Below are 55,724 nucleotides of genomic sequence, written 5' to 3' on the forward strand. Positions count from 1 at the left end.
GCCAACAGCGACCAGTACGTCGATGTGGATATAAACGCCTATCTGCAGGTAATTAACGAGAGCGATGCAGAGGGCTTGATCATGACCATGAAAGCCAGCGATCCGAAATGGTCGTTCGTGGGCTTCAGTGCAGCAGGCATGATCGACCGTGTGGTGGAAAAGGAGGTTATCTCTGACGAGGCCACTGTCGGCATTTATAACTTTCGCCGTGCAGGTCAACTGATATCGGCCATCGAGGCGATGGTCGCGAAAGATCTTCGCGTCAATGGTGAGTTCTATGTCGCACCGGTTTACAACGAGCTCATCGGGCAGGGCGCCAGGGTCATTCATTACAGCATTGGTGCAGAAGGTCATGGCATGTATGGCCTGGGCATCCCGGCAGACCTCAACCAGTTCCTGTCGTTGCCGCTGAGCAGGCAGGCAGCCTCGGGAAAAGAGGCCTGACATGCAGATCATCAGCCATCGCGGCTATTGGCTGCAAAGGCCGCAGCGCAATCTGCCCGAAGCCTTTCATCGATCATTCGACCTTGGCTTCGGCACCGAAACCGATGTCCGTGATGTGGCTGGCCAGTTGGTCATCTCCCACGACATGCCTGCGGGCGGCGAGCTGACGCTGGACGGCCTGCTCGACATCATGGCGGGCCGCAACCTGCCTCTGGCCATCAACGTCAAGGCGGATGGCCTGGCACAGGCTCTCGCTGCAACCTTCGCCCGTTACGGCCATACCAACTGGTTCGCCTTCGATATGGCGGTGCCGGACATGCGGAGTTACCTCAACGCCAACCTCACCACTTACACCCGTCTCAGCGATGTAGAGCAGTCGCCAGCCTGGCTCAAACAGGCTGCAGGCGTCTGGCTTGACGGTTTTGAGGGTGAGTGGTTCTCCAACCAGATCATTGGCGATCTTCTTTCCCTGGGCAAGCAGGTTTGTGTGGTGTCACCCGAATTGCACGGGCGTGGTCATGGCGCCCTGTGGCAGCAATTGCTCGAGTTCAGGTCGCAGGACCGTTTGATGCTGTGTACTGATCTTCCCGCAGACGCAGCCACTTTCTTCACGTGAGGCAATCATGATCAAGGCAGTGATTTTCGATATGGACGGTGTTCTTATCGACGCCAAGGAATGGCATTACAACGCACTCAACAGAGCGCTCAGCCTGTTCGGTTACAACATCAGTCGCCACGAACACCTCACCGCCTACGACGGTCTGCCCACCTCGCGCAAACTCGACATGCTGAGTGTCGAACGCGACCTGCCGGTTGCGTTGCACGCCTTCATCAACGAGATGAAGCAGCAGTACACCATGGAGATTGTTTACGCCCAGTGCAAACCGACCTTTGTGCATCAGTACGCGTTGTCATCACTGAAAACGCTGGGTTACAAGCTGGCAGTGGCGTCCAACTCCATTCGCAACACCGTGGAGGTCATGATGAACAGGGCGGATCTAGACCGATACCTCGATCTGCGGCTCTCCAACGAAGACGTCAAGCATGCCAAACCAGCGCCGGATATCTACACCAAGGCCATCAGCCAACTGGGTCTTCAGCCTGAAGAATGCCTCATCGTCGAGGACAACGAGAATGGCATCAAGGCCGCCAGAGACTCAGGCGCACATGTTCTGGTCGTGGCTGAAACCTGCGATGTAAACCTCAATAACATTCTTGGCAAAGTTGAACAGATCAACTTCGACAAGGCGGCAGTCCTGTGAGCGCGTTGAATATCATTCTTCTGACCGGCAGGCAGACAGAGGCGCCGCATGATGAGGGCGAGTACCCGCACTACCTGTGCGAACTCAAAGGCAAGCCGCTGATTCATACGCTGATAGACAACTGCGCAGTACTTCAGCCGCGCAGGATGATCTGCACATTCTCGAACAACGATATCGCCCGGCTGCACCTTCGCAACATGGTCCCGCAAATGCACCCGTCGGCCAGTGTTCTACCGGTCCACAACATCACCCGTGGTGCGGCTTGCACAGCGCTTCTGGCGAGCGAAGAAATCGACAACGATGACGAACTGCTGATTCTCAGCATCAGCGACTTTCTGGATATCCAGCTGCTGGATGCAGTACGTGCGTTTCGGCAACGTCATGAGGATGCCGGAGTGGTCATCTTCAATTCTCTGCACCCTCGTTATTCATTCGCGCGCCTGGACAGCGACTGCCGGGTTATCGAAGCAGCCGAAAAGAACCCGATCAGCTCAAACGCCATTGCCGGTGTGTACTGGTTCAAGTCCGGCTCGCTATTCGTATCGGCAGCCAAGGAGATGATTCGCAAGGACGCCAGGGTCAACGACAACTTCTACATAGCCCCCGCTCTCAATGAGCTGGTGCTGTTGCAGAAGAAGATCGGCGCCTACCGGATCGAACCCAATCAGTACCGGCCACTGAAAACCGACAGTCAGCTCCACGCTTTCGAAGCAGGAGAGATGCGATGAAAACGGCAAGACTGGAAGACATGGTCAAAGGCTGGTTCGTGGGTGGATTCGAACCTGCAGTTTTCAGTACCGAGTCCTGTGAGGTCGGGGTCAAGACCTACAAGGCAGGTGAAAAGGAAGCGGCTCATTACCACAAGGTCGCCACCGAGATAACCGTACTCATTGCCGGGTCGGTCAACATGCGCGATCAGGTCTGGCATGCCGGCGACATCATCGTTCTGGAACCGGGCGATATCACGGCGTTTGAAGCGCTCACCGATGCGACCACCGTTGTCGTGAAGGTGCCGGGTGCGCTTGCTGACAAGTACGTCGTCTGACCATGAAAACGACCCATCTCCAGCACCACCCAAGCCTCGGTTACATAGCGGCGGGCAGTCTGCGCAGCCTCCCGGTGGGGCTACTGCTGCCCCATGAGTGCTCCAGCTTCATCTCGTTCCGCGCGCATCCGTTTCGCAAGCCTGAACGGGTGATCAGGAAACTGCATGCCGCACGGCGTCCGTTGTGCTTGTATGGGGCGGGTAGCTACTGTTTTTATGGTGTTCAGAGTGATTCACCGCTGTCTCCGCTGCTGCTGTGGGACGGTGCGCACTTTCTGAATGTTGGCGAAAAGATCACGGTTATCGAAGACACGCCAATCGAGTGTTATCTGGATCGTGATTACTTTGCCGGCTCGCTCAAGGTCATTGCGCGTTCGGCCAACTCGGTCACTTACAGGAAAGTATCCAGGCTGACTGCGGAATCTAACGACGATCTCGACAGCTGGACCTTCGGCATTCCTGTCGGTCCGGGCGACGCCACTGTTCTCAATGCCGTCGTGAAGCGCATTCTGGAAATTGACATCCCGCACAAGGAGATACTGCTGTGCGGCACACCGGGAAGTAATTTCGCCTATTTCGACAAGGTCCGCATCGTGGGGGAGGACATCACTGCCCCGCCCGTGCAGATCTGCAAGAAGAAAAACCGTCTCGCACTGGAGGCCAGACACAGCAATCTGGTGATCCTGCATGACCGCGTCTTTCTGCCAAAACACTTCGGGGAAGTTGTCCGCCGCTTTGGCCCGCGCTATCCGTTGATGACCTTGCAAAGCATGTTCTTCGATAACCGAATCAGCATGCACCCGCGTCGCTACTCGGATTACGGCATGGCCATGGACGAGGTCGCTCAGGGGCTGCTGGGGCTGCACCGCACCAGCGGTAATGCTCAGTCCATTGCGCCGTCAATATTCCCGGACGTCGACCGGACCGGGTTCTGTTTCGCCAGCCCGATGCGCTACAACAGTGACGCCAGCTACCCGACAGGCAGCCTCTACATTTGTCGCAAGGATGTCTGGAATGCCTGCCCGCTGGACGAGTCCCTGCACTGGGTGGAGTACGAAGACATCGAGCATGCGTTGCGAGCGTCGCGCGCGGGTATTCCAAACCGTATCAATCCCTTTGGCATCACTCAGTCGGTGACCTCCCGGGCGCTGCTGGGTGGCAATGCTCCGGTCGAATCCGTTGGCGGATGTCTCGGAATATCCGGGCTTTGTTATGTGTCCCTGCTGGAAAAGAAACCTCTTTTGAACCTGTCTGCCGAGACCGCACTGGCCAGATTGCGGCAGTTCGCTGACAAATACCTGGCCAATCCGTCGGCGGTCGTTATTCCAACCGGTCTTGTTCATCTCCCTGTTCGAGCCTGGATCGAACTGATCGATAATGTAGTGCAGCAGTCCACGTTCAAAAACGACAGTGAGACGGTCAGAGCGTTTATCAACGACTTCGAGAGGCTCGTGTTGCTCGACCAGCTACCGAGCATGCGTCAGGAGTTTCTGGTCAATCGCTTCCTCACAGACCCTGTGCTGGCCAAACAGACACTGATCACACAGAGCTGCGAGGTGCGCAATATGTTGCGTCAACGCGGCAGGCAGACCTGGTTTGCTCGCCAGCAGGATGATTACTTTCACCACAACCTTCTGTCGCTCCCCGGCATTTTGATTTCGGCCATTCGGGCTTATCGAAACAACGGGAAAATTTTCTATTTTGAAAGCCTGTGGGCTGCTGTGAAGGCCATCTACAACTCGACTCCCTTTATGTCCTACAGCAAGGGGGCGAAGTGAAGGTATTCGTCGTTTCTCATTTGAGCGCCAGCAACGCCAGCCATCAGTTGATCTGTCAGTTGGCGCGCATTCAGCACGAGCATAGGAAGACCGTTCCCGTCCTTGTGATTGATGACCGTTACAACCTGACCGAACTACCCGCCAGCGATTCATCGACCGAACACGCTTTGTTCAGCCTGGATGATTTTCTTCACTGCAATGCTGTAAGCGGCATCGTGGCAAACAGAGTTGCCCAGCACATGGATAAAGTCGAAAGCGACTGGGTGCTGATCGATTTTGGCCAGCATGACTCTGCTACCTGCATGGACTTCATCCAGAAAATTGCTCGCTACAACTATCTGAGCACCAAGCTGCGAAAGCGAAACCTCGTGATCATGGTGCCCGCCATGCACCTGGGCATTTATTCGCGAACCCTCAATGCGTCGTTCAACAATTTGCCGGCAAGCACAACAGCCTCAGCCCGTTCCGTTCAGATTGGCAGGCTGTTCATGGTCACTCGTCTTGAAAGAGTACTGATAAGTCTTCCATTGCTGGCGGGCATCCTGCGTCGAATGCGGCGTGTTGCTCTGCGCGTCTTTCGGCGTGTTGCAAGATCCCATTGACCGCTCTGCCGCTAGCCGTCGGTAGCAGGCGCTTCTCATTACAAGGTTAAACACATGCCTCATCTTGTGGCCGTCGACTCCAGAAAAATCAGCGTGGTTATTCAGGGGCCCCTGTATCGCAACCTGAGTTCCAAACGAAATATCTTCGCCTGCATCGTATCGATCCGGACGCACCTGCCAGATGCCGAAATCATCGTTTCGACCTGGCGTCATGAAGATACGTCCGATGTGAAGGCGGACCAGATCGTCATGTCGGATGATCCGGGTGCCTTCGTTGATGACGCCGGTAATCAGATCAACATCAATCGCATGCTGCGGTCGACGCTATGCGGTATTCAAAGCGCTTCAAGACCCTATGTCATGAAAATGCGCGCCGATCACAACCTGACCAGCGCTGCACTGGCTGTCATAGGTCAGTCCGATGATACCGAGCCGGGCGAGACACAGCTGTTCGACACGCCCATCACCACCACGACGCTTTATATTCGCGACCCTGAACGGTTGCCGATGTTGTTCCACATATCGGATCTCGTTCAATTCGGCACGCGCGAAGCAATGCTCGCCATGTGGGAGCAACCACTGTTCGAAAGGGACACGCTTTTCAACGACAGGCCGTCTCGCAACCCGTTTGGCAACTTCATTGGCTACACGTCCGCGCGCCTGGTGAGCGAGCAGGCACTGATGCTAGGTGTCATGCGCAGGAAGGGCATCGACGCCCGGCTCGCACGACCCTGCGAGGTAGGGCTGAGCAACCTGAAGTTATGGGACAACGTCTTGAGACGCAACTTCAGAGTCCTCAACCACTGCGAGGCTGGCGTCGACTTCCCGGAACGTTTTCTGACCAGCCCCCGCGTACTGACCACACTCTACAAAGCCTCTGCGATAGAGCAATTGCAAAGGCTCGACCCGAAGGGTTACAGGCTGAGAATAGCGCGCATCTGGCTCAATCAATACCTACTGACCTGCCTGCGCCCCGGCTGGTGGGTGTCCTTTGCGACCATCGTACTGTTCAGCACCTCGCCGACTCTTGCGAAGCGCGTTCGCTCTTACTGGCGCACGCTGAGGAACGTGGCGCATGCGGAGTCGTATCGGGTTTGAGGGCTGGGCGTGTGTAGGTATCGAAATACGTCACGCGTTACGCAAGTGTTCATCCAGCTTACTGAGCAACGCATATGGATCAGCCCCGAGTCCCCGACAGACATCCATGAACTCAATGACATCGAGCCTGCGCTCGGCATTCTCTGTCTTCGAGACAAACGACTGCGGTCGCCCTAGCCGGACCGCTAATTCTTTTTGCGTCATACCGGCTGCGTTGCGCGCTTCCAGCAAAAGATCAAGCAACACCTGATAGCGAGCGTTATGGATGGTTTTCACTTGGCAAACCCTCTAATAGTCCGGTTACCTGAATAAACCTGACTTGGGATTATCCTAAAGTGGGTTTCGACCGGGACAACCAGCAAAGTACTGCCAGCGGCTGATTTGGCGGGAAGCTTCTCAAGCAGATGATATCCACTGCCCAGCCGCAGGAAGAAAGCAGTAGGCATTAAAAAGCCGGCTTGTGGCCGGCTTCTCGTAGGCGGTTCTGATCTATTTTTGATAGACCGCAATCGCCTTCAACAGGTACGCCTCTTGAAGAATCGCGAATAGACAACAGGGCAAACGGATCACATGCCCCGTTCAAACACCGCATCGCATGACTGCGTCAGGTGCTCTGGATGGCGAACAGGATACTGAACTTCGCCTCCCATGCCCAGCCCGAATGCCTTTCAGCCGTAAACACCTCATAACAGCAGCATGGCATTGCGTCGGCTGTTCAGGGTCGACCACCAGAATATCCAGCCCAGAATCCGTATTTTCTCCCGGTCGATGTCTTCGGCGCTGAACAGTTCGTCCGGGTATTCGGCGTCGTTGTGGCTGCGCAGGCGCAGGCCGCCGTTGGGCAGGCGGTAGAGGTAGCGGACGCGCAGGATGCCGCCGTGTTCGAGGGCGTAGATTTCGCCGTCGATGACCTGGGTCAGTTCGCGGTCGACGCCGAGGATCGAGCCGTCCTGGATCTTGTCGGCCATGCTGTTGCCGACCATGGCGACGCACATGCAGTTTTTCGGGTCGATGCCCATGTTCTGCAGGACTTGCAGGGGCAGGCGGATTTTCTGTCCGGGGGCTTCGGCGAGGACGGTCTTGCCGAGGCCTTGGGTGGATTCCGCTTCCATGAAAATCTGGATTTCCACGTCGCCGCGCGACACGTTTCTGGCCTGATGAATGATGACGCGGGTATTGCCGCCGGTGTTTTCATTGGCGCATTCGTTAGGGTGTTTGGGGCCTTCGCCGGTGCGCAGCCAGCGGGCGTTAACGGTCAACAGTTCAGCCACCTCGTCAATCCGCGCCATGGGCACGCCACGCTTGAACCAGTTATTGACGTGTTGCGGCGTGATTTTGCGGTTGGCGGCAAAATCAGTCGCTGTGAGATGGCACTCCCGAAGGAGGATGCGGAGTCGATCACCTGATGTATTCATAGTGGCGAAGTCTACGGGCGTCGTCTGGGCGTTTAAATGAACGAGGTGTTGACGTCGACGTTATCCCAGGGTGGGCGTGGCTATCCGGACTACGGATGGAATGAATGTCGTGTAGGTGGATTCCGTAATAGCGCTTTTGGCGCTAAACGAGGTATTGCGCGTTTACCCCCGCTATACGGGCATTAACGAACTGTTCATTGAATGTCTAAAAGGCGGGCGCATTTTTAAACGTGCGTGCTGCAAAAAAACGGGTGATTTCGTTTCAGCAAGAGAGGTGTGCGGGGAGGTGCAGCGAGGAGGGGGGAGCGTGTTTCAGGGCACGGGTGTTCGCGCCCTGAAACGCCAGATCGGTGATCAGCCTTTGAAGGCCGCAACCGATTTGGTGATCTCGGCGCGGGCAGCGTCAGCGTTGCCCCAACCTTCGATCTTCACCCATTTGCCTTTTTCGAGATCCTTGTAGTTCTCGAAGAAGTGCTTGATTTGCTCCAGCAGCAGCGGCGGCAGATCGGTGTACTCTTTCACGTCGACGTACAGCTGGGACAGCTTGTCGTGTGGCACCGCGATAACTTTGGCATCGCCGCCGCCGTCGTCAGTCATGTGCAGGATGCCTACCGGGCGTGCGCGGATAACCGAGCCTGGAGTAACCGGGTATGGGGTTACCACCAGCACGTCCAGCGGGTCGCCGTCGTCAGCCAGGGTGTTGGGAATGAAACCGTAGTTGGCCGGGTAGAACATTGGGGTGGCCATGAAACGGTCAACGAACAGGCAATCGGAATCTTTGTCGATTTCGTATTTGATCGGCGCGTGGTTGGCCGGGATTTCGATCGCGACGTAGATGTCGTTCGGCAGGTCTTTACCCGCCGGAATCTTGCTGTAGCTCATTGGGCATTGCCCCCCTAGTTGACCAGACAGATTGTGGCGCGAACCGCCATAAAGTGGTCCGGATTATAGGCATATTCTGTTTTGGTTGCCACGCATGGCCTTGGCGGCCGTCAGCTGTCCCGGTAAGCCGGGTCCTGTTGACGCAGCAGGCCGAGCCGCGCCAGGGTGTCCTGGCGGTAGAACGCTTTCAGTTGTTCGTAGACTGCCGGGTAACTGCTGTGCAGCAGATCGGGTGCGCTGAAGAAGTATTCGCTGGTCACGGCGAAGAATTCGGCGGGGTCTTCGGCGGCATAGGGATCGATGGCGGGCTCGGCGTCGGGGTTGTGGTCCAGTTGCCGGTTGAGATCATCGAACGCGCTTTGCATGACGCGAGCCCATTCGGTCACCTGCATATCGCTGTGCAGCGGCGGCAGGCCATTGGCGTCGCCGTTGAGCATGTCGAGCTTGTGCGCCAGTTCATGGATCACCAGGTTGTAGCCATCCCAGTCGCCGCTGCTCAATACGCCGGGCCAGGCCAGAATCACCGGGCCCTGCAGCCAGGCCTCGCCACTGTGCTCGGCATCCCACTCGTGTTCGACGCCGCTGGCATCGCGATGGCGCTGCGGGCTGACGAAGTCGTCGGGGTACAACACGATTTCATGAAAACCCTGATACCAGTTCAGTTCGCCCAGGTTCAGCAGCGGCAGTTGCGCCTGGGCGGCGAGGACCAGCCGTTGTTCGTCATCCAGATCAACGCCCGGCAGTGCGCTGAGGTGTTTGTCATGCAGAAACAGCACGCAGGCGTCACGCAGTTGCGCGTGTTGCCCGCTGCTCAGGCCATCAAGGATCGGCAGACGTGCGCAGACCTTATGCCATAGTTCTTCAGCAACCGGGTGTCGGGCCAGCGTGCGCTGCCTGCGCCAGTGGCTGAATGACCACATGGTTCAGCGCGCGTCGACCGGACGCGCAGTGCGGCTGCGCACCACGCCGATGACCATCGGCACCAGTGACAGCAGGATGATTGCCAGTACCAGGAAGGTCAGGTTGTGCTTGATGAATGGCACGTTGCCGAAGAAGAAGCCCAGGGTCACCAGACTGCCGACCCACAGCACCGAACCCAGCACGCTGAAGCCCACGAAGCGCGGATAGGACATCCTGCCCACACCGGCCACGAATGGCGCGAAGGTGCGGATAATCGGCAGGAAGCGCGCCAGCGTGACGGTCTTGCCGCCGTGGCGTGCGTAAAAATCCTGGGTGCGCAGCAGGTAGTCGCGGCGGAAGATGCGCGATGACGAGTTGCTGAACAGTTTTTCGCCAACCGTGCGGCCAATCACGTAGTTGGTGCTGTCGCCCAGAATCGCTGCGAGCATCAGCAACCCGGCCAGCAGGACCGGGTCCATGCCGCCACCGGCAGCCACGGCGCCAGCGATGAACAGCAGCGAGTCGCCCGGCAGGAAGGGCATGATCACCAGCCCGGTCTCGCAGAAAATCACCAGAAATAGAATCGCGTAAACCCATGTGCCGTAGTTGGTCACCAACAGGTCAAGGTAAACGTCGAGATGCAGAATAAGGTCGAGCGGGTTGAATTCCATTAAAGCACCTGAGGCGAGAACCCTGTCCGGGGTCGCATGCGGAAGAAACGACTGTGCGTATGCGCGGCATTATAGAAGCAGAATGCGCAGAAGGGGCTTCGGAATAAGCGGCGGGGTTGAATGGGGGGTGAGCGGTACGTCTTCAGAAGGGATGAACAGGCCGCAACGTTCATCCGGGCTGATGCCATACGCCGGGCTGATTACGCGAATCGGCCCGGCGGCTTGGAATGGCATAAGCCTGCATGGGGCCTAATGCGGCGCTGCAGGACCGTCGAGCAGGAAGTTGCCGATGGGTTTTTCTGAATGATCATCAGTGCCGTCTGATTCCAGAATCTGCAGCTCAGCTTCGTCCTTCAGATTGACCCCGGAAATCTGCCGCCTGCAGGCCTCGCGCATCAGGTACAGCAGCCGATGAGCGGCCATGCCGTAGCTCAAGCCTTCCAGGCGCACATTGGAAATACAGTTGCGGTGCGCGTCGTTCAGCCCGACCTTCGGCGCGTAGGTGAAGTACAGGCCCAGACTGTCCGGGGAGCTGAGACCGGGGCGCTCGCCGATCAGAATGACCACCATCTTCGCACCGAGCAGTTCGCCGACCTCATCGGCCACGGCGACGCGGCCCTGTTCGACCATGATCACTGGCGACAGCGACCAGCCCTCGGCACTGGCCTGTTCTTCCAGGCGAATGAGGAAAGGTACCGCATGCCGATGCACCGCCAGGGCGGACAGACCGTCGGCGACCACGACCGCCAGATCGAGACCGCCCGGATGAGCCGCAGCATAGTCACGCAACGTCTGCGCTGATTCGTCATTCAGGCGACGGCCCAGGTCCGGGCGCTGCAGGTAGCTGTCCCGGTCGGCCGCGGCGCTGTGCAGCAACAGGGTTTCACGACCTTTTTCGGTCAGTTGTGCGTTGATCGCGGCATGGTCGAAGGCCAGATGCACCGCGTCGCGCGCCTGCGCATGAGCGGCTTGAAAGTCCAGTTGCGCAGAGGTCGGCAGGCTGGTGCCGGTACGACCCAGCGCAATACGCGCGGGGGTCAGGCGGCGCAGTTCCAGCCAGGGATTGGTGGGGGCGGCGCTGTCTTGTAGTTCGTTCATCGGCTCGTCACTCATGCTAGATGCGCCAGCGCCTGACGGAAGGCAGGCGGCAGGCTGTCGCCGAAGCGCACACGACCGTCGGCCTGGGTGAAGATGCCCATTTTCTCCAGCCAGGCTTCGTATTCCGGTGCAGGACGCAGGCCCAGGCTTTGCCTGGCGTACAGCGCGTCGTGGAACGAGGTGGTCTGGTAGTTGAGCATGATGTCGTCGGAGCCGGGAATGCCCATGATGAAGTTGATCCCCGCGACGCCCAGCAATGTCAGCAGAGTGTCCATGTCGTCCTGATCGGCCTCTGCGTGGTTGGTGTAGCAGATGTCACAGCCCATCGGTACGCCCAGCAGTTTGCCGCAGAAGTGATCCTCCAGACCGGCGCGGATGATCTGTTTGCCGTTGTACAGATACTCGGGGCCGATGAAACCGACCACGGTGTTGACCAGAAACGGATTGAAATGCCGGGCGACGGCATAGGCGCGGGTCTCGCAGGTCTGCTGGTCGATGCCATGGTGCGCGTTGGCCGACAGCGCGCTGCCTTGCCCGGTCTCGAAATACATCAGGTTTTGCCCGAGGGTGCCGCGGTTCAGGCTCAGGCCCGCTTCATAGCCTTCCTGCAACAGCTTGAGACTGATGCCGAAGCTGGCGTTGGCGGCTTCAGTGCCGGTGATCGACTGAAACACCAGATCGACCGGTACGCCACGGTTGATCACTTCAATCGAGGTGGTGACGTGGGTCAGCACGCAGGATTGCGTGGGGATTTCATAGCGCTGGACAATGGCGTCGAGCATTTCCAGCAGAGCAACGATGGACGAGGTGCTGTCAGTGGCCGGGTTGATGCCAATCATGGCATCGCCGTTACCGTACAGCAGGCCGTCGAGCACGCTGGCGGCAATGCCGGACGGGTCGTCGGTGGGGTGATTGGGTTGCAGGCGTGTCGACAGACGGCCGCGCAGGCCCATGGTGTTACGGAAGCGCGTGACCACGCGGATTTTCTGCGCCACCAGCACCAGATCCTGCACACGCATGATCTTTGAAACGGCAGCGGCCATTTCCGGGGTCAGGCCGGGGGCCAGCGCGCGCAGACTGGTTTCGTCGGCCTTGTCGCTGAGCAGCCAGTCGCGAAAGCCGCCGACTGTCAGATGACTGACCGGGGCAAACGCCAGTTTGTCGTGGGTGTCGATGATCAGCCGGGTAACTTCGTCCTGTTCGTAAGGGATCAGGGCTTCTTCAAGAAAGTGCTTGAGCGGAATGTTCGCCAGCGCCATCTGCGCTGCGACTCGCTCACCGTCGTTCTGCGCCGCGACTTCGGCCAGATAGTCACCGGAGCGCGCAGGACTGGCCTTGGCCATGACTTCTTTGAGGCTGTCGAAGCGGTACGTCTGCGCACCGACAGAATGGGAAAAGCTCGCCATACAGATTCTCCATGACGTCGCGCTGCTTGCGTCGGACGTAGTCTTTCGCTGAAACGGATACGTCCCGGTTCAAACGACTGTGGGAAGCGATGCAAGCAATTAATACTCCATCCTGACCGGGAGTGCGAGTTTGCAACCATGAACGGAGGATTCAGAGCAAAGATGCATCACGCCAGGGCGGTGGGCCAAGGCGCGATGCACAGGGTTGGTGCGCGATGTTTTTGAGATGACTATCGCGCAGTGCGCGGGAGCGATAAACATCTTGAGACGACTATCGTGCCAATGCTCCGCGTTGGCATGCAGTTCGTGACGCTTTGCGTCATATCGCGGGCGGGTGCTAGAAGAAACCCAGCGGGTTGGTGTCGTAGCTCACCAGCAGGTTTTTGGTCTGTTGATAATGCTCAAGCGCGATTTTGTGGGTTTCGCGGCCGACGCCGGATTTCTTGTAGCCACCGAACGCGGCGTGTGCCGGGTACAGGTGGTAGCAGTTGGTCCACACGCGTCCGGCCTTGATCGCCCGGCCCACGCGGTAGGCGCGGTTGATGTCGCGGGTCCACAGGCCTGCGCCCAGACCGAACTCGGTATCGTTGGCGATGGCCACGGCTTCTGCTTCGTCCTTGAAGGTCGTGACGCTGACCACCGGGCCGAAGATTTCTTCCTGGAACACGCGCATTTTATTGTTGCCTTTGAGCAGCGTCGGCTGAATGTAGTAGCCAGTGGACAGGTTGCCCTCCAGCTTCTCCACTTTGCCGCCGGTCAACAGCTCTGCGCCTTCGCCCTTGGCGATGTCCAGGTACGAAAGAATCTTGTCGAATTGTTGCTCGGATGCCTGCGCGCCGACCATGGTGTCGGTGTCCAGCGGGTCGCCGCGCTTGATCTTCTCGACCTTGCGCATCACCGCTTCCATGAACTGCGGATAGATCGACTCCTGCACCAGCGCGCGAGACGGGCAGGTGCAGACTTCGCCCTGATTGAAGAACGCCAGCACCAGGCCTTCGGCGGCCTTGTCGATGAACTCAGGCTCGGCGCTCATGATGTCTTCGAAGAAGATGTTCGGCGACTTGCCGCCCAGTTCCACGGTGGACGGGATGATGTTGTCCGCAGCCAGTTTCATGATGTGTGAGCCGACCGGTGTCGAGCCGGTAAAGGCGATTTTGGCGATGCGTTTGCTGCTGGCCAGCGCTTCACCCGCTTCGCGGCCATAACCCTGCACGATGTTCAGCACGCCGGGAGGCAGCAGGTCGCCGATCAGTTCGATCAGCACGCTGATGCCCAGCGGCGTCTGCTCGGCAGGTTTGAGCACGATACAATTACCGGCAGCCAGCGCAGGGGCGAGTTTCCAGGCGGCCATCAGGAGCGGGAAGTTCCACGGGATGATCTGCCCGACCACGCCCAGCGGCTCATGAATGTGATAGGCCACGGTATTGCCGTCGATTTCGGCGGCGCTGCCTTCCTGCGCACGCAGCACGCCGGCGAAGTAGCGGAAATGGTCGGCAGCCAGCGGGATATCGGCGTTGAGGGTTTCGCGGATTGCCTTGCCGTTGTCCCAGGTTTCGGTGATGGCCAGGACTTCCAGATTGGCTTCGATGCGATCGGCAATCTTCAGCAGGACCAGCGAGCGTGCCTGCACCGAGGTCGAGCCCCAGGCCGCAGCGGCAGCGTGTGCGGCGTCGAGTGCCTTGTCGATGTCTTCGGCGGTGGAGCGCGGAAATTCTGCAATGGCCTTGCCGGTGACCGGCGAGGTGTTGGTGAAATACTGGCCTTTCACCGGTGCGACGAACTCGCCGCCGATGTAGTTACCGTAGCGTTCCTTGAAGTTGACGATAGCGCCTTCGGTACCGGGATGAGCGTAACGCATGGTATGTCTCCTGGTTCTTGTTGTGAGGGAGTCTGTGTCGATTCTGCTTTCGGGTATCTGGCAATAAGCGTTCAAGAATAGGCCATTTGCATTCGGCCGTGGCTAGGACTTTAGGCTTATCTGCCTGGCATTGAAATGGCTTGCGCGCGCGAGACGACGGACAAACTCAGGGTGCCATTTCACCGTCCCTACGTTAACCTGCGCAGATGTTCTGAGAGGTTGGTCATGCATATTCATATCCTTGGTATCTGCGGCACGTTCATGGGGTCTCTGGCGGTGCTCGCCAAAGAGTTGGGGCACCGGGTCACGGGCTCCGACGCCAATGTCTATCCACCGATGAGCACCCAGCTCCAGGCGCAGGGCATCGAGCTGACCCAAGGCTATGATCCCGTGCAACTGATTCCCGCGCCGGACCTGGTAGTGGTCGGCAACGCGCTGTCGCGTGGCAACCCTGCGGTTGAATATGTGCTCAACACCGGTTTGCCGTATGTGTCTGGCCCGCAGTGGCTGGCGGACCATGTGCTGCAGGGCCGCTGGGTGCTGGCCGTGGCCGGCACGCACGGCAAGACCACCACCAGCAGCATGCTGGCCTGGGTGCTGGAACACGCGGGCATGAGCCCCGGCTTCCTGATCGGCGGCATCCCGCAGAACTTCGCCGTGTCGGCGCGTCTGGGCGAGACCCCGTTCTTTGTGGTCGAGGCCGATGAGTACGACAGCGCGTTCTTCGACAAACGCTCCAAGTTCGTTCACTACCGCCCACGGACAGCGATCCTCAACAATCTTGAGTTCGATCATGCCGACATCTTCCCCGATCTGCCGGCCATCGAACGCCAGTTTCACCATCTGGTGCGTACTATCCCGAGCGAAGGCCTGGTGATCCATCCGACTACCGAGCCGGCGTTGGCGCGGGTCATCGAGATGGGCTGCTGGACGCCGGTACAGACCACAGGCCAGAACGGTCAGTGGCAGGCACGACTGTTGAGCGAAGACGGCTCGCGCTTTGAAGTGCTGTTCGAAGGCGAGCTTCAAGGCACCGTCGACTGGGACATGACCGGTCAGCACAACGTAGCAAACGCCCTGGCGACGCTGGCAGCCGCTCGCCATGTTGGCGTGGTGCCGCTGCTGGGTGTGCAGGCGCTCAGTGCATTCAAGAGCGTCAAACGGCGTATGGAAAAGGTCGCCGACGTGCGCGGCATCACTATTTATGATGACTTCGCTCATCACCCCACGGCCATCGCCACCACGCTGGACGGCCTGCGCAAAAAGGTCGGTGATGCGTCGATCATTGCAGTCATCGAGCCGCGCTCCAACTCGATGAAGCTTGGCGCGCATCGCGATGGCTTGCGGGAAAGCGTGAGTCAGGCGGATCAGGTGGTCTGGTATGCGCCCCCCAATCTGGGCTGGGACCTGGCGGCAACAGTCGCGGGAGGCACTGTGCCGGCGTTGGTCTGTGATTCCCTCGAGGCAATCATCGCCCGGGTCAAAAGCCAGGCGCAGCCCGGCACGCACATTGTGATCATGAGCAACGGCGGCTTTGGCGGTCTGCATGGCAAACTGGCGGAGGCGTTGCAATGAGCGGCCCGGAGCGCGTCACCGTCGCGATGACCGGTGCATCAGGCGCGCAATATGGCCTGCGCCTGCTGGATTGTCTGGTGCGTGAGGACCGGGAAGTACATTTCCTGATCTCCAAGGCGGCGCAACTGGTGATGGCCACCGAGACCGACGTGCGCCTGCCGCCCAAGGCGATGATGATGCAGGCGTTTCTGACGGAGTACACCGGTGCGTCTGCCGGGCAGATTCGCGTCTATGGACGCGATGACTGGATGTCGCCAGTGGCCTCCGGCTCGGGTGCGCCCAGCGCGATGGTGGTGGTGCCGTGTTCCACCGGTTCGCTGTCGGCGATTGCCACCGGGGCTTGCAACAATCTGATCGAGCGCGCCGCTGACGTCACGCTGAAGGAGCGGCGCCAGTTGATTCTGGTGCCGCGCGAAGCGCCGTATTCCAGCATTCATCTGGAACACATGCTCAAGCTGTCGAACATGGGCGCAGTGATTCTGCCGGCGTCTCCCGGCTTTTATCACCAGCCGCAGACCATCGACGACCTGGTGGACTTTATCGTCGCGCGGATCCTCAACCTGCTGAATATTCCTCAGGACATGTTGCCGCGCTGGGGCGAGCACCATATTGGCGGCGATGAATAAGCTGCTGCTGGTAGCGCTTGCGCTGGCGCTGACCGGATGCGCAACGGCACGCACGCTCAATGCGGCCAAACCTGGTGCGCCGGTGGTGTATGCCGGTACGCGGTTGAATATGTACGCGCTGCAGGGTGGTTGCTGTGCCGCCGACCGATTCGGCGCAGACGCTCCCAGCTACCCGGGCCTGGACCTGCCTGGCAGTGCGCTGCTCGACACCCTGCTGCTGCCACTGTCATTGCTGACCGCGGCGGGACTGGGGGTTCAGGCTACAGGCGGGCTTTAGGGGGGCGGAGCGACACCTGGGCTATCGGGTAAGGCTCCCTTGGGTGACGCAGAGCGTCACGAACTGCATTCCCACGCGGAGCGCGGGAACGATCAGCGCTGGGCCCTGGCGATCATCACCTACTTGCCCAGCTTGCGCAGCTCATCCGATTCGACGATCCGTTCGCCGTTCTGCTCTTCCAGCGCCAGCCGCCACAGGGCGCGGGCCAGTTGGCAGGCTTCGATGGCGCCGTATTTGCCGGGGATCAGTTTGGCGATAGGTGCCGCCAGTTGCTCGACCCAGCGGGTTTCAGGACGGCTGCCCACCAGCAGGGAAGGGCGGGCGATGGTCAGTTGCGGCCAGCCTTGCGCGCGAAGCGCCTGTTCCATTTCGCCTTTGACACGGTTGTAAAAGGTACTGGACGCCGGGTCTGCGCCGACTGCGCTGATCACCAGCAAGTGGCGAGCACCGAGTTCGCGGGCGCGGCTGGCGAACGCCGTGACCATGTCCAGATCGACGGCCTTGAAGGCTTCCTGTGAACCGGCCTGTTTGATCGTGGTGCCCAGGCAACAGAATGCGATGTCCACCCGGCCGGACAGCGTTGGCAGCAAGGTCGCCAGCTCGCCGATCGGGTTTTCCAGGTGCGAGTGCTCGGCCAGCGGCTTGCGGGTCGGTGCCAACACGCGGCTGACGGTCGGCTCGCTGAGCAGCCGGTCCAGCAAATGCTCGCCTGTAAGGCCTGTGGCTCCTGCGAGCAGGATGTGTTGCGGCGTCAGGTACATGTGGCTTCTCCCTTAATACACATAAGCCTAGCGGCTAGTCGAAGTCTTCGCTTCCGTGCGGTTCAACGCCGTACTCAACGCGCGTTCGGCCTGGCTCTTGCGCAACTGCTGCCAGCGCGCCAGGACTCCTTTGGGTGCCCATATCTGCGGTTCGGAGGCTTCGAAGTTGTCTTCGGTCTCACGTTGCGCAACATAGGCCTTCGCTTCGTTGAAAGCGTGTTGCAGGTCATCGGTTTCGACCAATGCCCTGGCAAATAGTGCATCGCCAAAATAAGTGAAGTCCGCTTCTTCCGAGCAGCCGAACGAGACGCGGTCGGCGCGCGAGGCGGTCATGATCAGCGTGCGCTCATCTTTCAGGTCGGGAATGAACCCGCCCGAATAACAGGCTGAAATCACCACGACCTTGTCACGGTTCTTCAATGGCGCGAGGGCTGCTGCCAGGGCGTCGGCGGGCAGGTCTGCCAGCGACAGGCGCGGCTGGTCGAGCACCAGTTCATGATCCTGAGTGCCGTGGCTGGTCAGGTAAATGAACACCAGATCTTCCGGGCCGGTGCGCTGGGCGAGTGTCTGTACTGCGCGGGTGATGGTTTCACGCGTCGCCATCGGCCGGTCATCCATGTGATCGCGATGATTGACCAGGCTGACCTGTCCGACGGCCCCGAAACGCGACTTGAGCAGGTTGCTCACGTAGTCCGCCTCGCGCATGAACACGCTCTGCTTGCCGTCGCCACCTACGACGAGCGTGTACAGCTCGGTAGCGGGTGTCGACGCCGGCACGGCTGCCAGTGCCTTGTCCAGCAGCGAACCCTGGACCAGCAGCCCGGCTTCCAGTGGGTCCGGCAGCAATTTGCCTTTGGCATCACGGATCCGCTGACCATTGGCCCAGATGCCGCGCTGCTCCTTGCCATCGGCGGAAATCAGCACACCGTCGCCCTGGTAGGTGTCATCGGCAAACTGGCCGATGTAACGGCTGCCATCGGCCAGCAGCAACTGGCCCTGACCCATGAAGCGCCAGTTGTCGAAATCACCCTGATAGCGGCTGCCGTCAGAGCCGATCAACTCGCCTTTGCCGGTCAGCGCGCCTTCCTTGAATTCACCGCTCCAGACGTCGCCGTCACTGTTTTCGTAGCGACCCTTGCCATCCAGCTGGCTGTTGTGGAAATTACCGACGTATTGATCGCCGTCAGCGCTGGTGAAGCTGCCGGTGCCCTGCAATTGTCCGTCGATGAAATTGCCGCTGTACTGGTTGCCGCTGGCGTCGCTGCGCGAACCCTCGCCATTGGCCTTGCCATTGGCGAACATGCCCTGATGCTGGCTGCCGTCTTCCAGCTCCAGGCGACCGGGCCCGTCGTACACGCCGGCCTTGAACTGGCCACGGTAAAGCACGCCCTTGTCTTTCTGGGTGCCTTCGCCGTCGCGCATGCCAAGCTTGAAGTTGCCGACATAACTCGCGCCAGCGCGGGTGGTCAGGCGGCCCTGGCCATTGAACAGACCTTGCTCGAAGCCACCCTTGTAGACGTCGCCGGTGCTGGAGTGCCATTCGCCCTGACCTTGACGCAGGCCGTTTTCGAACTGACCTGCGTACCAACTGCCGTTGGGGTAATCGATGCGGCCCTGGCCCTGTAGAACGCCATTGACCAGATCGCCCCGGTAGCGTCCGCCGTCGGGCAGGCGGCCGTCTGGCGGCAAAATTGATTCGCCATCACCGCAACCTGCGATCAAGAGTGTCAAAGCCAATGGAGCGAGCGCGCGCATGTGAGATCCCGGAAGAATGATTCAGGGGCGAGCCCGGCTCCGCTTGAGCAGATGTTAGGGGGCACGACCGCAGGGGAGTATGCCGCAGCGGGTCAGCGGGATGAAACAGTCTGTTACGACTGTTTCATGTTTTAAACGCCTTATACGAAACACAGCGTTAAAGGCTCGGCCACAAAAGCGGGTTTTTCCTGACCTTCTATCTCCAGTGTGGCCATTGCCTTGAGCAACCACTGACCGGGTTTTTTCTCGCTTACGCCGGTCAATTGGAACTTGAGGCGCACCCGCGAGTTGACCGTCACCGGTTGAACGAAGCGCACACTGTCCATCCCGTAATTGACCGCCATCTTCAAGCCTTCGGGCAGTACCATGATGCCCTCCATGAGCTTGGGGATCAGCGACAAAGACAGGAAGCCGTGTGCGATAGTCGTGCCGAACGGGGTCTGCGCTGCTTTGACCGGGTCGACATGGATGAACTGGAAATCCCCTGTGGCGTCGGCGAACAGGTTGATACGCTGCTGATCGATGGTCAGCCAGTCTGAATAGACTGCGTCCTTGCCGGTGTATTGTTTGAGCTCTTCGACGGGTACAAAAGGCATGCCGCTCTCCTTGTCTGATGAGGGGGTATGGAGCTGCCCCTGCCCGCATCCGCTGATGCCTGCGGGCGAATGACCAGATCAGCAGAGGGCGGTTGCCCGGTCAAGCAACTGCGGCAATGCGAATACCCACTCATGACCTCTGGCGCAGCGTGTTTATAATGACGCCGATCGTTCGCCGGGTTCGTTTATCTGCTGGAGTCCTCATGCTGTTAAGGGGTTTGACATGGCTGGTGCTGTTCCAATTGCTGGGGACCGCGCTCAACCATCTGTTTCTGTCGATTTTGCCGGGGCCGATCATCGGCCTCGTGCTGTTAATGGGCTATCTGATGTGGCGCGGTGAAGTCAGCGAGCCGATCAGCACTGCTGCCAGCAGTTTGTTGCGCTATCTGCCGTTGCTGCTGGTGCCGCCTGCGGTCGGGGTGATGGTTTACGCGTCGGCGATTGCCGAGGACTTCTGGGCGATCTTCGGCACGCTGACCCTGTCGCTGATGATTTCCGTGACCTTCGTCGGCTGGCTGATGCAGACCCTGATCAAGCGTCAGGCTCAGCGCCGGGAGTTGCCATGAGTCTTGACTGGCACGGTGCATGGCTGTCGGTGATTCATCACCCGCTTTTCGGCATCGCGATCACCCTGGGTGCCTATCAACTGGCGATGGCGGCTTACGAAAGAACCCGCTGGCTGTTTCTGCAGCCCGTGCTGGTCTCGATGGTGGTGGTGATCGGGGTCGTGCTGTTCTGCGACCTTGAGTACGCCGAGTACCGCAAAAGCACCGAGATTCTGGGCACGCTGCTGGGGCCTGCAACCGTCGCGCTGGCGGTCCCGCTCTATCTGAATATGCGACGGATCCGACAGTTGTTCTGGCCGGTCTTGACTACGCTGGTAGTCGGCGGGGTGTTTGCCACCGGCCTGTGCGTGGGCTTCGGGGTGCTGTTCGGTGCCGACCACATGATTCTGATGACCATGGCACCGAAGTCGGTGACATCGCCCATTGCCATGCTGGTCGCCGAGCAGATCGGCGGGGTTGCCGCCCTGGCAGCGGTTTTTGTGTTGATTACTGGTGTATTCGGTGCCATTTTCGGCCCCGGTCTGCTGTCGCTGATCGGGGTGGATAATCCTGCTGCCCGAGGCATGGCGCTGGGGCTCACTGCACATGCGGTAGGCACATCCGTGGCATTGCAGGAGGGCGAGGAATCGGGGGCTTTTGCTGCGTTGGCAATGAGTCTGATGGGCGTTGCGACGGCGTTGTTCCTGCCGCTGGCAATGTCGCTGGCCATTTAAAAGGAGGCTTTTCTATGACGCTGCCATTGTTTCCACTGAACGCTGTGCTGTTTCCGGGGTGCGTGCTTGATCTGCAGCTGTTCGAGGCCCGTTACCTGGACATGATCGGCCGTTGCATGAAGCAGGGAGAAGGGTTCGGTGTGGTGTGTATCACCGAGGGAAGTGAAATCGGCCCAGTGCCGGGCGGCTACTCGATGATCGGCTGCGAAGCGCTGGTTACCGATTTTCAGCAGCAGGAGAACGGCTTGCTGGGCATTCGGGTCGTCGGCGGGCGTCGCTTCCGCGTCGTTGCCGCCGAGGTTCAGCGCGATCAACTGTTGGTGGCCGAGGTTGAATGGCTGGAAGAGCCCGTGGAGCGCCCGTTGCAGGAGGAAGATGCTGACCTCGTGGCCCTGCTCGAAGCGCTGGCCGAGCATCCGATGGTGGCTTCCTTGAACATGGGCATGTCTGCCGGTGGGCAATACGCGTTGTCCAACCAGCTTGCCTACCTGCTGCCGTTCACCGAAAAAGACAAAGTGGAACTGCTGGAAATCGACGATCCCGAAGAGCGTCTCGACGCGATTCAGGAATTGCTCGATGAAATGCAGGGCGATCTGCAGGCCTGAGCCCGGATCGCGCTGTTCATTGCCCAAGGCAGCAGAGCGTCTGAAACGCCATGCCGACGCAGTGCATCGGCACGTCAGTCGTGGCTAGCGCGGTGGATACTGCTCCAGAATTTTCGCCACCGTGGTGCGCATGGCCTGATCGCGTTCGGACGGGCTGCCGGCGTTGTCGTTGAGAATGCGCTCGGTGCTTCCACGCCAGACCAGTTTGCCGTCCTTGCCGTCGAACATATCGATCTGCACGGTGCCGACCTTGTAGTCGACGCTGCGGGTTTCGGTGTTCATCGGCCCGTTCCAGTAGCCATAACCACCCCAGGGGTTCCAGCCCCCGCCATAGTTGGTGCTGACCGTCTGCTGACGGTTTTCGACAATCAGCCAGGCCTGCACTTTCAAATCCGGCCGGGCACCGGCTGTTGCCATGCGCAGACCGCGCTGGTCCAGCTGTTCGCCGATCGACTGGCGAAGGCGCTGCTCGGTCAGGTCGCTCTTGAGCCGCGGATCATTGTCAGGCTGATACTGAACGGCGGGCTCCTTCCAGCTCCAGCTGCGATAGCCGCCGAAATCCCGCTGGGCATCGAAGTCGCGATTGATCGAGTTGCTCTGACAGGCCGTCAGCAGCACGGCACAGGTCAGCAGAACGATACGGCGAAACATGGCAGTTCTCCGAAAGGGTTACGAAGGCGGGTAGGCCGCCAGAGCCTGTTGCACGGCCTGGCGCAACGCACTGCTGCGGTCGGCCAGATTATTGCTGGCGCGCGCATCGGCGCTGGCGCTCCATACCGGCTGGTTGCTGCGCGCGTCGATCAGGTTGATCTGCACCACCATGACCTTTTCCTGATAGGTGCGTACCACCGGCACGCTGGCGTAGCCGCCGTAACCGGGCCGGTAGCCATCGTAGCGGCCATAGCCCATGCCGCCCCCATAGTAGGGATCGTAATCTTCACGCACCTGACGCAGCCGGGTTTCCTGGCGGGTCGTGGCAGTGACGTACAAGTCTGCCGGCTGATTGCCGCGAGCCGGTCGCAAACCACGCTGGTCCAGACCGTTGCTCACGGCTTCGACCACCTGCGCCGAATCCACCCACGCCGTACCCGGCGGCAGCTGGCCGTTGAGCCAGCCCCAGGACCGATAACGCCCATAGTCCCGCGGCGGCGCAGGGTAGGCGCTCATGTCCAGCGTCCTTGCCGCCTGCGCAGGAGCGGGCGGCATGGGCAGAGAGCTGGCGACATACGGGTTGTCGCTCTGGCAGGCGCTGATCCCGAACAGACTGGTCCCCAGCAGCACGGCAAACAAGGCAGAACGGTGTTTCATGGTGGGCTCCGCAGTGATGTCAGACCGGACGGCACATCCAGTGAAGGTATCGACCCAGCCCGGCAAAGGCTGGATGACGCCGATGCGCCAGTTCCATTTCCAGCAGATCCGTCAGCTCGGCCCGAGCCTGGAATTCAACCGGCATGTAATCGTGAAATACCCGCACCCCGCTACGGGTTTCGACTTGCCACAGGCCTTCAAGTTGCGTCGCCAGTTCCCGGGGGTCGAGCGGTTGCTGAGGCGTCAGGCTCTGTTTTTCCCCGGCCATGTCATTCTTGCGCATCTTGCGGAAATGGCCCTTCAACAGGTTGCGATAGATCAACGCATCGCGGTTGTAAAACGCCAGCGACAACCAGCCATCGTCCCTGGTCAACTGGCGTAGCACCGGGAGGATGGTATGCGGCTCGGCCAGCCACTCGAGCACCGCGTGGCACAGCACCAGATCATAAGTGTCGCTCAGTAACTCCGGCAGCGCCTGCCACGGAGCCTGAATGAAGGTTGCCGTCTGTCCGGCATCGGCGAAGCGCTGACGTGCGCCTTCGAGCATCGGCTCGGCGGGTTCGGCCAGGGTTACCTGATGACCCTGTTCGGCCAGCCACAGCGACATGTGTCCCAGCCCGGCGCCGATATCCAGTACACGAAGCGGTCGTGCGGGCAGGGTCTCGGTCAGGTCGGCCTGCAGCACCGCCAGACGAATGGCTCCCTTGGCACCGCCATAGATCTTTTCCGCAAAGCGGGTTGCCAACTGGTCGAAATGCCGATCACTCACTTGGCAAATCTCCGCTCGCTGTCAGCCAGCTTGTTACGCACCACCGTGTCCATGTCCAGCCCCAGTTCGCTGCACAGCAGCAACAGGTAGAGGACGATGTCGCCGACTTCCTGGCCGGCGTGCTCCAACTGTTCGGCAGGCAGCTCGCGGGACTGGTCTTCGCGCAGCCATTGGAATATTTCCACCAGCTCGGCCATCTCCACACTGGCAGCCATGGCCAGGTTTTTCGGGCTGTGAAATGGCTTCCAGTCATTCTGGTCGCGGATGCGGTGCAGGCGTTGGGTCAACTCGTCGAGGTTCATCGTGTTCTCCTGAAGACGCATAGCTTCAGGGGGAACGGTTCGCCAGGCAAGTGGGCGTTGAGGTTTGTTCAGCCGTTGATGGGAGCAATGCTCCCGTCAGAGGTGTTCATCCGGCTGTGCGTCACTCGCTGACAGGCTGCCAGCTACCGACCATATGCACGATGCCCTCCTGGCCTTCGACACGGAACTGGCCATGCGAGCCGGCGGCACTGGTCGACAGCGTCACGTCGGCAGGCAGGCGTACAGGCTTCTGGAACTGCACGCTGATCTCGACATTCGAGGCCGGCAAATGCTCGCCCAGCGCCGCGAGCGCACGGGCCTTGAGCCACATGCCGTGGGCGATGGCGCGTGGAAAACCGAACAGCCTGGCGCTGGGGGCGCTGAGGTGAATCGGGTTGTAGTCGCCCGACACCTTGGCGTATTCGCGGCCTATTTGCGCCGACGCCCGCCAGCCTTGCAGCTCGCTGAGCGGTAGCGGCGCGGCTTCGGGATAGCTCACAGGGCTGTCTTCCAGGTGCACAGCGGTGCACAGCATGGTGCTTTCTTCTTCCCACAACAGCCCCATGCCGTCTTCGGCCTGAGTGACCAGGGTGAACGTCGCGCCCTTGGCGTGCGGGCGCAGATCAGTGGCCTGTACGCTGATGTACAACTGGCTCACACCGCCCAGTGGACGATGCGTGCGGGTGCGATTGGCGAGGTGAATCAACCCCAGCAGCGGGAATGGAAAGTCCTCGGAGGTCATCAATTGCATTTGCAGCGGAAACGCCAGCACATGCGGGTAGGTCGGAGGCAGCAGGCTGCTTTCTTCGAAGCCGCAGACCTTGCGGTATGCCTCGAGTTTATCGGTATCGACCGCGATCCAGCTGCGCAAGCCCAGATCGGGTAGCTGCATCCCGGTGACCTTGCGCCTGAGCGCAGCCTGGATGAACAGGTTGGACAGGGGCTGCAGGGAATTGAGGTAGCGCCAGTGAGCCGTCATCATCCATCTCCTTGAATTCGATGCGGGTGCTTAAGCCCCGATCACGTTTTGACCACATACACGTAGAACCTGACCGCTCACCGCGCCGCTGCCCGGCTGGCTGAACCACGCCACTGCTTCGGCAACGTCCTGTGGCGAGCCGCCCTGACCCAGCGAACTCATGCGCCGCCCGGCTTCACGCAGGGTGAACGGCATGTGCGCGGTCATTTTCGTTTCGATGAAGCCAGGCGCGACGGCGTTGATGCTGATGCCGCGTGACTTGAGTCCGGGGGCCATGGCCCGTGCAAAACCGATCAGACCGGCCTTGCTGGTGGTGTAGTTGGTTTGCCCGCGATTACCGGCGATACCGCTGATCGAGGCCATGAGCACGATGCGGGCGTTGTCTTTCAAGGCTCCCGCGTCGAGCAGCACCTGAGTCAGCACCTGCGGCGCATTGAGGTTGACCGCCAGTACCGAGTCCCAGAAATCTTCCGGCATGTTGACCAGCGTCTTGTCGCGCGTGATGCCGGCGTTGTGCACCAGTATGTCGACGCCATCGGGCAGGTGTTCGAGCAACTGTGCCGGAGCATCCGCCGAGCAGATATCCAGCGCCAGAGCCTGACCGCCAAGCCGCGAGGCCAGTGCCTCCAGCTCGTTTTTGGTCTGCGGTACATCCAGCAGAATGACCTGCGCACCATCACGTGTCAGGGTTTCGGCTATAGACGCGCCAATGCCGCGTGCAGCGCCCGTTACCACTGCCTTGCGCCCGGCCAGCGGGCGGGTCCAGTCCTGCACCTTGCTCGTGCAGGCACTCAGGTGGACGAACTGGCCGGAGATGAACGCAGCCTTGGGCGTGAGGAAAAAGCGCAGGGCGCCCTCCAGTTGATCCTGCGCGTCGTCATCCACTTGCAGCAGTTTGACCGTGGCGCCGTTGCGCACTTCCTTGGCCAGTGAGCGGCTGAAACCTTCGATGGCCTGTTGAGTGCTGGCGGCCAGCGGATCAGCGAGTGTCTCGGGGGATTTACCGAGAATGACCACATGTGCGCAGTGATCGAGATTGCGCAGCAGCGGCTGAAAGAAGTCCCGCAACTGCCTGAGCTGCTCGGTGCGCACGATCTGGCTGGCGTCGAACACGACTGCTTTCAGGCGCGGCCCCTGGTTGGACACCCACGTCGTGGCACCGGGCATCTCACTGCCGAAACTGTACAGCGAGTCGGTCAGGCGGCTGGCGAACTGGCGGACCTGATCCCCCAGCGGCCCGGCGCTGATCAGCAGCGTCCCTTCGACGGGCCGCAGACGTCCGGCCTGCCAGCGCTCCAGGTGAGTGGGGGCGGGCAGACCGGCGGCCTTCACCAGGCGCCGACCCATGTCGGAGTTGGCGAAATCAATGTAGCGATCTGACGGCATGGAACACTCTCCTGAAGTCGGGGTTCAAAGGAATGGACCACGGTGGCATGACGTTTGTTCTTGCGATCGGCACGGCTCATTCATTCGCTTGAAGAAAGGGAGTTTTCCATGACGCATCCTCGTCGGGTCGCCATCGTCGGCGGTAACCGCATTCCGTTCGCGCGCTCCAATGGCCCTTACGCCACGGCCAGCAATCAGGACATGCTCACGGCTGCTCTGGAAGGGCTGATCGAGCGCTTCAATCTGCACGGGCTGCGCATGGGCGAGGTTGTGACGGGCGCGGTGCTCAAGCACTCCAGAGACTTCAACCTGACCCGCGAATGCGTGCTCGGCTCGCGGCTCTCGGCACAGACCCCGGCCTACGACATTCAGCAAGCCTGCGGTACGGGGCTGGAAGCGGCGTTGCTGGTGGCCAACAAGATCGCTCTGGGGCAGATCGAGTGCGGCATTGCCGGCGGCGTTGACACCACGTCCGATGCACCGATCGGCGTCAACGAGGGGCTGCGCAAAATCCTGCTGCAGGTAAACCGCAGCAAGACGCCCGGTGACAAGCTCAAGGCCCTGATGCAGCTGCGTCCACACCACCTCAAACCGGAGCTGCCGCGTAACGGCGAGCCACGTACACGCTTGTCGATGGGTCAACATTGCGAGCTGATGGCGCAGACCTGGGGCATAGAGCGCGGGCCGCAGGATCAACTGGCGCTCGAGAGCCATCTGAAAATGGCGGCAGCCTACGCCGAGGGCTGGCAGGATGATCTGATGACGCCGTATCTGGGGCTGATCCGTGACAACAACCTGCGTCCGGACCTGACGCTTGAAAAACTGGCCAGCCTCAAGCCCGCGTTCGAGCGCAGCGCCAAGGGCACCTTGTCGGCGGGCAATTCGACACCGCTGACCGATGGCGCATCGGTGGTGTTGCTGGCCAGCGAGGAATGGGCTCGCGAGCGGGACCTGCCGGTGCTGGCCTATTGGCGCGATGGCGAAGCTGCGGCGGTGGACTTCGTCAACGGAGCAGAAGGGCTGCTGATGGCACCGGTCTACGCCGTTCCGCGTCTGCTGGCCCGCAATGGCCTGACCCTTCAGGACTTCGATTACTACGAAATTCACGAAGCCTTCGCCGCGCAGGTGCTGTGCACCCTCAAGGCCTGGGAAGACGCCGATTACTGCAAGACCCGTCTGGGGCTGGATGCGCCGTTGGGGTCTATTGATCGCAGCAAACTGAACGTCAAGGGCAGCTCACTGGCTGCCGGCCACCCGTTCGCCGCAACCGGAGGCCGCATCGTCGCCAACCTGGCCAAGCTGCTGGATGCGGCAGGCAGCGGACGTGGACTGATCTCGATCTGTGCCGCAGGCGGCCAGGGCGTGACGGCAATTCTGGAGCGTTAGGCAAATGGCTGGGGTCATGGGCATAATCCACAACTGAACTACGCAGAGCACTGGCACGATAAGTGTTCTTCCGGGCACCTATCGTTCCTCACGCTCCAGCGTGGGAATGCATGTCGTGACGCTCCGCGTCGCATCCGTGCGCGGGATGATCAATCAGCATTGTTGGCCTGTAACGTTGAGGTAAGGCATGGGGTTCATCATTGGGGTATCGGTACTTCTGATTCTGATCGGCACCGTGCTCTATCTGTTCGACAAAGGCGCGCGGACTCGCTGGCTGAGGCCCTATATCGGGCTGATGCTGATCGGTTTGCTGATCGGCGGGATGGGCTTGCTGGTGGGGCTGGTCTCCGATGAAACGGAGGCTTACTTCCTGCTGGTGGCCAAATGGGTCATCGCGGTGACCGGTATCATGTTCTGCCTGCGACTGATCGTACTGATCGCCAAGCGCTTCATCGCCAGAAATTGAGCGTGCAAACCGCCCATGTGTGACAGGACAACGTGGAAAATCACTTCAAATTTCTGACCCTGCCCAAGACATCGGGCGAGGTCGCCAACGTCTTCATTCACGGCTATTCGTCAGGGCATGATCTGGATGACCGACGCCTGTTGGCCAACAGCATCCCCGGTGCATTGCGCCAGAGCGTGAACATTCTGGCGTTCTGGCCATCCAGCCATTTCACCCAGATGGACAACCGTTCCCGTGGCCTGCTCATGGCTGCTGCCCGTGTGCACCCGCTCGCGGGCGCGGCGGCGTTGGCGGGGGACCGGGTCGTTCACTTCGCGCGCATCCGCAACCGTGCCCGCGACATGGGCAAGGTGCTGTTTGCACAGCTGGATCGCTACCTGTTCGAGCATCATCCCGACGTCAGGCGGGTCAATCTGATCGGTCATTCACTGGGCGGCCGGCTGCTGGTCAGCGCGCTCAAGGACCTGCAGCAGACACCCGAGCACGGGCTGGTGGTGGGCGATGTATTGCTGATGGCCGCTGCCGTGCGTATCGATGCCGCCGAGGCCGAGCTGCTCAAGCAGAGAATCAGCGGACGGCTGATCAATGCGTATTCCACGGAAGATCATGTGCTCTTGCTGAACCTGGGCGAGAAGAGCCTGGGACGCACGCCGGTCGAGCACTTCGAGAACGTGCGCATGCAGGGTTATCGCCATCACCATTACTGGCAGCGCTTGCAGGAAGTGCTGATTGCGACCCGCTTCAGTGGCTGTGAAGGGCTGGAAACCGGCGTTGCGGTGCTACCGACAATGACCCGCGACCCGGTTTTGCAGGACGTCTGGTTGCACAGCGTTCTGGCCCGTTCGCCGGACTACGTGCTGGAGGCGGCCATCAAGCACTTGCGCAGCAGTCGCTGGACGCGCCTCAAGGCCACTGAAGCGGACCGTACGTACGCATTCGTGCGTGAATTCCAGCTGGTCGCCGGGCATTTTCTGATCAATGCCGCCCGGCGTCGCGGCGTGCCCTATACGCGAGTGTTGGGCATGCTGGCGCGGCAATACGGTCTGGGCGACGCGCTGCACCAATGTGCGACGGTGGTTGAAGTGGAAGAGCTGCTGCTCAGGACGTTCTTTCGCCATGCGTTCAACAGCGCGCACCCGCTGGTGCAGATGCCGCGCGCCAGTGTCCGCGCGATGAGCTGGGATATCTATGCCGCGCATGTCGATGCACTGGCCGAGCGCCTGACCGTGGCAGCGTTTTTCAAGACCGCGCAGCCCGACGAGGCGCCGGGCGCGGTCAAGGGCTTGCTGGGTGCAATTCGCCAGGCCCCGGTGCAACGCCTGCTGACGCACTTCGGCACTGCGCTGCGGCCGGGTTATTCCGCACTGATCCCTACCGTGGCGATCGTCTTCTATGCGCGCGTCACACTGGATGATGACGCGCTGATGTAAGCCGCATTCACGCGGCGCGAGCCTCTTCCAGCGCGGCGGCCGAAAGCTCTTGGCGATGGCGACTGGCGTAGCTCTCGGCGATGATCGAGCACACGATCAACTGCATCGGGTGGTAGATCATGATCGGCAACAGAATCAGGCCAAGCCCCGGGCTGCTGCCGAAAATCAGTGCAGCCATCGGCGCACCCGCGGCGAGGGATTTCTTGGTGGCGCAGAACACCGCCGCGACCTTGTCGGCATGATCGAACTTGAGTAGCCGCGCCGTGCGGGTGGTCATCAACAGGATCACCGCCAGCAGCAGCGCGGTGCCGACGAACGCCGTCAGGATCACGCTGTTGCCCTGGCTTTGCCACATGCCGGAGATCATCGAGTTGCAGAACGCCGCGTACACCAGCAGCAGAATCACCAGCTTGTCGATCAGGTTGGTGTACTTCTTGTGACGGGCGAAAAATTTGCCCAGCAACGGCCGCATTAGCTGGCCAAGCACCAGTGGCAGCAGGAGCATGGCGCACAGGTCGAGCAGCGTATCGCCCAGATCGATCCCGCCAGCGCCGGTGCCGACCACCAGGCTGACCAGCCACGGGGTGATGAAAATCCCGATGACGCTGGACATGCTGGCGTTGAGAATCGCTGCCGGGACATTGCCGCCTGCGCTGCCGGTCAGTGCCACCGAAGACGAAATGGTCGAGGGCAGGGCGCACAGGTAGAGAAAACCCAGCATCAGCAGCGCCGGCACATACGAGCCCAGCAGTTTTTGGCACGCCAACCAGATCAGCGGGAACACCACGAAGGTGAAGACCTGGATCATCACGTGCAGGCGCCAGTTGGTCAGGCCTTTCTTGATCTGCTCGCTGGACAGGTTTACCCCATGCAGAAAGAACACCACGAACACGCCGACCTTGATGACGTATTCAGCGTGCATGCTGCCGCCGGTAGCGCCGAAACGTGGGAAGAAGTAGGCGAGCACCGTCGCCAGAACCATGCCCCAGAGGAACCAGTCGGTAGCGACGCGTTTGAAGTGTTTGAGTGATTGCATGCGGGGTCCGTAGAACGTTTGTACACAGAGATGCGTGCAGGCTACTCTGTTGCGCCATAGCCGTCTTGCGACATAAGGCCATAAGATGCCGAGTAACGGACAGATCAATCAGCGGCAGCCTACGGGCGAGCGGCAGATACCGGCATTGGCCGGCCTGCCGCGCCCGCTGTATGCCCGTGCTGAAAGCCTCACTGCCGGTTCGTGGACGCCGCCCCATCGCCACGACTGGGTGCAGTTTTCCTACGCCATCAGTGGGGTTCTGGGGGTGCATACCGCCGAGGGCAGTTTCTTTGCGCCGCCGCAGTGGGGCGTCTGGGTGCCTGCCGGGCTTGAGCATGAGGTGGTGACCTCCATGCGTGCCGAAATGCGCAGCCTGTACATTCGCACGGCAGATTCGGGGTGGGCACCGCAGCGCTGCAGGGTGCTGGAAGTCACGCCACTGGCCCGTGAGCTGATCAAGAGCTTCTGCCTTCTGCCCGTGGATTATCCCGAGCAGGACAGCCATGAGGCGCGGCTGGTGCAGGTCCTGCTGGATCAACTGGCGCAGTTGCCCGAAGTCGGCTTTTCACTGCCGTTGCCGCGTCATCCGCGTTTGCTGGGGCTGTGCAACGAGTTGATCGAGGAGCCGGGTCGGTTGATTACCCTGCACGACTGGGCCGCCCGTCTAGGGACCTCAGAGAAAACCCTGATGCGCCTGTTCCAGCGGGAAACCGGATTGAGCTTTCGCGGCTGGCGGCAGCGGGCACGGTTACTGTCTTCGCTTTCTGCACTGGAAGAGGGCGCCAGTGTGACGCATACCGCGCTGGCCTGCGGTTATGACTCGACGTCAGCATTCATCGCTGCGTTCAAGGGTTTGTTCGGTCACACCCCCGGTGACTTGTTCAAGTAAGGCCGGGATGCCTTGTGCACTAACGAGTGCATCCAACACTGTTTTTTCTGCTTTTACATGTTTTGTCCCGGAATATCTTCGACCTGCTGTACGGCACGAAAGGTGCTTTAAACCGGGGGATTGCGTGGTTTTTTCTTAAAAAACCTTTCAATCCACAGGGGGTTACCCCTACTCGCTGGCGGAGGATTGCCGTATAACGGCAACAATCGCGTATCTGGCAACAAAGGACCCACAATAAAAGCTGATGAAAACTCCTAAACGCATTGAACCCCTGATCGAAGACGGTCTGGTCGACGAGGTGCTGCGCCCGCTCATGAGTGGTAAAGAGGCAGCTGTTTATGTGGTGCGTTGCGGCAATGAGCTGCGGTGTGCCAAGGTTTACAAGGAGGCTAACAAACGCAGTTTCCGTCAGGCGGCCGAGTATCAGGAAGGCCGCAAGGTACGCAACAGCCGACAGGCCCGCGCCATGGCCAAGGGCTCGAAGTTCGGGCGCAAGGAAACCGAAGACGCCTGGCAGAATGCCGAAGTGGCTGCGCTGTTTCGTCTGGCCAGCGCAGGTGTTCGGGTGCCCAAGCCGTATGACTTCCTGGAAGGCGTGCTGCTCATGGAACTGGTGGCCGACGAGTACGGCGATGCAGCGCCGCGTCTGAACGACGTCGTGCTGGAGCCGGATCAGGCGCGCGAGTATCACGCATTCCTGATCGAGCAGATCGTGCTGATGTTGTGTGCCGGTCTGGTGCACGGTGACCTGTCCGAGTTCAACGTGCTGCTGGCGCCGTCCGGCCCGGTCATCATCGACTTGCCGCAAGCGGTCGATGCCGCGGGCAACAACCATGCGTTCAGCATGCTGGAGCGCGACGTCGGCAACATGGCGCTGTACTTCGGCCGCTTCGCTCCGGAGCTCAGAAAGACCAAGTACGCCAAGGAAATGTGGTCGTACTACGAGGCAGGCACCTTGTCGCCCGCCACGGTGCTGACCGGCGAATTCGATGAGCCGGAGGACGAAGCCGATGTGGGCGGCGTACTGCGCGAAATCGAAGCCGCCCGCCTCGACGAAGCCCGTCGCCAGGCAGCTCGCGCGGCAGACGATGCGCCACCAAGCAAATCCACCGAAGAACCACCACCGCCGTGGATGCAGTAAAGCCCTTTCGCGAGCAGGCGCGCTCCCGCAGGGAGTGCGTGTGGCAGGCGCTCCGTCGAGTGATGCAGTAAGTAAGACCACTGTGGGAGCGAGCTCGCTCGCGAAGGCGATTGATCAGGCGCGCTGTTTTCGGAGCCTGTACGGGCCCTTTCGCGAGCAAGCTCGCTCCCTCGGAGCGCTTGGATGCAGTAAGGGCCCTTGCGGTGTGGCTAGCAGCACCCGCCCGACGCCAGGTCTTTGAGGATCGGGCAGTCGGGTCGGTCGTCGCCTTGGCAATGTTCCACCAGTTCCTGAAGCGTATCGCGCAGGCTCGCCAGTTCTTCGATCTTCTTGTTCAGCTCGGCAATGTGTTGCCGGGCCAGTGCTTTGACGTCGGCGCTGGCCCGTTGGCGGTCCTGCCAGAGGGTCAGCAGTTTGCCGACTTCTTCCAGCGAAAACCCCAGGTCTCTTGAGCGCTTGATGAACGCCAGCGTGTGCAGATCGTCCGCGCTGTACACGCGATAGCCGCTGTCGCTGCGATGCGCCGCCTGCAACAGGCCGATGGATTCGTAATAGCGGATCATCTTGGCGCTCAAGCCACTGTTTTTCGCCGCTTGACCGATATTCATGGTGCGTCCTCCAGGTCGCGGGGTTTCCAGGTTTTCAGCAGCAGCGCATTGCTCACCACGCTGACGCTCGACAGCGCCATGGCCGCGCCCGCCAGTACCGGATTGAGATAGCCCAGCGCCGCGAGCGGAATGCCGATCAGGTTGTAGACGAACGCCCAGAACAGGTTCTGGCGGATTTTCGCGTAGGTCCTTCGGCTAATGTCGAGGGCGGCCGGAACCAGTCGCGGATCGCCGCGCATCAGGGTGATGCCCGCTGCATGCATGGCGACATCGGTCCCGCCGCCCATCGCTATACCGACATCCGCCGCCGCCAGCGCCGGAGCATCGTTGATGCCGTCACCGACCATCGCGACCACATGATGGCTTTTCAGTTGAGTGACGGTGGCCGCCTTGTCGGCAGGCAGCACTTCGGCATGCACGTCGTGTATCCCCAATGTCCTGGCAACCACTTGGGCACTGCCACGGTTATCGCCAGTCAGCAGATGGCTGGTGATGCCCCGCGCATTCAGCGCTTTGATCGCCTGATCGGTTCCGGGCTTGAGCGTGTCACCAAAGGCAAACATGCCGATCACCTTTGGCTCTGGAGCCTGCTCGATCAGCCAGGACAGCGTGCGCCCCTCGGCTTCCCAGATGCGCGCGGACTCGGCCAGATCGCCCATCGGCAGGCCGCTTTCCTCCAGCAAACGTCGATTGCCCAGCGCCAGTTCACGGCCCTGAACGCTGCCAGCGATGCCCCGACCACTCAGGACGCGGCTGTTTTGCGCGGCATCAGGCTTGAGTTGCCATTCATGACACACATCCAGCACTGCTTTGGCCAAGGGGTGTTCACTGCCGCGTTGCAGCGCGCCCGCCAGTTGCAGAAGGTGTTCTTCATTGCCCAGCACCGCGCTCATGTTGGTGATACGCGGCGTGCCCGAGGTCAGCGTGCCGGTTTTGTCGAACACCACGGCATCGACCTCGTGAGCCCGTTCCAGCGCTTCGGCGTCCTTGATCAGAATGCCATAGCGCGCAGCCACGCCGGTCCCGGCCATGATCGCTGTCGGCGTCGCAAGGCCCAGCGAGCAAGGGCAGGCGATCACCAGTACAGCGACGGCATTGATCTGCGCGACTTCAAGCGAGGCACCGACCAGCAGCCAGCCGACCAGCGTGAGCAAGGCAATCACCAGTACGGTCGGCACGAACACTTGGCTGACTTTATCCACCAGTTTCTGGATCGGAGCCTTGCCTGCCTGGGCGTCCTCGACCAGACGAATGATGCGCGCCAGCACCGTTTCTGCGCCCAGTGCTGTGGTCCTGATCAGCAATTGGCCTTCGCCATTGATAGCCCCGCCGGTGACCTTGTCGCCCGGTTGCTTGACCACCGGCAGGCTTTCACCGGTGATCAGCGCTTCGTCGGCATGGCTGCGGCCTTCGACCACTTCGCCGTCCACCGGAAAGCGTTCGCCGGGTTTGACCAGCACCCGATCATCAAGCTGCAGCGCGCTGATAGCGACGTCCTGTTCGAGGCCGTCGACCACCCGCAGGGCGCGCTCCGGGCGCAGTGCTTCAAGGGCACGGATAGCACTGGCGGTCTGACGCTTGGCGCGGCTTTCCAGGTATTTGCCCAGCAGCACCAGCGCGATCACCACCGCCGATGCTTCGAAATACAAATGCGGCGTTGTGCCAGGCGCAGCGTGCAGCCATTGATAGACGCTCAGGCCGTAGCCGGCGCTGGTACCGATGGCGACCAGCAGGTCCATATTGCCGGCACCTGCGCGCACGGCTTTCCAGGCGGCCACGTAAAAGCGTGCGCCAAGGATGAACTGCACCGGCGTCGCCAGCGCAAACTGCACCCACGCGGGCAGCATCCAGTGCACGCCCAGCGGGGTCAGCAGCATCGGCAGGATCAGCGGCAGCGCCAGCGCGATGGCCAGCAGCAAGGCCCAGCGCTCGTTATGCAAGTGACGGGCTTTTTGATCGGCTTCGGCGTGACGATCCTGGCCCAGGGTGGCGCCATAACCGGCGCGGCTGACGGCGTCGATCAGGGTTTGCGGATCGGTGTGCGCTGCGGTGTCTACATGGGCGCGTTCATTGGCCAGGTTGACCGTTACGCTGTTGACCCCCGGCACTTTGGCCAGGGCACGCTCGACCCTACCTGCACAACTGGCGCAGGTCATGCCGCTGATCGGCAGGTCGAAGGTGGTGGTGTCTTGCATGTGAATCACTCCCTGAGGCTGGCTGCCTGCAAGGATCAACCTTGCCATATGGGCAAGGTCAAGCGCGAATCAATAGTTGAGGTCGGCTTTCTTGAGGTACAGCCCGTTGAGGTCGGTAGCAATGCGGTACTTGAGGATATCCCCGGAGCGCAGCTGAATCTTGGTGCTGCGCGGCGCTTCCATGCCGGGTTCACAGCCCACGACATTGCCGCGCAGGGTGCTCAGCCGCACCGAGACTTCACCTGCCGGCAGGTTGAAGGACACCGAGTCTTCCTGAAACAGCCTGCCGGCCAGGCGGTCCTGAACGTAGATGCCGATCTCGCAGGAAGTCGCGACTTCCAGGCGCTCGCGGGAAATGATCAGGATGCCGTAGTCCTGAGCTGCCTGAGTGGCAGGGGTGATAGCCAGGAAACCGAGAATGCTGAAGAGGCTGACTGCTGACCAGCGCATCGCTGATACTCCTGATGTAAATATGGCTGACGGTATAGGTGTCGATCACTCAGCTTGGCTCACGATTACGCCGAATGCCAGCCCGGCAGCAATGACAGAAACTTGACCTTGCCATGATGACAAGGTTGAAGATGCTCACTGTTCATCACTGAAGGAGTGACACCATGCAGTTATTCAACGTTCAAGGCATGACCTGCGGGCACTGTGTTCGCGCGGTGACCGAGGCCATCAAGCATGACGATCCAAGCGCCGATGTTCAGGTCGAACTGGCCAGTAAACAGGTCAAGGTGCAAAGCAGTTTGTCGCCGGAACGAATTGTCAGCCTGATCAGCGAAGAGGGTTATCAGGCGCAGCCGGCATGATCCAGACCCGGGAGATCAATGCGGTCTCCCGGTCTGTAAACATTGAAAAATTTTGAATTAATTCCCCCGTCCGTCGTTCTCTGCAAGGTAAGCCGGGTAAACTAGCCCGTTGCTCTGCATCCGTTAATGGACACCCGATGAATCTACGAACGATCCTTATCCTTGGCTCATTGAGCGCCTTCGGCCCTCTGGCCATCGACTTCTATCTTCCTGGCTTTCCGGCCATGGCCTCGTATTTCGGGACCGATGAAAAACACGTACAGCTGACCCTGGCGGCCTACTTTCTGGGGCTTTCCCTGGGACAACTGGCCTATGGTCCGGTGGCTGACCGGTTCGGTCGGCGCATTCCGCTGCTGGTCGGCGTGACCCTGTTCATGCTGGCCTCGGTCGCTTGCGCCTTTGCGCCGAGTCTTGAATGGCTGATCGCTGCACGCTTCGTACAGGCGCTGGGTGGCTGTGCCGGAATGGTCTTGTCGCGCGCTATCGTCAGCGACAAGTGCAACGCTGTCGAGTCGGCCAAGGTCTTCTCGCAACTGATGCTGGTCATGGGCCTGGCACCGATTCTGGCTCCCATGCTGGGCGGCGTGCTGGTCAGCACCTTTGGCTGGCAATCGATCTTCGTCAGCCTGGCCCTGTTCAGCGGTGCCTGTCTGGCGGCCGTCGCACTGGGGTTGCCGGAAAGCATGCCGGCCACCACGCCGCGCCAGCCGTTGAGCGGCGCGCTGGGCCAGTACCTCAATCTGTTCAAGGACGGCGTGTTCATTGGTCATGCGCTGACCGGTGGCATCGCAATGGCCGGGATGTTCGCTTACGTCGCGGGCTCGCCGTTTGTGTTCATCAAGCTGTATGGCGTGCCTGCCGAGCACTACGGCTGGTTGTTCGGGATGAATGCGGCGGGCTTCATTCTGGTGGCGCAGATCAATGCGCGTATTCTGCGCAAGACCGGTCCGGCGTTTTTGCTGTCGCGCACGGTTTGGATCTATCTGGCTGCGGGGCTGGTGTTGCTGGCGATCAGCTTGCTGCGCACCGAAGCGCTTTGGCCGCTGCTGGTGCCGCTGTTCATTTGTGTGGCGAGTCTTGGGTGCATCATCCCCAATGCATCGGCTTGCGCCATGAATGGCCAGTGGGCGCGCGCGGGCAGTGCGTCGGCGTTGCTGGGATGCCTGCAATTCAGCGTTGCCGCCGTCGCCGCCAGTCTGGTGGGCTTGCTGCATGATGGCACGGCCACGCCAATGGCGCTGGTCATCAGCCTGTGTGGCGTGCTGACTGTGGGCATCTCGGTGCTGACGCGCCGTGCGCAGGCACGGCGCGACGCATCGCTCCAGACCGCCTGATCGCCAAAGCGGTGGTGTCAGTCGCGCCGGGCGTGACTGATACCATCGACTTCACACGGCCCAGGCCTCTGTGGCTCAGAAACCTTCCAGCACGACCTTGCCCTTGGCCTTGCCGCTTTCCAGCAGGGCATGAGCGCGGCGCAGGTTTTCGGCATTGATGGTGCCGAAGTGCTCGCCAAAGGTGGTTTTCAACGTACCGGCGTCGATCAGCTCGGCAACCCGGTTGAGCAGGTTGTGCTGCTCGATCATGTCCTCGGTTTCAAACATCGACCGGGTGTACATGAACTCCCAATGCAGCGACAGGCTCTTGCGCTTGAGTTTCGACACATCCAGCGACTTGGGGTCGTCGATCAGCGCCAGCTTGCCTTGTGGCTTGAGTGCCTCGACGAGCTGATCCAGATGCTGTTCGGTCTGGGTCAGGCTGGCCACATGAGTCACGTGGTTCAGGCCGACGCGCTTGAGTTCTTCGCTCAGCGGCTTGCTGTGATCCAGCACATGGTGCGCGCCCAGTTCGCTGACCCAGCTTTCGGTCTCGGGCCGCGAGGCGGTGCCGATGACTTTCAGCGAGGTCAGTTTGCGCGCCAGTTGGGTGAGGATCGAACCCACGCCACCGGCAGCACCGACGATCAGCAGGCTGTGTGCGCCTTCACCTTTTTGCTGCGGGATCTGCAGTCGCTCGAACAGCAGTTCCCAGGCGGTGATGGCTGTCAACGGCAGCGCCGCCGCATGGGCGAAGCTCAGGGTCTTGGGCATGTGGCCAACGATGCGTTCATCCACCACGTGCAACTCGCTGTTGGCTCCTGGCCGGGTCAGAGAGCCGGCATAGAACACCTTGTCGCCCGGCTTGAACAGCGTGACCTGGCTGCCGACGGCTTTGACCACTCCGGCCACGTCCCAGCCCAGCACCTTGCCTGCACCGTCCTCAGGCTGGACGTTCTGGCGGATCTTGGTGTCCACCGGGTTGACGGAGATAGCCTTGACCTCGACCAGCAGATCGCGATCGCCAGCCACCGGCTCGGGCAGCTCGATATCCTGCAATGATTTCACGTCGCTGATGGGCAGGGACTGATAGTACGCAATGGCTTTCATGTCAGGGGCCTCTCCGAAAGAAAATGATGAAGAGATCATTGGCTATTTCCAGCAAAGATAAAACCCGCTAAAACGGCAGGCTCTTTCAATTTTATTTTGATAATACGGGGCCTTGATGCTGCGTTTTGATGACTTGCAGTTGTTCGTACGTGCAGCGGATCTGGGCAGCCTTTCTGCCGCAGCGAGGGTCATGGACCTGTCTGCGGCGGTTGCCAGCGCGGCGCTCAAGCGTATCGAACGGCAGTTGGGCGCGCGCTTGCTGGCCCGTTCGACGCGCAGCCTGCGCCTGACTGCCGAAGGCGAGGGGTTTCTGGAATACGCGCGTGCTGCGCTGGGCAGCCTTGAGGAGGGGCGGCGTTTGCTGGCCAGCAGCCAGGACCGTTGCGAGGGCGTGCTGCAACTCTCGGCGCCATCGGACCTGGGGCGCAACGTGCTGTTGCCTTGGCTCGACGAATTTCAACAGCAGCATCCGCAACTGACTGTGCGTCTGCTGCTGGGTGATCGTATTGCCGATCTGTTCCGCCAGCCTGTCGACGTGGCGCTGCGCTACGGCGAGCCGGAAGACTCCAGCCTGGTCGCACTGCCGGTTTTGCCTGACAACCGCCGGGTACTGTGTGCGGCGCCGAGTTACCTGCAGCGTCATGGCGAGCCGCATCAGGTCGAGCAACTGGCGCAGCATAACTGCCTGCTGTTCATGCTCGGTGATCGCGTTCATGACCGTTGGACGCTGAACGACGGCAAGCGCGAAATAAGTCTGACGGTCAGCGGCAACCGGTTCAGCGACGATGCCGACGTGGTGCGCCGCTGGGCGGTGGCGGGCGAAGGTGTGGCATACAAATCCTGGCTGGACGTGGCCGCTGATGTGCGGGCCGGGCACCTGAAAGTGTTGATGCCCGACCTGATCGGGGAGCGGGCGCCATTGAACCTGTTGTGCGCGCATCGGGCGCAACTCAGCAAGCCTGTCATTCTGTTACTGGAAATGCTCAGGTCACGGTGTAAGCAACATGCTGTAAGTCTGTCGTCCGCCAGCGTGTTTTAATCGCCGCGCCCCAGTAGGAAATGGCCTTCGGAAATGTCGGAAAATATAATTTTCGAAGGCCGTTCAATAACGCGAAGTTTCGCTGCCGGAACAAAGTTGAAACTGACTGTTGTTGAGTGGATTTGGCATTTTTGTCATAGCCATTACGCTTGTCTTTTTAATCCTCTTTTGACGTGTCGCTGCAAACCCTTTGAATAGAGGGGTTGTGGTGTGGTCGCGGGAATAACTTGATGTTGATGGAGCACGCCATACTTGGGCGATTTTTTGCGTCGTGGTGTACCCACCGTGTGTAAGAGGCGTTTTTCATCCAACGGGGGCGGAGGGCATAGAGTTTATACTTGTCATGACCTATAAGAGCCACGTTCAACTCTATCGAGGCGTGATTGCTTTCACCCAGTCATCACCATAGATGAATGTTTCAACAGGGAGTGAACACATGGAATACGGACCTTGCATCAGCCAGATCGCAACCTTGCTGGCTGACCCCAAGCGCAGCGCAATGATCTGGGCACTGATGGATGGTACTGCTCGCCCTGCCGATGAATTGGCAATCCTGGCGGGACTCTCGACTTCTTCTGCCGGCGCCCATCTGGCGCGGCTGACCAGTGGTGGCCTGTTGAAACAGGAGGTCCGCGGCCGCAAGCGCTTCTTTCGCCTCGCTGCGCCGGAAGTGGGGGCGGCGGTCGAGGCCTTGGCCTGTGCTTCGCTGGCCAGTGCTGAACAGATCAATCGTCGCTTTGCCCAGCCTGCGCCGCCCTTGCCGCTGCGCCGCGCAAGAGTCTGCTCCGATCATCTGGGTGGCGAGATGGCTGCCGAGCTTTATCAGCGCCTGCTGGAGGCGGGCTGGATAGAACAGCAGGAGAAGCGCGTAGAAGTCACCAGCAAGGGCGTGGCCAGATTTGCCGAACGCGGCATCTACATTCCCGCACTGGCGCAACGCAAGCGCGAAACGGTGTGTGTCTGTCCGAAATGGAACGATAGCAATCCGCATCTGGGCGGCGCGCTGGGGGCGGGGTTGTTGCAGCTTTTCATTCAGATGGGCTGGCTGCGCACCACTGAAGAGTCCAGCACCTTGCAGGTCTCATCCAGTGGGCAGCGGGAAATCAGCAAGATCGCAGCGGCGGCCTGACGGGAGCGGCAGGTGTGGCGCGCTCCACCACTAACGTACCACCGGTCCGCGTCGGCACGCAGTTCCGGACGCGCCGCGTCCTCTTGCGACGCCGAGCGTCGCGAAAGGCATTCCCGCGCGGAGCGTGAGGTACGATGGAGGCGCCTGCCCTACCACTATCGTGCCAATGCTCCGCGTTGGTATGCAGTTCCTGACGCTCTGCGTCCTCTGCGACGCAGAGCATGAGCAGCGATGGATGTAACTCGCTCATTCCCTCTTTAGGGCTTGACCAGTCGTGCATCCAGGCTGTTTTGCGCCAGGCGTATGGCCTGATCTTCGGTCATGCCCAGGTGGGTGTACAGCGCGTGGAAGTTCTCGGTCACGTAGCCACCGAAGTAGGCCGGGTCGTCCGAGTTGACGGTGACCTTCACGCCACGCTCGAGCATGTCGAGGATGTTGTGCTGGGCCATGTCGTCGAACACACAAAGCTTGGTGTTGGACAGCGGGCAGACGGTCAACGGGATCTGTTCGTCGATGATGCGTTGCATCAGCCGCTCGTCTTCGATGGCGCGAACGCCGTGGTCGATGCGCTCTATCTTCAGCAGGTCCAGTGCTTCCCAGATGTATTCCGGCGGACCTTCTTCCCCGGCGTGAGCCACAGTCAGGAAGCCTTCGTTGCGCGCGCGATCGAACACACGCTGGAACTTGCTCGGTGGATGGCCCATCTCCGAGCTGTCGAGGCCCACGGCAACGAACGCATCACGGAACGGCAGCGCCTGATCGAGGGTTTTTTCGGCTTCTTCCTGGGACAGGTGGCGCAGGAAACTCAGGATCAGGCCGCTGTCGACGCCCAGCTTCGACTTGCCATCTTTCAGCGCACCGGTAATCCCGGCCAGTACCACTTCGAACGGGATACCACGGTCGGTGTGGGTTTGCGGATCGAAGAACGGTTCGGTGTGGATAACGTTCTGTGCCTTGCAGCGCAGCAGGTAGGCCCACGTCAGGTCGTAGAAGTCCTGTTCGGTGCGCAATACGTCTGCGCCCCGGTAATACAGATCGAGGAATTCCTGCAGGTTGTTGAAGGCATACGCCTTGCGCAGGGTTTCGACGTCATCCCACGGCAGGGCAATCCTGTTGCGCTCGGCCAGGGCGAACAGCAACTCGGGTTCCAGCGAGCCTTCGAGGTGCAAGTGCAGTTCTGCCTTGGGCAGGGCGTTCAACCAGTCGTACATATTCTTTTCTCATCAGGTGCAGATCTCGGACATTCTACAGATGCACGTCGCTGCGCAGGGTAAAACCTGACTGAACGTTCAACTTGCCTCCTGTTCGCGGCGATAAGCGTAGGTATCCGCGAAGCGCGACAGCAGAAATTCGGCGCAGGTGGTCACCGTATAGCGGGCAGGATGATCGTCGCTCTGGCAACCGGGCAGGCATTCGATGCGCGTGTCGGGGTGCGGTTCGGCGAAGAACGGCATGGAGTAGCGATCGACCCCGAGCGGGCTGATGACCCGATGCGGCGTGGACAGGTAACGATCGTTGCTCCAGCGCGCCATCATATCGCCCAGATTGACCACGAAGGTGCCGTCAAGCGGTGGCGCGTCGATCCATTCGCCACGCACATCACGCACCTGCAAGCCGCCCGCTGTGTCCTGATACAGCAGAGTGATGCAGCCATAATCGGTATGTGCGCCTGCGCCTTGTTGCTCGGCCGAGGTCGCTGTATCACGCGGCGGGTAATGAATCATGCGCAGCACGCTGACCGGGTCCTTGAAGCGCTGATCGAAGAAATCGCGCTCGATGCCCAGTGCCAGGGTCATGGCGCGCAGCAGGGTTTGCGCCAGCGCCTGCATGTCCAGATAGTGTTGCTCCATCAGCGCTTCCCAGCCGGGAATGTCCGGATGCCGGTTTGGCCCACGCAGCGGTTTGCCCGCCAGCACGTCGGGATGACGGGCATCCAGGTGCAGGCCTATGTCGAAGGTTTCCTTGAGGTCACTCGGCAGGCTGGGGTCCAGTTGTTCGGTGGCGATGGCGCCGTAGCCGCGATGATGGGTGCTTTGGGTGATATCGATCAGGAGCTTTTCAGCTGCCGGCCGGGCGAAGAAGTCCTTTGCCGCCGATTGCACCTGCTCGATGCGTTGCGCGCTGATCGGGTGGCCCTTGATGTAAAAGAAGCCCCATGCCCGACAGGCACTGTCGATTTGCCCGGCAACATCCTGCCAGGCCTGAGTGTCCGTGCCGTAGAGCGGGGCGATGTCGATGACGGGAAGCTGGTCCATTAACCGGTCCTGAAAGGAAGTGTCGGGTGTCGATGATCGTGCCTGGCGCAGCAGGCACGATGGTCAGGCAAGTGGCGGACTGATTACTTGGGCAGCTCGGCCTTGATGCCTTCGACGTAGTAGTTCATCGATGCCAGCTCGGCGTTGGTCGCGACCACACCGTCAGCAATTTTCACGGTGCCGTTCTGGTCCTTGATCGGGCCGGTGAACGGGTGGAATTCGCCGCTTTCAATACTGGCAATGATCTTCTGCGCTTCGGCCTTCACGTCAGCAGGCACCACGTCGCTGATCGGCAATTCGACCGTTCCTTCCTTCAAGCCGCCCCAGTAATCCTGTGGTTTCCAGGTCCCTGCGATGGCGCCTTCGGCGGCCTGAATGTAGTGCGGGCCCCAGTTGTTGACGATGGAGGTCAGCACTGCTTTCGGTCCGAAGTGAGCCATGTCCGAGGCATAACCGACGGCATACACGCCGCGACGCTCGGCGGTCTGGATCGGCGCAGGGCTGTCGGTGTGCTGGAACACCACGTCCACGCCCTGATCGATCAACGCATTGGCCGCATCGGCTTCCTTGCCCGGATCGAACCAGGAGTTGACCCACACCACCTTGATCTCGGTGCCCGGGTTGTATTTGTTCAGCGCCAACTGGATGGCGTCGATGTCGCGCAGCACTTCAGGAATCGGGAACGAAGCGACATAACCGATCTTCTTGGTCTTGGTCATCTTCGCGGCGATGTAACCGCTCACGTAACGACCTTCATAGGTGCGGGCCAGATAAGTGCCCATGTTCTTGTCCTGCTTGTAGCCGGTCGCGTGCTCGAACTTCACCTTGGGGAACTGCTTGGCGACTTTCAGCGTGGGGTTCATGTAGCCGAACGAGGTACTGAAGATCAGGTCATAACCACCCTTGGCCATGTTGCGGATAACCCGCTCGGCGTCCGCGCCCTCCGGCACGTTTTCCACGTAGCTGCTGGTCACCTTGTCACCCAGCGCCTTGACCATCGCCTGACGGCCCTGTTCATGCTGATAGGTCCAGCCGTGGTCGCCGATGGGGCCGATGTAGACGAATCCGACTTTCAGCGGATCGGCTGCCGAGGCGAGCAGGCTGGAGCCGATGCCGACAACGGCGGCCATGGCACACAGCAGTTTTTTCAGAGGACGACGTGGGTTGGTCAGGTGCATCGGGTCTAGCTCCTTGCGGTCTTGTTGGAGTGCATACCCCGACAATGCAAATAACTGACCAACAGGACAACTTACGATGCTGGCGCGCTTTGCCGCTTGCCTGCCTGTTTCACCATGCAGCGGGAAGGTGCAGACGCTGCAGGTTACGCCGCTAACTGGTGCAGCGCGTGCTGCGCTCGACGATGCACATCGGCGTGCCTGCCACGGGTTCGCGCATGATCTGCACCTGCACATCGAACACCTGGCAGACCAGCTCGGCCGTCAGTACATCACCCGGCGCGCCGCAGGTCACCAGACGTCCACCCTGCATGACCGCCAGGTGGTCGGCGTAGCGGCAGGCCTGATTGATGTCATGCAGCACGGTAATCACCGTCTTGCCTTCGGCGCTCAGCTCACGCATCAGGTCCAGCAGCTCGACCTGATGGCTGATGTCCAGATAGGTGGTCGGCTCGTCGAGCAGGACGATGGCCGCGTCCTGCGCAAGGATCATCGCCAGCCAGGCGCGCTGTCGTTGCCCGCCGGACAGATCCGACAGCGGGCGCTCGGCCAGTGTGTCCAGCTCCATGCGCTGCAAGGCTTGATCGACACTGCGTTGATCGGCGTCACTCAGGCGACCCCACAGACTGTTGTGCGGACTGCGGCCGTACGCCACCAGCTGGCGTACGCTGACGCCTTCCGGAATCGGCAGCACTTGCGGCAGAAAAGCCACCTTGCGCGCCAGCTCGTTGGCCGACAGCTGGCGGTAGGCCGTGCCATCCAGACTGAGACTGCCCGATTGCGGGGTGAGAATTCGGGCGAAGGCCTTGAGCAGGGTGGATTTGCCGCAGCCATTGGGGCCGATCAGCGCAGTGACCTGCGCAGGCGGCGGGCTGAACGACAGGTCTTGCACGATGCGCGTTGCGCCGTAGCCGATGTCGAGTTGCTGCGCCTTCAGAATAGTCATGGGATCAACCTTTGAATCGGGCCAGCAGCCAGAGGAAATACGGAGCGCCAATCACCGCCGTGAGAATCCCGGCCGGAATTTCGCTGGGCGCGATCAGCGTGCGTCCCAGCGTGTCTGCCAGCACCAGTAATAACGCACCCAGCACCATCGAGGCGGGCAGCAGGTACTGATGATGACCGCCGACCAGACGACGGGCCATGTGTGGTGCGACCAGGCCGACGAAGCTCACCGGGCCTATAATGCCCACCCCCAGGCTGGTCAACAGCACGGCACTGCCCATCGACAGCCAGCGCGTACGCGTGAGGCCGGTGCCCAGGCTCTGCGCCGCCTCGTCACCCAGGCCGATCAGGTTCAGTGGTTTGGCCAGCAGCAGGCTGAGCGGGATCAGCAGCAGAAGCGGCGTGGCCAGCAGGACGTGGTGCCAGTTGCGGCTCCACAAACTGCCGGTCAGCGCCAGCAGGGCGGTGTTGATATCCAGCGGGTTGGACAGGATCAGGAACTCGGTGATGCTCGACAGCGTCACAGCAATCGCCACCCCGGACAGCGCGAAACGTACCCCGGAAAACTGCACGCCGGCGTTATACAACGCCAGCAGCAGCGCACCCGCCGCGCCGCCCAGACACGCCACAAACGGCAGCGCCGATACCGGTAACTGTGGCAGGCCGATAATCGCAATGGTCAGCGCCAGCCCGGCACCCTGGGTGACGCCGAGGATTTCCGGCGAGGCCAGCGGGTTGCGAATCACGCCTTGCACGATGGCGCCCGCCAGGCCGAACGCGCAGCCGGTCATGATTGCGATCAGGCCGCGTGGCAGGCGGTGATTCCAGACTTCGAAGTCCTTGCTGTCGTGGGCGATCAGGTGATCGAGCACGGCGCCGGGTGTCAGCCACACGGTCCCAGCGCTGAGGCTCAGCAGCAGGGCGAGTGCCAGCAGAGTCATCAGCAGCAACAGCCTTGAGCGCGGGTGGTTCATAGCGCACGCCTCGCCAGAAACAGAAAGAACGGCGCGCCGATCAATGCCGTCACTACCCCGGCCGGTGTTTCCACCGGGAAGGCCACGGCGCGGCTGATCAGGTCCGAGGCCAGCACGATGGCCGCGCCCAGGCCGGCGCTGATCGGGATCAGCCAGCGGTAGTCATTGCCCAGCCACTGGCGAGCGATGTTCGGCGCGATCAGGCCGACAAAGGCGATCGGCCCGACTGCACAGACACTGGCGCCAACCAGCAGCAGGCTGACCACGAATACCAGCAGGCGTAACGCACCGATGCGCACGCCCAGCGAACGCGCAGCGTTTTCACCGAGGTTGATCAGGTTCAAGCGCGGCGCACAGGCAATCGCCAGCACCACGCCGATCAGCGTGCACGGCCAGAGCAGTTGCAATTGCGCCGCGCCGACATTGGCCAGTGACCCTGCCAGCCAGTTGAGGACACTTTGCGCCTGCGCTTCGACAAGAATTACGGTGAGACGGGTCAAGGCTGCGCACAGTGCGGCGACGGCGACACCCGCCAGCACCAGTCGCCCCTGAGCGGTGGCAGGCGACCATGCGCCGCCAAGACTGAACACTGTGATCCATGCCAGTGCACCGCCGAGGCAGGTCATTAAAAGAGCGCCACCGGGGAAGGGCAGAGCGACCAGACCTGTGGAAAACAGCGCCAGCCCCAACGCTGCGCCCGCCGTGACGCCAAACAATGACGGGGAGGCCAGACGGTTGCGGGTGATGCCCTGCATCAACGCGCCCGCCACGCCCAGGCAGGCACCGACCAGTGCCGCGCACAGGGCGCGTGGCACGCGCAGTTGCGCGACGATGTAAGCGATATTACCGCCCTCGCGGCCCTGCGTGATCAGTCCGTTCCAGGCATCCACCTGACGAATGCTGAACGACGACAGGGCGAACAGCGACACCCAGAACAGTCCCAGGCAGGTCGCGGTGATCACGCCTGCCATCAGCCAGCGACGCATTTACGGGTTCAGCACGGCCTTGCCGCCCTTGAGTACGGCAAGCGCATCGTCGGCGATCTGCTCGGACGCCATGATCCCGCGATTGCGCGCCCAGCTGTCGCCATCCACTTCAGCTACCTGCTTGTTACGTACTGCGCCAAGCACCTGCCACAGCGGCTGCTTGCTCCAGCTGTCGACGATGCTCGGGCGACGATAATGACCGACCAGCAACCAGTTCGGGTCCAATGCCAGCAACTGCTCCAGGCTGACGAACTCGGTGGGCGCGGCGTCTTTGCGTACTTCCGGGACCTTCAGACCGATCGCCTGCAACACGCTGCCCGCATAAGAGTGCGGGCCATGTACCGAGAAGCTGTCTTCGCGGGCGACGCCGAACAGCACGTTGGTGTTGGCCGGAATCTGCTCGGCAACAGTCTTCAGGTGCTGGCGGTTCTCCGCGATCCGCGCCTGCATCTCTGGGCCTTTGCCCAGCGCCACGCCGATCAGCTCGGCAGATTTCAGACTGCCCTGATAATCCTCGCCGCGTGACGGCAGCATCAGCGTCGGTGCCAGGCTGGCGAGGTCGTTGTACAGCGCCTGATGGCGACCGAGGTCGGCAATGATCAGGTCCGGCTTGAGCCGCGCGATCACTTCTATATTGGGTTGCGAGCGCAGGCCCACAGACTGCCATTCGCCGACGGCCTTGCGCACCTTGGGCAGTACGCGGTTGGCATCGCCATCGTCGGCGGCACCGACCGGCGTCACACCGACCGAAGCCAGTCCGTCGAGAAACGAAAACTCCAGCACCACCACGCGCTTGGGGGTGTCAGGCAGGTGAACTTTGTGTTGGCCGTCATCGATGTCGATAGGTGCGGCCTGGGCTGCACTCGCCATCAGGGTCAGCAGGCCGCAAGCCAGCAGATGCGGAAGTCGAAAAGCACGCATGGCAAAGGTCCTTTCTAACAAAACGGAATCAGGAAAAACAGGCGCGCCCTGAAGGCCGCGAAGAAAACGGCAGGCACTATTGTTGAAAACGGCGGGCACTATTTCACATCGTGGCGACGGGATCAAAAGTCATTTACGCGTGGGTGCGGTTCGCATTCGGGCTATTTTATGAAACCTTTTGTCACACAAGCTACTCTGACACGCTTCACTGTTGGCCACCTTCATGTACATCCGCGGCGATGTCGCAAGGTTTGGGGAATAAAAATGGGCGCATTGCTCAAGCAAGAAAAGTTTCTGTTGCTGGCAATCATTGCCATGTTCGTCGCTTATCCACTGGAGCACGTGCTGGTAGGCAACGGTCAGGTCGTGGCGCTGGTGTCCGGGCTGGCGCTGGTCGCGTTCATCATCTGCGCCTCGATGCGCGTTGCCCACCATGCCGAGATGCTGGCGGAAAAGGTCGGCGATCCTTACGGCACGATGATCCTCACGCTGTCGGCGGTGACGGTCGAAGTGGTGATCCTGGCGATCATGATGAGCAACGAGCCGTCGCCAACGCTGGTGCGGGACACGATTTATTCGGCGGTGATGCTCGACATCAACGGCATCCTCGGTCTTGCGGCGCTGATGGGCGGTATCAAGCACGGCGAGCAGTCATACAACGATGATTCGGCGCGCACCTACAGCGTGATGATCCTCACCGCGATGGGCGTGTCGATGGTCGTACCCGAGTTCATTCCCAAGGGTGACTGGAAGATCTATTCGGCGTTTACCATCGGCGCGATGATCCTGCTCTACACCCTGTTCCTGCGCATGCAGGTCGGGCCGCACAGTTACTTTTTCAGCTACAGCTACCCGGAAAAGAAGAAGCGTCAGAGTCAGGGTTCCAATACGGCTGAAGAGCACGCAGAACCGGTCAATCTGACCCGCTCAATTGCCACACTGGTTGTCGGCGTGGTGGTGATCGGCGCGCTGGCCGAAGTGATGTCGAAGACGGTTGACCTGGGCCTGGAAGGCACCGGTGCACCGCCGGTGATGACCGCCATCCTGGTCGCCGCCATCTCTGCCGCGCCGGAGATCCTCACGGCCCTGCGTGCCGCGCTGGCCAACCGCATGCAGTCGGTGGTCAACATCGCCCTGGGTGCGTCGCTGTCGACCGTGATCCTGACCGTTCCGGTCATGGAAGCCATGGCGCTTTACAGTGGCCAGCCTTTCCAGATGGCCATGACTCCGGTGCAGACCGTGATGATCTTCATCACCCTGCTGGTGTCCGCCATCAACCTCAACGACGGCGAAACCAACGCCATCGAAGGCATGACCCACTTCGTGCTGTTCGCGACGTTCATCATGCTCTCGTGTCTGGGGCTTTAGGGCCTATTGCCTATCGCTCCCACGCTCTGCGTCGCAAGAGGACGCAGAGCGTCCTGAACGGCATGCCGACGCGGAGCGTCGCACGATAGTTGAGATTATCGCCCCGCACGTTCAGCCCCGAATCAACTCCCGCGCGGCCTGGCTGTGATCGGCAATCAACTGCTTGATGTCCAGGCCTTCGACCTGGCCGTCGATCACTCGCCATTGTCCTGCGATCATCACCCGATCGGCACGGTCCGCGCCGCACAGCAGCAGCGCTGACAGCGGATCATGGCTGCCGGAAAAGCGCAGTTCGTCCAGCTTGAACAACGCCAGATCAGCCTGTTTACCCACCGCCAGTTCACCGAGGTCAGTGCGTCCCAGCAATTGCGCCGACCCCTTGGTGGCCCAGCCCAGCACGAGCTGCGGAGTGATTTTTTCGGCGCCGTAGCGCAGGCGTTGCAGGTAAAGCGCCTGGCGGGTTTCCAGGATCATGTTCGATGCGTCGTTGGACGCCGAACCATCGACCCCAAGCCCCAACGGCGCGCCAGCAGCGAGCAGGTCCAGGGTCGGACAGATGCCGGAGGCCAGGCGCATGTTCGAGCTCGGGCAGTGGCAGACACCCGTACCTGCTGCGCCGAGACGGGCGATTTCGTCGGGGTTGAAGTGGATGCCATGGGCCAGCCAGGTACGCGGTCCCAACCAGCCGACACTGTCCAGATAATCCACGGTGCGCAGGCCGAAGCGTTGCAGGCAGAAGTCTTCTTCGTCGAGGGTTTCAGCCAGGTGGGTGTGCAGGCGCACGTCGAGTTTTTCTGCCATGGCCGCACTCTCGGCCATGATCTGCGGCGTGACCGAAAACGGCGAGCAGGGTGCCAGCGCGATCTGGATCTTCGCGCCGTCACCACGCTCATGGTAGGTCTCGATCAAACGCTGGCTGTCGGCCAGAATCACCTCGCCCTGCTGCACGGTTTGCTGCGGCGGCAAGCCTCCATCCGCTTCGCCCAGGCTCATCGAACCGCGCGTCAGCATCGCGCGCATGCCCAGCTCCCGAACGCTCTGCACCTGAACATCGATAGCGTGTTCAAGCCCGTCGGGAAACAGATAGTGGTGGTCAGCAGCGGTTGTGCACCCGGACAGTAACAGCTCGGCCAGCGCCACCTTGCTGGCGACCGCGAGCTTCTCCGGCGTCAGGCGCGCCCATACCGGGTACAGGGTTTTCAGCCAAGGGAACAACGGCTGATTGACCACTGGTGCCCAGGCCCGCGTGAGGGTTTGATAGAAGTGATGGTGCGTGTTGATCAACCCCGGCAGCAACACATGCTCACGGGCATCGAACGTCTGAGTGCAGGGCGTTGACGGGAGCTGCCCGGCGGCCAGCACTTCAGTGATGACGCCGCCTTCGATCACCAGACCGCCACGGGCGTCCAGGTCATTGGCAGTGAACACGGCAAGGGGATTTTTCAACCAGATACGGATCGCAGGCATGGGCCGGCTCCTCTGAAAGACAGGTTCAGGTTAGCCAGCTCAGTGTTGCCCTGTCTGCTGATCCAGGGTCGCCGGGGTCAGGTGCGCCCCGGCGAAGGACGGCGATTCTAGTCGAGCAGCCGATTACCAGGCAATCGTCTTGCCCTGGTAGTCGATGAAGTGATGGCCGCCCTTGCCGGCGTAGGCATTGAGCTGTTCGACAAGCCCAGTGGTGCTGGTCATCACGTCGATGGCGGCATTTTCGCCGCCCATGTCGGTCTTCACCCAGCCCGGATGCATAGACAAAACGGTAGGACGGTTCTCGCCCAGCTCGGTGACAAAGGTATTGGTCATCGAATTGAGTGCAGCCTTGCTGGCCTTGTACAACGCAAGGTTTGCGCCGTCCGGGCAAGTGACGCTGCCCAGCCACGAACTCATGAACGCCAGGACGCCCGTGCCGGGACGAAGTTGATCGACGAAGCGTTCGGCCAGACGAATCGGTGCCACCGCGTTGGTCAGGAACAACTGCCCGAGTTCGGCAGCGGTAGACTTCGCCGCGCTCTGGTGTGCCGCGCCACTGATGCCGGCATTGACGAACAGCACGTCGAACACTTCACCGCGCAGCTTCTGGACCAGCACTTCAAGCGAGGCCGTTTCGTCCAGATCCACCGCTTCGATGCGCACGCCCTCGACCGCTTTGAGGTTTTCAGCGTTCTGCGGATCACGCACCGTGGCGGTGACCTGCCAGCCCTGTTCGGTCAAGCGCTGCACCAGCCCGAGGCCCAGGCCACGCGAAGCACCGATGATCAGGGCGGTTTTCTTGGTAGTGGTCATGAATGATTCCTTGGCAGATTGAGAGACAGACTCCATGGCAGTGCCAGCAAGGCCTCTCGAAAGTTTCGACCCCGCAGCGTACTACTGCCTATGCAGTGTTGGAATCTCCGTGAGCCGGAAACGTTCAAGGTAGATGTCTGACGCTGAGCATCGGCGCGATAGTCGGGATTATCGTTCCGCACGCTCCAGCGTGGGAATGCCGTTCATGACGCTCTGCGTCAACCATCTGCGCCGCGAGCTCCCTCAATGCCCCGCCCGCCAAGGCTGGCCCAGCGATACCGGCGCATACAGCCGGGTGCGCAAGGCGTCGCGGGAGAGCAGGACGAGGACGATGATGGTGGCGAGGTAAGGCAGCATCGCCAGCAGGTTGGACGGGATGGCCAGGCCGATGCCTTGCGCGACCAGGTGCAGGATGCTGGCGAGGCCGAACAGGTACGCACCGAGCAGTAGACGCCACACGCGCCAGCTGGCGAACACCACCAGCGCCAAGGCTATCCAGCCGCGTCCGGCGCTCATGTTTTCTGCCCACATCGGCGTGTAGGCCAGCGACAGGTAGGCCCCGGCCAGCCCAGCCATTGCGCCGCCGAACAGCACGGCCAACGTGCGTACACGCAACACTGGCAAGCCCATGGCGCTGGCCGCATCGGGATTTTCGCCGACCGCCTGGATAATCAGCCCGACGCGGCTTTTCAGCAGCGCCCAGGCGACCAGTGCAAACAGCGCAAAGGACAGGTAGACCAGCAAGTCCTGGGCAAACAGCATGCGGCCGATCAGCGGAATGTCACTGAGCAGCGGGATGGCCACCGGTTCGAAACCGCTCAACGGTTTGCCGACCCAGGCGGCCCCGACAAAGCTGGAAAGGCCAACGCCGAAGATGGTCAGCGCCAGCCCGGTCGCGACCTGATTGGCGTTGAACACCAGTGCCACCAGGGCAAACAGTGCCGACAGCAGCATGCCTGCAAGCATCGCCAGCAGCACACCCAGCCAGAGGTTGCCGGTGTTCAGGGCGACGATGAAACCGATCACTGCGCCAAACAGCATCATGCCTTCCTGACCGAGGTTGATGACGCCGCTTTTTTCGCAGATAAGTTCGCCCAGCGCCACCAGCAGCAAGGGGGTTCCGCAGCGGACCATGGCGTAGAAAATGTTGCTCAGCAGGTCGATATCCATCATGCGGCTCCTGTGACGGCTGTCATCTGGCGCTTGGCCCAGTGCAGTTTCAAACGTGGGCGATAGAGAATCAGCACATCACAGGCCAGCAGGAAAAACAGCATCATCCCCTGAAACAACTGCGTGATTGCCAACGGCAGGTTCAAGGTCATTTGCGCGCTTTCTCCGCCCAGATACAGTAGGGCGATCAACAGGCTGGAGAACAGAATGCCGATGGGGTTGAGGCGGCCGAGAAAGGCCACGGTGATCGCGGCATAGCCGTAACCTGGCGAGACCTGCGGCACCAGTTGACCGATCGGCCCGGTCACTTCCGATACGCCGGCCAGCCCGGCCAGCGCGCCACTGATCAACAGTGCGAGCCAAACCAGGCGTTTTTCTCGAAAGCCGACGAACCCGGCAGCACGCTTGTCCAGGCCCAGCACCTTGATCTGAAAACCGACGAAACTGCGCTGCAGCAGCACCCACACCGCGACCAGCGCAAGCAGGGCGAAGTACACGCCGATGTGCGCGCGGCCATCCTCCATCAACAGCGGCAGACGGCTGGCGTCGCCGAAAGTCGCTGACTCCGGGAAGTTCATGCCGGCCGGGTCCTTCAGCGGCCCGTGGACGAAGTACAGCAGCAAGTTGAGGGCGATGTAGTTGAGCATGATGCTGGTGAGGATTTCATTGGCGTTGAAGTGCGTGCGCAGCCAGGCGGTCACGCCCGCCCAGGCCGCGCCGGCGAGGGTGCCGGCCAGCAGCACCATGACCAGTGCCCAACGACTCTCCATCTCGATGATATTCACCGCCACGGCACTGCCCGCCAATGCGCCGAGCAGCAACTGGCCTTCCGCCCCGATGTTCCAGATACGCGCCTGATAGGCGACCGCCAGACCCAGCGCGCAGAGCAGAATCGGCAGGGTCTTGACCATCAATTCCGACAGGCCGTACCAGTCGCTGACCGGCGCGATCAGCAAGGTGTGCAGCGTCACCCAAGGGTTCAGGCCCAGGCCGATGAACAGCAGTGAACCGCAGACCAGGGTCAGCACCGCAGCCAGTAAAGGGGAGCACCACAACATCGCGCGCGATTGCTGGCCGCGCGGTTCCAGAGAAAGCAGCATGTTTCGCTCCGTTAACCAGGCACGTGGGCTTGGGGTTGAGAATGATCGAACTGTCCCGCCATCCAGCCGCCGATTTGCACGGTGCTGGTCTGTTCAGTGGGGATCAGGTCGGAAAGCTGTCCGCCACTCAGGGCGGCGAGTCGGTCGCTGATCTGGAACAACTCGTCCAGGTCTTCGGAGATCACCAGAATGGCGGCCCCCGCGTCGCGCAAGGCAATCAGCGCCCGATGGATCGCCGCCGCAGCGCCGACATCAACGCCCCAGGTGGGATGCGCGGCAATCAACAGTTTCGGCTTTTGCAGAATTTCCCGACCGAGGATGAATTTCTGCAGGTTGCCGCCCGACAGACTGCGCGCCGGGGCCTGGGCATCCGGGGTCTTGACCGCAAAGCGCCGAATGATTTCGTCAGCCAGTGCGCGCACCTTGCTGCGCTGGATCAGGCCATTGTTCACCAGCCCTTGCTGAAAGGCGGTAAGCAGCGCGTTGTCGGCAAGACTGAGTTCCGGCACTGCGCCATGCCCCAGGCGCTCGGCCGGGACGAATGCCAGGCCACGCTTGCGCCGCGCATCGGGCCGCAGGTTGCCGACCGGGGCATCCTCAAAACGCAGAGTCGCCGCCTGGGCATGGGGCAAGGTCTGTTCGCCGCTGAGCAGCGCCAGCAACTCATCCTGACCATTCCCGGCCACGCCCGCGATACCGACGATTTCGCCGCTGCGTACTTCCAGGCTGAGGTCTTTGAGTGAGCAGCCGAACGGGTCCGGGTTGTGCCAGGACAGTTTTTCGATGCGCAAAAAGGCTGTGCTGCCGCTGACTTTCTCATACTGCGCGGTCAGCCCTTCGGCATCACCGACCATCAAGCGCGCCAGTTCCAGATCGGAGCATTCAGCGGGAATGCAGTGCCCGGAGACCCGGCCGTTGCGCAGTACAGTCGCGCTGTGACACAGCGCGCGCACTTCGCCCAGCTTGTGACTGATGAACAGAATGCTGCAGCCTTCTCGGGCCAGATGCCGCAGAGTCACGAACAGCTCATCGGCTTCCTGAGGCGTCAACACCGACGTGGGCTCGTCGAGGATCAACAGGCGAATGTCCTGCATCAGGCAGCGAATGATCTCGACTTTCTGCCGCTCACCAATCGACAGGCTGTGGACTAGCCTCTGGGGCTCCACTGCCATGCCGTAGCGTTGTGAGACCTCGCGGATGCGCGGTTCGAGTTGCTTGGGCGTGCCCGCCGCTGCGCCCATCGCCAGCGCGATGTTTTGCGCGACGCTGAGGGTTTCGAACAGCGAAAAATGCTGGAAAACCATGCCGATGCCCAGGCT

At 60.9% G+C, this 55,724-nt stretch carries 58 protein-coding genes (2 of these 58 cut by a window edge); 24 read left to right on the top strand and 34 right to left on the bottom strand.

Annotated features, from left to right (window positions below; genetic code table 11):
• The 8 genes in view from AO388_RS07430 to AO388_RS07465 are tightly spaced (at most 54 nt apart) and all read left to right on the top strand, a layout consistent with a single transcriptional unit that may run on beyond the window.
• Positions 1-444 carry the 3' portion of a glycosyltransferase family 2 protein gene (locus AO388_RS07430; RefSeq protein ID WP_058416248.1) on the top strand. The gene continues 318 nt to the left of window position 1, outside the view, so the window shows 444 of its 762 coding nt (coding positions 319-762); its start codon lies beyond the left edge, outside the window; it ends in the stop codon at positions 442-444.
• A 1-nt stretch (position 445) separates the two neighbouring features.
• Positions 446-1,060, top strand: coding sequence for a hypothetical protein (locus tag AO388_RS07435; RefSeq protein WP_058416249.1), 615 nt, complete (start codon positions 446-448; stop codon positions 1,058-1,060).
• A gap of 7 nt (positions 1,061-1,067) precedes the next feature.
• The gene (locus tag AO388_RS07440; protein WP_003366391.1) at positions 1,068-1,706 is read left to right on the top strand and encodes an HAD family hydrolase; all 639 of its coding nucleotides are present in this window, start codon (positions 1,068-1,070) and stop codon (positions 1,704-1,706) included.
• Positions 1,703-2,434, top strand: a complete 732-nt coding sequence (locus AO388_RS07445; RefSeq protein WP_058416250.1) for a glycosyltransferase family 2 protein — start codon at positions 1,703-1,705, stop codon at positions 2,432-2,434. The genes AO388_RS07440 and AO388_RS07445 overlap by 4 nt, the downstream gene beginning before the upstream one ends.
• Positions 2,431-2,751, top strand: coding sequence for a hypothetical protein (locus AO388_RS07450; RefSeq protein ID WP_003317241.1), 321 nt, complete (start codon positions 2,431-2,433; stop codon positions 2,749-2,751). Before AO388_RS07445 ends, AO388_RS07450 begins: the two co-directional genes overlap by 4 nt.
• 2 nt (positions 2,752-2,753) lie before the next feature.
• On the top strand, positions 2,754-4,529 hold the full coding sequence (locus AO388_RS07455) for a hypothetical protein (protein ID WP_058416251.1): 1,776 nt from the start codon (positions 2,754-2,756) through the stop codon (positions 4,527-4,529).
• Positions 4,526-5,131: a hypothetical protein gene (locus tag AO388_RS07460; RefSeq protein WP_054081317.1), complete on the top strand. Its 606-nt coding sequence runs from the start codon at positions 4,526-4,528 to the stop codon at positions 5,129-5,131. The genes AO388_RS07455 and AO388_RS07460 overlap by 4 nt, the downstream gene beginning before the upstream one ends.
• 54 nt (positions 5,132-5,185) lie before the next feature.
• Positions 5,186-6,229 carry a WavE lipopolysaccharide synthesis family protein gene (locus AO388_RS07465; RefSeq protein ID WP_054081318.1) on the top strand — a complete coding sequence of 348 codons (1,044 nt, stop codon included), beginning with the start codon at positions 5,186-5,188 and terminating at the stop codon, positions 6,227-6,229.
• 30 nt (positions 6,230-6,259) lie between these two features.
• Here the strand turns inward: AO388_RS07465 and AO388_RS07470 are convergent, their stop codons facing one another.
• The 8 genes from AO388_RS07470 to exaC form a co-directional block, all read right to left on the bottom strand.
• Positions 6,260-6,505, bottom strand: coding sequence for a helix-turn-helix domain-containing protein (locus AO388_RS07470; protein WP_058416252.1), 246 nt, complete (start codon positions 6,503-6,505; stop codon positions 6,260-6,262).
• A gap of 407 nt (positions 6,506-6,912) precedes the next feature.
• Positions 6,913-7,644, bottom strand: a complete 732-nt coding sequence (locus tag AO388_RS07475) for a LexA family transcriptional regulator (RefSeq protein ID WP_032609236.1) — start codon at positions 7,642-7,644, stop codon at positions 6,913-6,915.
• A 354-nt stretch (positions 7,645-7,998) separates the two neighbouring features.
• Positions 7,999-8,526 carry an inorganic diphosphatase gene (gene ppa / locus AO388_RS07480; protein WP_003366402.1) on the bottom strand — a complete coding sequence of 176 codons (528 nt, stop codon included), beginning with the start codon at positions 8,524-8,526 and terminating at the stop codon, positions 7,999-8,001.
• A gap of 110 nt (positions 8,527-8,636) precedes the next feature.
• Positions 8,637-9,446: a zinc-dependent peptidase gene (locus AO388_RS07485; protein WP_058416253.1), complete on the bottom strand. Its 810-nt coding sequence runs from the start codon at positions 9,444-9,446 to the stop codon at positions 8,637-8,639.
• 3 nt (positions 9,447-9,449) lie between these two features.
• The gene (locus AO388_RS07490; RefSeq protein ID WP_003366404.1) at positions 9,450-10,097 is read right to left on the bottom strand and encodes a DedA family protein; all 648 of its coding nucleotides are present in this window, start codon (positions 10,095-10,097) and stop codon (positions 9,450-9,452) included.
• 249 nt (positions 10,098-10,346) lie between these two features.
• Positions 10,347-11,210: an ethanolamine ammonia-lyase subunit EutC gene (gene eutC, locus AO388_RS07495; protein WP_058397707.1), complete on the bottom strand. Its 864-nt coding sequence runs from the start codon at positions 11,208-11,210 to the stop codon at positions 10,347-10,349.
• Positions 11,207-12,601, bottom strand: coding sequence for an ethanolamine ammonia-lyase subunit EutB (locus tag AO388_RS07500; RefSeq protein WP_044310537.1), 1,395 nt, complete (start codon positions 12,599-12,601; stop codon positions 11,207-11,209). The genes eutC and AO388_RS07500 overlap by 4 nt, the downstream gene beginning before the upstream one ends.
• A gap of 337 nt (positions 12,602-12,938) precedes the next feature.
• Positions 12,939-14,459: an acetaldehyde dehydrogenase ExaC gene (gene exaC / locus AO388_RS07505; RefSeq protein ID WP_044310536.1), complete on the bottom strand. Its 1,521-nt coding sequence runs from the start codon at positions 14,457-14,459 to the stop codon at positions 12,939-12,941.
• Positions 14,460-14,684: 225 nt separating this feature from the next.
• Here exaC and mpl point away from each other — a divergent pair, with 225 nt between their 5' ends.
• From mpl to AO388_RS07520, 3 genes are read left to right on the top strand one after another with little or no spacing between them, the layout of a single operon-like run.
• The gene (gene mpl / locus AO388_RS07510; protein ID WP_058416254.1) at positions 14,685-16,034 is read left to right on the top strand and encodes a UDP-N-acetylmuramate:L-alanyl-gamma-D-glutamyl-meso-diaminopimelate ligase; all 1,350 of its coding nucleotides are present in this window, start codon (positions 14,685-14,687) and stop codon (positions 16,032-16,034) included.
• Positions 16,031-16,660: a flavin prenyltransferase UbiX gene (gene ubiX / locus AO388_RS07515; RefSeq protein ID WP_003366410.1), complete on the top strand. Its 630-nt coding sequence runs from the start codon at positions 16,031-16,033 to the stop codon at positions 16,658-16,660. Before mpl ends, ubiX begins: the two co-directional genes overlap by 4 nt.
• Positions 16,653-16,937: a YceK/YidQ family lipoprotein gene (locus AO388_RS07520; protein ID WP_003366412.1), complete on the top strand. Its 285-nt coding sequence runs from the start codon at positions 16,653-16,655 to the stop codon at positions 16,935-16,937. Before ubiX ends, AO388_RS07520 begins: the two co-directional genes overlap by 8 nt.
• Positions 16,938-17,056: 119 nt before the next feature.
• Here AO388_RS07520 and AO388_RS07525 read toward each other — a convergent pair whose 3' ends face one another.
• The 3 genes from AO388_RS07525 to AO388_RS07535 all read right to left on the bottom strand — a co-directional run bounded on the left by AO388_RS07525 (position 17,057) and on the right by AO388_RS07535 (position 20,049).
• Entirely contained in the window at positions 17,057-17,698 is a 642-nt protein-coding gene (locus AO388_RS07525) for an NAD(P)H-binding protein (protein WP_003431871.1), read from the bottom strand.
• A 27-nt stretch (positions 17,699-17,725) separates the two neighbouring features.
• Positions 17,726-19,453 (bottom strand): C13 family peptidase, encoded by a 1,728-nt coding sequence (locus tag AO388_RS07530; protein ID WP_003366418.1) that lies wholly within the window; start codon positions 19,451-19,453, stop codon positions 17,726-17,728.
• Between the two features lie 140 nt (positions 19,454-19,593).
• Entirely contained in the window at positions 19,594-20,049 is a 456-nt protein-coding gene (locus AO388_RS07535) for a MaoC family dehydratase (RefSeq protein WP_058416255.1), read from the bottom strand.
• 203 nt (positions 20,050-20,252) lie between these two features.
• Between AO388_RS07535 and AO388_RS07540 the strand changes: the two genes are divergently transcribed.
• From AO388_RS07540 to AO388_RS07550, 3 genes are read left to right on the top strand one after another with little or no spacing between them, the layout of a single operon-like run.
• Positions 20,253-20,615: a CidA/LrgA family protein gene (locus AO388_RS07540; protein ID WP_003431869.1), complete on the top strand. Its 363-nt coding sequence runs from the start codon at positions 20,253-20,255 to the stop codon at positions 20,613-20,615.
• Positions 20,612-21,328 (top strand): LrgB family protein, encoded by a 717-nt coding sequence (locus AO388_RS07545; protein WP_003366426.1) that lies wholly within the window; start codon positions 20,612-20,614, stop codon positions 21,326-21,328. The genes AO388_RS07540 and AO388_RS07545 overlap by 4 nt, the downstream gene beginning before the upstream one ends.
• Before the next feature lie 14 nt (positions 21,329-21,342).
• Positions 21,343-21,933: an LON peptidase substrate-binding domain-containing protein gene (locus AO388_RS07550; protein WP_003366428.1), complete on the top strand. Its 591-nt coding sequence runs from the start codon at positions 21,343-21,345 to the stop codon at positions 21,931-21,933.
• An 84-nt stretch (positions 21,934-22,017) separates the two neighbouring features.
• Here the strand turns inward: AO388_RS07550 and AO388_RS07555 are convergent, their stop codons facing one another.
• From AO388_RS07555 to AO388_RS07580, 6 genes are all read right to left on the bottom strand, one after another.
• Positions 22,018-22,584, bottom strand: a complete 567-nt coding sequence (locus tag AO388_RS07555; protein WP_003366430.1) for a DUF4136 domain-containing protein — start codon at positions 22,582-22,584, stop codon at positions 22,018-22,020.
• A gap of 18 nt (positions 22,585-22,602) precedes the next feature.
• Complete coding sequence (locus AO388_RS07560; RefSeq protein WP_002555543.1) at positions 22,603-23,241, bottom strand: DUF4136 domain-containing protein; 639 nt, start codon at positions 23,239-23,241, stop codon at positions 22,603-22,605.
• A 19-nt stretch (positions 23,242-23,260) separates the two neighbouring features.
• Complete coding sequence (locus tag AO388_RS07565; RefSeq protein WP_003431865.1) at positions 23,261-24,010, bottom strand: methyltransferase domain-containing protein; 750 nt, start codon at positions 24,008-24,010, stop codon at positions 23,261-23,263.
• Positions 24,007-24,312, bottom strand: coding sequence for a MazG-like family protein (locus AO388_RS07570; RefSeq protein ID WP_003366436.1), 306 nt, complete (start codon positions 24,310-24,312; stop codon positions 24,007-24,009). The genes AO388_RS07565 and AO388_RS07570 overlap by 4 nt, the downstream gene beginning before the upstream one ends.
• Positions 24,313-24,433: 121 nt before the next feature.
• Positions 24,434-25,291: a MaoC family dehydratase gene (locus tag AO388_RS07575; RefSeq protein WP_054081323.1), complete on the bottom strand. Its 858-nt coding sequence runs from the start codon at positions 25,289-25,291 to the stop codon at positions 24,434-24,436.
• 30 nt (positions 25,292-25,321) lie between these two features.
• Positions 25,322-26,677, bottom strand: a complete 1,356-nt coding sequence (locus AO388_RS07580) for a 3-oxoacyl-ACP reductase (RefSeq protein WP_058416256.1) — start codon at positions 26,675-26,677, stop codon at positions 25,322-25,324.
• 108 nt (positions 26,678-26,785) lie between these two features.
• Between AO388_RS07580 and AO388_RS07585 the strand changes: the two genes are divergently transcribed.
• The 3 genes from AO388_RS07585 (at position 26,786) to AO388_RS07595 (ending at position 29,959) form a co-directional block, all read left to right on the top strand.
• On the top strand, positions 26,786-28,063 hold the full coding sequence (locus AO388_RS07585; protein WP_044310530.1) for an acetyl-CoA C-acetyltransferase: 1,278 nt from the start codon (positions 26,786-26,788) through the stop codon (positions 28,061-28,063).
• A 187-nt stretch (positions 28,064-28,250) separates the two neighbouring features.
• The gene (locus AO388_RS07590) at positions 28,251-28,529 is read left to right on the top strand and encodes a hypothetical protein (protein WP_003366444.1); all 279 of its coding nucleotides are present in this window, start codon (positions 28,251-28,253) and stop codon (positions 28,527-28,529) included.
• A 32-nt stretch (positions 28,530-28,561) separates the two neighbouring features.
• On the top strand, positions 28,562-29,959 hold the full coding sequence (locus AO388_RS07595) for a DUF726 domain-containing protein (RefSeq protein WP_044310529.1): 1,398 nt from the start codon (positions 28,562-28,564) through the stop codon (positions 29,957-29,959).
• Positions 29,960-29,966: 7 nt separating this feature from the next.
• Here the strand turns inward: AO388_RS07595 and AO388_RS07600 are convergent, their stop codons facing one another.
• Positions 29,967-30,995: a bile acid:sodium symporter family protein gene (locus tag AO388_RS07600; protein ID WP_058416257.1), complete on the bottom strand. Its 1,029-nt coding sequence runs from the start codon at positions 30,993-30,995 to the stop codon at positions 29,967-29,969.
• A gap of 85 nt (positions 30,996-31,080) precedes the next feature.
• Between AO388_RS07600 and AO388_RS07605 the strand changes: the two genes are divergently transcribed.
• Together AO388_RS07605 and AO388_RS07610 are read left to right on the top strand one after the other, a co-directional pair.
• Complete coding sequence (locus tag AO388_RS07605) at positions 31,081-31,884, top strand: AraC family transcriptional regulator (protein WP_003366452.1); 804 nt, start codon at positions 31,081-31,083, stop codon at positions 31,882-31,884.
• A 244-nt stretch (positions 31,885-32,128) separates the two neighbouring features.
• Positions 32,129-33,025: a PA4780 family RIO1-like protein kinase gene (locus tag AO388_RS07610; protein ID WP_003366454.1), complete on the top strand. Its 897-nt coding sequence runs from the start codon at positions 32,129-32,131 to the stop codon at positions 33,023-33,025.
• A gap of 209 nt (positions 33,026-33,234) precedes the next feature.
• Here AO388_RS07610 and cueR read toward each other — a convergent pair whose 3' ends face one another.
• From cueR to AO388_RS07625, 3 genes are all read right to left on the bottom strand, one after another.
• Positions 33,235-33,633, bottom strand: coding sequence for a Cu(I)-responsive transcriptional regulator (gene cueR / locus AO388_RS07615; RefSeq protein ID WP_003366456.1), 399 nt, complete (start codon positions 33,631-33,633; stop codon positions 33,235-33,237).
• Positions 33,630-35,828: a heavy metal translocating P-type ATPase gene (locus AO388_RS07620; protein ID WP_058416258.1), complete on the bottom strand. Its 2,199-nt coding sequence runs from the start codon at positions 35,826-35,828 to the stop codon at positions 33,630-33,632. Before AO388_RS07620 ends, cueR begins: the two co-directional genes overlap by 4 nt.
• Positions 35,829-35,897: 69 nt before the next feature.
• A complete protein-coding gene (locus AO388_RS07625) occupies positions 35,898-36,278 on the bottom strand; it encodes a hypothetical protein (protein WP_003366459.1) in 381 nt (126 codons plus the stop codon).
• A gap of 164 nt (positions 36,279-36,442) precedes the next feature.
• Between AO388_RS07625 and AO388_RS07630 the strand changes: the two genes are divergently transcribed.
• Positions 36,443-36,640, top strand: a complete 198-nt coding sequence (locus AO388_RS07630; protein ID WP_003366461.1) for a heavy-metal-associated domain-containing protein — start codon at positions 36,443-36,445, stop codon at positions 36,638-36,640.
• A 137-nt stretch (positions 36,641-36,777) separates the two neighbouring features.
• Entirely contained in the window at positions 36,778-37,974 is a 1,197-nt protein-coding gene (locus AO388_RS07635) for a multidrug effflux MFS transporter (protein ID WP_032609231.1), read from the top strand.
• 75 nt (positions 37,975-38,049) lie between these two features.
• Here AO388_RS07635 and AO388_RS07640 read toward each other — a convergent pair whose 3' ends face one another.
• Positions 38,050-39,063, bottom strand: coding sequence for a zinc-binding alcohol dehydrogenase family protein (locus tag AO388_RS07640; RefSeq protein ID WP_003431856.1), 1,014 nt, complete (start codon positions 39,061-39,063; stop codon positions 38,050-38,052).
• 115 nt (positions 39,064-39,178) lie between these two features.
• Here AO388_RS07640 and AO388_RS07645 point away from each other — a divergent pair, with 115 nt between their 5' ends.
• A complete protein-coding gene (locus AO388_RS07645; protein ID WP_044309507.1) occupies positions 39,179-40,102 on the top strand; it encodes a LysR family transcriptional regulator in 924 nt (307 codons plus the stop codon).
• A 436-nt stretch (positions 40,103-40,538) separates the two neighbouring features.
• Positions 40,539-41,231 (top strand): ArsR/SmtB family transcription factor, encoded by a 693-nt coding sequence (locus AO388_RS07650; protein ID WP_003350954.1) that lies wholly within the window; start codon positions 40,539-40,541, stop codon positions 41,229-41,231.
• A 257-nt stretch (positions 41,232-41,488) separates the two neighbouring features.
• On the opposite strand, the gene AO388_RS07655 is transcribed toward AO388_RS07650, so the two are convergent.
• The 7 genes from AO388_RS07655 to AO388_RS07685 all read right to left on the bottom strand — a co-directional run bounded on the left by AO388_RS07655 (position 41,489) and on the right by AO388_RS07685 (position 48,487).
• Positions 41,489-42,442 (bottom strand): adenosine deaminase, encoded by a 954-nt coding sequence (locus AO388_RS07655; RefSeq protein WP_058416259.1) that lies wholly within the window; start codon positions 42,440-42,442, stop codon positions 41,489-41,491.
• 78 nt (positions 42,443-42,520) lie between these two features.
• On the bottom strand, positions 42,521-43,486 hold the full coding sequence (locus AO388_RS07660) for a 2-oxoglutarate and iron-dependent oxygenase domain-containing protein (RefSeq protein ID WP_058416260.1): 966 nt from the start codon (positions 43,484-43,486) through the stop codon (positions 42,521-42,523).
• An 83-nt stretch (positions 43,487-43,569) separates the two neighbouring features.
• Entirely contained in the window at positions 43,570-44,664 is a 1,095-nt protein-coding gene (locus AO388_RS07665) for a BMP family ABC transporter substrate-binding protein (protein WP_003366477.1), read from the bottom strand.
• Between the two features lie 151 nt (positions 44,665-44,815).
• Positions 44,816-45,607 (bottom strand): Fe(3+) dicitrate ABC transporter ATP-binding protein FecE, encoded by a 792-nt coding sequence (gene fecE / locus AO388_RS07670; protein WP_003366479.1) that lies wholly within the window; start codon positions 45,605-45,607, stop codon positions 44,816-44,818.
• 4 nt (positions 45,608-45,611) lie between these two features.
• Positions 45,612-46,580: an iron chelate uptake ABC transporter family permease subunit gene (locus AO388_RS07675; protein WP_058416261.1), complete on the bottom strand. Its 969-nt coding sequence runs from the start codon at positions 46,578-46,580 to the stop codon at positions 45,612-45,614.
• The gene (gene fecC, locus AO388_RS07680) at positions 46,577-47,566 is read right to left on the bottom strand and encodes an iron-dicitrate ABC transporter permease FecC (RefSeq protein ID WP_058416262.1); all 990 of its coding nucleotides are present in this window, start codon (positions 47,564-47,566) and stop codon (positions 46,577-46,579) included. The genes AO388_RS07675 and fecC overlap by 4 nt, the downstream gene beginning before the upstream one ends.
• Positions 47,567-48,487 carry a Fe(3+) dicitrate ABC transporter substrate-binding protein FecB gene (locus tag AO388_RS07685; protein WP_003431850.1) on the bottom strand — a complete coding sequence of 307 codons (921 nt, stop codon included), beginning with the start codon at positions 48,485-48,487 and terminating at the stop codon, positions 47,567-47,569. It abuts the gene before it with no gap.
• A 264-nt stretch (positions 48,488-48,751) separates the two neighbouring features.
• Between AO388_RS07685 and AO388_RS07690 the strand changes: the two genes are divergently transcribed.
• Positions 48,752-49,855: a calcium:proton antiporter gene (locus AO388_RS07690; RefSeq protein WP_003431849.1), complete on the top strand. Its 1,104-nt coding sequence runs from the start codon at positions 48,752-48,754 to the stop codon at positions 49,853-49,855.
• Between the two features lie 111 nt (positions 49,856-49,966).
• Here AO388_RS07690 and AO388_RS07695 read toward each other — a convergent pair whose 3' ends face one another.
• The 5 genes from AO388_RS07695 to AO388_RS07715 all read right to left on the bottom strand — a co-directional run.
• A complete protein-coding gene (locus tag AO388_RS07695) occupies positions 49,967-51,322 on the bottom strand; it encodes an 8-oxoguanine deaminase (RefSeq protein ID WP_058416263.1) in 1,356 nt (451 codons plus the stop codon).
• Between the two features lie 123 nt (positions 51,323-51,445).
• Positions 51,446-52,135, bottom strand: coding sequence for an SDR family oxidoreductase (locus AO388_RS07700; RefSeq protein ID WP_003366555.1), 690 nt, complete (start codon positions 52,133-52,135; stop codon positions 51,446-51,448).
• 243 nt (positions 52,136-52,378) lie between these two features.
• Positions 52,379-53,305 (bottom strand): ABC transporter permease, encoded by a 927-nt coding sequence (locus AO388_RS07705; RefSeq protein WP_003366557.1) that lies wholly within the window; start codon positions 53,303-53,305, stop codon positions 52,379-52,381.
• Positions 53,305-54,405 carry an ABC transporter permease gene (locus tag AO388_RS07710; RefSeq protein WP_004667295.1) on the bottom strand — a complete coding sequence of 367 codons (1,101 nt, stop codon included), beginning with the start codon at positions 54,403-54,405 and terminating at the stop codon, positions 53,305-53,307. Before AO388_RS07710 ends, AO388_RS07705 begins: the two co-directional genes overlap by 1 nt.
• Positions 54,406-54,416: 11 nt before the next feature.
• Positions 54,417-55,724: the 3' portion of an ABC transporter ATP-binding protein gene (locus AO388_RS07715; protein WP_058416264.1), read on the bottom strand. The gene runs 246 nt beyond the window's last position; the window shows 1,308 of its 1,554 coding nt (coding positions 247-1,554); the start codon falls outside the window, past its right edge; it ends in the stop codon at positions 54,417-54,419.

Source organism: Pseudomonas sp. ICMP 10191 (assembly GCF_001467335.1).
Classification (GTDB): Bacteria; Pseudomonadota; Gammaproteobacteria; order Pseudomonadales; family Pseudomonadaceae; genus Aquipseudomonas; species Aquipseudomonas cerasi.

Bases quoted from the DNA above. Each gene is read 5' to 3' on its own strand.
- AO388_RS07660 (WP_058416260.1), bottom strand. From the start codon at position 43,486: ATGGACCAGCTTCCCGTCATCGACATCGCCCCGCTCTACGGCACGGAC.
- AO388_RS07560 (WP_002555543.1), bottom strand. From the start codon at position 23,241: ATGAAACACCGTTCTGCCTTGTTTGCCGTGCTGCTGGGGACCAGTCTG.
- AO388_RS07600 (WP_058416257.1), bottom strand. From the start codon at position 30,995: ATGCAATCACTCAAACACTTCAAACGCGTCGCTACCGACTGGTTCCTC.
- AO388_RS07695 (WP_058416263.1), bottom strand. From the start codon at position 51,322: ATGCCTGCGATCCGTATCTGGTTGAAAAATCCCCTTGCCGTGTTCACT.
- mpl (WP_058416254.1), top strand. From the start codon at position 14,685: ATGCATATTCATATCCTTGGTATCTGCGGCACGTTCATGGGGTCTCTG.
- ubiX (WP_003366410.1), top strand. From the start codon at position 16,031: ATGAGCGGCCCGGAGCGCGTCACCGTCGCGATGACCGGTGCATCAGGC.
- AO388_RS07705 (WP_003366557.1), bottom strand. From the start codon at position 53,305: ATGGATATCGACCTGCTGAGCAACATTTTCTACGCCATGGTCCGCTGC.
- AO388_RS07640 (WP_003431856.1), bottom strand. From the start codon at position 39,063: ATGAAAGCCATTGCGTACTATCAGTCCCTGCCCATCAGCGACGTGAAA.
- fecE (WP_003366479.1), bottom strand. From the start codon at position 45,607: ATGACTATTCTGAAGGCGCAGCAACTCGACATCGGCTACGGCGCAACG.
- AO388_RS07590 (WP_003366444.1), top strand. From the start codon at position 28,251: ATGGGGTTCATCATTGGGGTATCGGTACTTCTGATTCTGATCGGCACC.
- AO388_RS07435 (WP_058416249.1), top strand. From the start codon at position 446: ATGCAGATCATCAGCCATCGCGGCTATTGGCTGCAAAGGCCGCAGCGC.
- AO388_RS07605 (WP_003366452.1), top strand. From the start codon at position 31,081: ATGCCGAGTAACGGACAGATCAATCAGCGGCAGCCTACGGGCGAGCGG.
- AO388_RS07555 (WP_003366430.1), bottom strand. From the start codon at position 22,584: ATGTTTCGCCGTATCGTTCTGCTGACCTGTGCCGTGCTGCTGACGGCC.
- AO388_RS07645 (WP_044309507.1), top strand. From the start codon at position 39,179: ATGCTGCGTTTTGATGACTTGCAGTTGTTCGTACGTGCAGCGGATCTG.
- eutC (WP_058397707.1), bottom strand. From the start codon at position 11,210: ATGAGTGACGAGCCGATGAACGAACTACAAGACAGCGCCGCCCCCACC.
- AO388_RS07625 (WP_003366459.1), bottom strand. From the start codon at position 36,278: ATGCGCTGGTCAGCAGTCAGCCTCTTCAGCATTCTCGGTTTCCTGGCT.
- AO388_RS07570 (WP_003366436.1), bottom strand. From the start codon at position 24,312: ATGAACCTCGACGAGTTGACCCAACGCCTGCACCGCATCCGCGACCAG.
- AO388_RS07685 (WP_003431850.1), bottom strand. From the start codon at position 48,487: ATGCGTGCTTTTCGACTTCCGCATCTGCTGGCTTGCGGCCTGCTGACC.
- AO388_RS07575 (WP_054081323.1), bottom strand. From the start codon at position 25,291: ATGACGGCTCACTGGCGCTACCTCAATTCCCTGCAGCCCCTGTCCAAC.
- AO388_RS07550 (WP_003366428.1), top strand. From the start codon at position 21,343: ATGACGCTGCCATTGTTTCCACTGAACGCTGTGCTGTTTCCGGGGTGC.
- AO388_RS07710 (WP_004667295.1), bottom strand. From the start codon at position 54,405: ATGCTGCTTTCTCTGGAACCGCGCGGCCAGCAATCGCGCGCGATGTTG.
- exaC (WP_044310536.1), bottom strand. From the start codon at position 14,459: ATGCGTTACGCTCATCCCGGTACCGAAGGCGCTATCGTCAACTTCAAG.
- AO388_RS07585 (WP_044310530.1), top strand. From the start codon at position 26,786: ATGACGCATCCTCGTCGGGTCGCCATCGTCGGCGGTAACCGCATTCCG.
- AO388_RS07535 (WP_058416255.1), bottom strand. From the start codon at position 20,049: ATGCCTTTTGTACCCGTCGAAGAGCTCAAACAATACACCGGCAAGGAC.
- ppa (WP_003366402.1), bottom strand. From the start codon at position 8,526: ATGAGCTACAGCAAGATTCCGGCGGGTAAAGACCTGCCGAACGACATC.
- AO388_RS07475 (WP_032609236.1), bottom strand. From the start codon at position 7,644: ATGAATACATCAGGTGATCGACTCCGCATCCTCCTTCGGGAGTGCCAT.
- AO388_RS07700 (WP_003366555.1), bottom strand. From the start codon at position 52,135: ATGACCACTACCAAGAAAACCGCCCTGATCATCGGTGCTTCGCGTGGC.
- AO388_RS07530 (WP_003366418.1), bottom strand. From the start codon at position 19,453: ATGCGCGCGCTCGCTCCATTGGCTTTGACACTCTTGATCGCAGGTTGC.
- fecC (WP_058416262.1), bottom strand. From the start codon at position 47,566: ATGCGTCGCTGGCTGATGGCAGGCGTGATCACCGCGACCTGCCTGGGA.
- AO388_RS07455 (WP_058416251.1), top strand. From the start codon at position 2,754: ATGAAAACGACCCATCTCCAGCACCACCCAAGCCTCGGTTACATAGCG.
- AO388_RS07650 (WP_003350954.1), top strand. From the start codon at position 40,539: ATGGAATACGGACCTTGCATCAGCCAGATCGCAACCTTGCTGGCTGAC.
- AO388_RS07450 (WP_003317241.1), top strand. From the start codon at position 2,431: ATGAAAACGGCAAGACTGGAAGACATGGTCAAAGGCTGGTTCGTGGGT.
- AO388_RS07525 (WP_003431871.1), bottom strand. From the start codon at position 17,698: ATGTACCTGACGCCGCAACACATCCTGCTCGCAGGAGCCACAGGCCTT.
- AO388_RS07485 (WP_058416253.1), bottom strand. From the start codon at position 9,446: ATGTGGTCATTCAGCCACTGGCGCAGGCAGCGCACGCTGGCCCGACAC.
- AO388_RS07610 (WP_003366454.1), top strand. From the start codon at position 32,129: ATGAAAACTCCTAAACGCATTGAACCCCTGATCGAAGACGGTCTGGTC.
- AO388_RS07655 (WP_058416259.1), bottom strand. From the start codon at position 42,442: ATGTACGACTGGTTGAACGCCCTGCCCAAGGCAGAACTGCACTTGCAC.
- AO388_RS07675 (WP_058416261.1), bottom strand. From the start codon at position 46,580: ATGAACCACCCGCGCTCAAGGCTGTTGCTGCTGATGACTCTGCTGGCA.
- AO388_RS07665 (WP_003366477.1), bottom strand. From the start codon at position 44,664: ATGCACCTGACCAACCCACGTCGTCCTCTGAAAAAACTGCTGTGTGCC.
- AO388_RS07580 (WP_058416256.1), bottom strand. From the start codon at position 26,677: ATGCCGTCAGATCGCTACATTGATTTCGCCAACTCCGACATGGGTCGG.
- AO388_RS07540 (WP_003431869.1), top strand. From the start codon at position 20,253: ATGCTGTTAAGGGGTTTGACATGGCTGGTGCTGTTCCAATTGCTGGGG.
- AO388_RS07500 (WP_044310537.1), bottom strand. From the start codon at position 12,601: ATGGCGAGCTTTTCCCATTCTGTCGGTGCGCAGACGTACCGCTTCGAC.
- AO388_RS07440 (WP_003366391.1), top strand. From the start codon at position 1,068: ATGATCAAGGCAGTGATTTTCGATATGGACGGTGTTCTTATCGACGCC.
- AO388_RS07620 (WP_058416258.1), bottom strand. From the start codon at position 35,828: ATGCAAGACACCACCACCTTCGACCTGCCGATCAGCGGCATGACCTGC.
- AO388_RS07465 (WP_054081318.1), top strand. From the start codon at position 5,186: ATGCCTCATCTTGTGGCCGTCGACTCCAGAAAAATCAGCGTGGTTATT.
- cueR (WP_003366456.1), bottom strand. From the start codon at position 33,633: ATGAATATCGGTCAAGCGGCGAAAAACAGTGGCTTGAGCGCCAAGATG.
- AO388_RS07690 (WP_003431849.1), top strand. From the start codon at position 48,752: ATGGGCGCATTGCTCAAGCAAGAAAAGTTTCTGTTGCTGGCAATCATT.
- AO388_RS07520 (WP_003366412.1), top strand. From the start codon at position 16,653: ATGAATAAGCTGCTGCTGGTAGCGCTTGCGCTGGCGCTGACCGGATGC.
- AO388_RS07490 (WP_003366404.1), bottom strand. From the start codon at position 10,097: ATGGAATTCAACCCGCTCGACCTTATTCTGCATCTCGACGTTTACCTT.
- AO388_RS07630 (WP_003366461.1), top strand. From the start codon at position 36,443: ATGCAGTTATTCAACGTTCAAGGCATGACCTGCGGGCACTGTGTTCGC.
- AO388_RS07635 (WP_032609231.1), top strand. From the start codon at position 36,778: ATGAATCTACGAACGATCCTTATCCTTGGCTCATTGAGCGCCTTCGGC.
- AO388_RS07545 (WP_003366426.1), top strand. From the start codon at position 20,612: ATGAGTCTTGACTGGCACGGTGCATGGCTGTCGGTGATTCATCACCCG.